Source organism: Occallatibacter sp., from assembly GCF_035317045.1.
Lineage (GTDB): Bacteria > Acidobacteriota > Terriglobia > Terriglobales > Acidobacteriaceae > Telmatobacter.
This window is the reverse complement of sequence record NZ_DATHHT010000002.1, coordinates 1-57,671: the sequence shown is the minus strand read 5'-3', so window position 1 is coordinate 57,671 and position 57,671 is coordinate 1. Positions and strand designations below refer to the sequence as shown.

Genomic DNA, 57,671 nt, shown 5'->3' with positions numbered 1-57,671 from the left:
CATAAGTACATGGCACATGCCGTTGCCGATGCGCTGTGGCGCTGGAGCGATGGAGGAACTCTTCCTATCGTCGTCGACGCCGCATCCTGCACCCTTGGCCTTAAAGAGGACATCGTGACACAGTTGGAAGGGCTGCAAAAAGAGCACTACGAGAGCCTCAACATCATCGACTCGATCGCGTGGTGTCGTGATCTTCTGCCGAATCTTCATATCTCGCGCAAGCTGCAGCGCGTCGCTGTGCATCCGACGTGCTCGATAACGGATCTCAAGCTGGTCGGCACGCTCAAACAGATTGCGGGCCGCCTGGCCGATGAAGTGGAGGTCCCCATCGGCACAACCTGTTGCGGGACTGCCGGCGACCGAGGGTTATTGCATCCCGAGTTGGTCGTTTCAGCAACGCGGGAGGTTCAATTGGTGCTGATCGATCGGCCCTGCGACGCCTACGTTTCGGCGAACAGAACCTGTGAGATGGGCCTTCGACACGCGACCGGCCAACCGTATGAATCGTTTGTCTTCCTGCTCGAGGAACTAAGTCGTCCGGAGGCGAATTAAAGGAGCACCCTTATGCGCATCATTCATTTTGAAACAGGCGGAGTCTCCGGAATTGCCGCAGATGAAGGCTCAGGTTGGCATGGCCTCACGCAGCGAGATCGCGACTTTCCGGGCACACTCCCCGAGTTGATCGCACAAGGCGCAGACCTGTTGCGCATCGGCAGAAGCCTCGGGCAATCGCCGACAATCGACCTCAACTCTGTCCATCTGCTGCCGCCGGTGCCCGTTCCGCCGAAGATTCTGTGCGTCGGTCTCAACTACGATGATCACCTGGAAGAAAGCGGGCTGAAGAAGCCGGCCTATCCCGAAATCTTCGCTCGTTTCGCGACGAGTCTGATCTCTCATCAAGAGCCGATCCGGCGACCCCGCGAATCAATTGCGCTCGACTACGAAGCCGAGCTGGCCGTGGTGATCGGCAAGCCGGGGCGCCGCATCTCCCAGGAACAGGCTCTCGGTCACGTGGCGGGCTACTCCCTGTTCAACGATGCGACCGTGCGTGATTTTCAGCTCCGCACACCGCAATGGACGATCGGCAAGAATTTCGATGGCACTGGATCGTTCGGCCCATGGCTGGTGACGCCCGATGCCGTGCCGCCCGGGGCCAGCGGATTGCGCATCGAGGGCCGTTTAAATGGCCGCGTAATGCAGGATGCACGCACAGACCAGCTCATCTTCAATGTCCCGGAGCTGATTGCAATGATCAGTGTCGCGATGAGTCTGGAGCGAGGCGATGTGATCATCACCGGCACACCTGGTGGTGTCGGAGCGGCGCGTAAGCCACCCGTCTACATGCAGCCCGGCGATATCTTCGAAGTGGAGATCGAGGGGCTCGGTGTCCTCACCAACCCCGTGCAGGAAGACTGAAAAAGCGCACGTGCCGAACTGCGATTGCAGTACATCGCCAATTGCAGACTGCCGGCCTCGCCGAAATGGCCTCACTGGAACGTTCACCGAAGAGGAGCAAGACTTGCCATATTCTGATTACAAATGCTTCCGGTTCGAATTTGATTCTGGAGTCGCATTCGTCAGCATTGATCACCCACCAATAAATCTTCTTGATGAAGATCTGTCGCAGGAATTCGACAAACTCGGCCGAGAACTCGAGAACGACGAGAGCATCCGTGTTGTGGTCTTGCAGAGCGCGCTTCCCGATTTCTTTATAGCCCACTCTGGTTTGGGCCGGGTGGGAGCCGCTTCCAAAACTGTGTCTCGTACACGCAGCTTTCGTCTTACGCAGTCGATCGGCGAACGGTTCAGAAACATGCCCAAGGTGACCATTGCCAAAGTAGAGGGACGCGCCCGGGGCGGAGGGAGCGAGATCGCGCTGGCCATGGACATGTGTTTTGCTGCCCTTGGCAAAGCGATCTTCAGCCAACCTGAGGTGGCGGTTGGGCTAGTTCCGGGTGGGGGCTCCACGCAGAGGTTGCCGCGACTGATCGGCCGTGGACGCGCCTTGGAGGTGCTCCTGGGTTGCAATGATTTCGCAGCAGAACTGGCAGAACGTTACGGCTATATCAATCGAGCTTTGCCTGCGCACGAACTGACGTCCTTTGTCGAGAACCTTGCCCAACGCATCGCCTCCTTTCCTGCGCATACCATTGCTCACGTCAAAGCGGCTGTAGATTTCGGAGCATTTGCTTCGATGGCAGAGGGGCTTCTGGTGGAAGCTCATGAGTCCGATCTGAGTGTCGCTAACGAAGTGACGCAAGCGCGCGTGAGGGAAGCATTGAAGGTCGGCGCCGAAACTTATGAAGGCGAGTTGGAGATGGAGTTTATCTCGAGACTCTCCTCGATAAGATAATTGCGGCGATCGCGGATTGCCACTTGAGGATGGTTTGGTTTTTATAAAAGTTGTGCCCTACTGAAGACCTTACACAGTGACCCGCGATAGATCGCGCTTTTGAAAAAGTTGAACCTGCCAGCTTGACCGTGAGCTCCCGGGTCTATTGAGTCCCTATTCATATGTTGAGAATCTATGATCAGAAAACCTCAGCGTTGCGTAGCGCGCAATCTTGCTTTGTGCTGCGCTTCCTCGCGTAAGATTGACGAGACATGCAGAGGTTTGATGTGTTGGAGGTTCTAAAAGGCGGGCTTCCAGCTAGGATTCTGTATTGCGATCTAACCTGCAAATTGATTTCGAACATCAATTCATCGCATGACCTGAACCGGCTGGAATCCAATTCTCAGTGCTTTCATCGTTTATTTCAATTTACAGCCATCAGTTTGAGCAACATCTATTCGTGTCCGACCGCTTGCATGATCTGACCCATCTCCATAGCGTTGCTTGATGGAATTTCCTGGAGTGAGAGGACAAATTGATCGGTGGCAATCCCGGTCAGTCCCTGAAACATCGTCCAGAGCTGCTGCAACATGTCCATCTTTTCTTCCGGGGTATGCCCGCTTCGCAGAACACAATTGAGCGCGGCGGTAGGAGCTTCCTCTCCACCGGTAAAGCCAGACCCCTTCGGATAGGAGAGAAAGACCACGCGGACAAAGTTCCTCGGCACCTTCATCACAGTTGTGTGGATTCGGGTGATCTCTTCCGCAATTTTAGCCTTGGTCTCAACAGAGACAGTACCCTCTTGAGTAATCGCCGTGTAGAGGGGCATTTGTATGACTCCTATTGTGTCGGTCGCAGAAATGATAGAAGGTTCTTCCGCTCACGAAGAACAACGATTTCATACCACGCCTGCCAAGCTTGTCGTGATCTTAATCATCGGCCTCAGAGCCGCAAATTACATGAAGCTGGTAGCGCGAAACTAGATTTGATTCGGCCGGACTAACAGGAATATGTAATTTTCGATGATCGATCTGATTGTTACGATTCCGGGGTCAATGGAATTCCGTCGACATGAGAGGTCACGGCAGTACGCCTCTGTCGGCGTATATGAGAAGTTGCTCCCTCTATCTCAGTGAATCTCACAGCGATCGTGACCAATCCCTGAAATGAATCCCGGTACAAAGGAGAATATCGGTGCTCACAGGTTTCAACTATCCGCTTACGCCGAAAGGAAAGTCGACGCTCAACCCGCCCCCGCCCTGGTATTACTCAGCCGATTTTCTCAACATTGAGTTCTGGTCCGATCCGGCCGCGGTTGCTGCCGTACTCCCTCCAGGACTGGATCCTGATCCTGCGGCCAAAGGACACGGCAATGCTCTCTTCTATGACTGGCAGTTCACCGGAGCCAACGAGGAATATCTGGATCCGGCACGCTACCAGTATCGTGAGTTCTTTCTTCTTGTCGATGCCCTCTTTGAAGGCAAGCCTGTAGCGTATTGCCCATACATCTTTGTCGACAACGACGCTGCCATCGCTCGCGGATGGACGCAAGGTTACCCCAAACGCCTTGGCCAGGTCTTTCAGACCCGCTATTTTGCTGCGACCGGTAAGGCTGGTCCCTCATTGGCTCCAGGATCGAAATTTGCCGCCTCGCTGACCGCGAGTGGCCGCCGTCTGGCTCAAGCCCTGGTTACGCTGAAAGCGCCGATCACTGACCGTGTAGCTCTGAAGCAACGGCCGATCGTCAATCTGCTGCATACACCGCGGCTGGCAGCAGGCAAACAAGACAAGCCCGCAGTTCATGAACTCGTCGAAAACGTTCCGCACGATATCAAGATCGAGCAGGCGTGGATCGGCGACGGACTGCTCACGTTGCCGGTTGTAGATGGAGAAGAGATCTCGGATCTCGCCCCCGTTCGTTGCGGTATTGGCATTCGTGCCTCAATGGCCTATATCGTGGACGATCTCAAGACATTGAAGGACCTGACTCACTGATGATAGGAGACAGCGTTCACTAGAGCGCTGTCTCATCTTTCATCGATGCTCGAGTCCACGGGACCCAAGACCGCCTTCCATTAATAGACAAGGTAGCGATGAGACAAACAACGAAGAGAACAGTTCTTCCGCGATCTGAGGAAAGAGCCAAAGTCAAGACTGATGAATTACTGAGCGAAATAGAGAGGGTCCTAACGATACGGAGCGCTTCGTGAAGAGAATCGAATTCAATCTGCCTGACTCGCTCTATGACGCTCTCCTGGAGCGAATGCAGTCAGACAGGACAAGCTGCGATCACGTCGTGTCGACAGCCTTGTCGCAATGTCTTGGCAAGCCACTTCACACGTTATTTCAAGTGTCGACATCGGCGGCGCTTGTCGAAGGGCTTTATCAGGGTGCGGTTCGAGTCTCGCGGCTGCTGCGCCATGGTGACTTCGGCCTCGGTACATTTATCGACCTCGATGGAGAAATGGTCGTTCTGGAAGGTGTGTGTTACAGGGTCTCGTCCGATGGCGTGGTCACGTCGGTCGACGGAGACCGCCTTGTCCCCTATGCAGTCGTGACTCGGTTCAGCACCGAGTTCGCCAAGACATCGCAGCAATTTAATACCTTCTCCGAGCTCGTCGCGGTATGCGATGCACTTCGCTCGTCAGAGAACGTGTTCTTCGCCTTTCGTGTCGAAGGCAAGTTTTCCTTCGTGAAGACGCGAGCCATGAAAGCTGTCCCTCACGGGACTGGTCTCAAGGCCGCTTCGTCAGTGCAAGAGGAATTCACTTTCAAAGATCAGGAAGGCACCCTCGTCGGCCTTTGGTCACCGGGGTTTGCTGGTTCGTTTAGCGTCCCCGGATACCACTTCCATTTCTTGTCCACGGATCGAAAAAGAGGCGGCCATGTGCTGGAGTGCAGAGCGGTTAACGTGACGATCGATGGATGTGCAATGCACGAGATGCATGTCTCTCTGCCTGAGACCGCGGAATTTCTACAAGCAGACCTCAGTCGCGATCCCAGTGACGATTTGACGAGCGCGGAACGGAATCACGAGCGATAACCCCATTCGAACCTCGAGAGGAAACTGTGAGTTCAAATACTTCCAAGACAGGTGCACAGGTTGTTGTCGAATCTCTGGAACGGCACGGAGTCACGCACGTATTCGGCATTCCCGGCGCGAAGATAGACAAAGTCTTCGATACTCTAAAGTCTTCTTCGATCAAGACGGTTGTGTGCCGCCACGAACAAAACGCGGCATTCATTGCCGGAGGTATCGGACGACTGACAGGCCGGGCCGGAGTGGCAATCGCAACGTCGGGCCCCGGAGTCAGCAACCTCACCACGGGGCTTGCCACCGCAAACAGCGAGGGTGATCCGATGGTGGCCCTGGGTGGATCCGTGGCCACCTCCCAGAGCCTGAAGCAGATTCACCAGACCCTGCAGGCCGTCTCGGTCATGAAGCCTGTGACAAAGTTTTGCGCCGAGGTAGGGTCCCCGGAATCAATTGGCGAGGTCATGGCGAACGCTTTCCGGGCAGCGGAGTCAGATCGTCCAGGGGCAGCATATGTGAACTTACCGAAAGACATCATGGAGGGAGAGGCAAAATGCGATGCCCTCGATGTTTCCGCGAGTCCCAAATTCGGGCCTGCCAGCCGCGAGTCGCTGGCAGATTCCGCGAAGATCATCAACGCTGCGCAACGGCCTGTCCTCTTTCTGGGGCTACTATCCAGCAGGCCAGAGAACGCGGACGCCGTTCGGGCATTCCTTCGTAAGACTGGGCTGCCAGTTGTCGGCACCTTCCAGGCTGCAGGAACGGTTTCTGCAGATCTCTTCAAGAACTTTGCCGGGCGTATCGGACAGCTGGACAATACTCCCGGAGATGAACTCCTGGCGACGGCTGACGTGATTATCACAGTTGGGTATGATCCGGTTGAGTACGACCCGTCCATATGGAATCATCCTCGATCCGCGCGTATCATCCATATCGATTCAACGCGGGCGGATGTCGATAATTTCTACTCCCCGGCTATCGAAGTTCTTGGAGACATTGCAGCCAGTGTGGCCGGCCTAACGGACCTCGTCAACCCTCTTGTCCTTGCACCGGACGTCGAGCGCTTCCTCTCGACGCTTGCCTCGAAGAGGGTTCTGAGGATTGAAAACGCAGATCGATATACCGAGAATCCGATCCATCCCCTCAGGATCATCGCGGAACTTCAGAAGTGGCTCGCACATGACGTCACCTTGTGCCTGGATATGGGCTCATTCCATCTCTGGATCGCGCATTTTCTTTTCAGCTTCCGAGCACGGCAGATTCTGATCAGCAATGGTCAGCAGACGCTGGGCGTCGCACTTCCCTGGGGCATCGCATCGTGCCTGGTAAGGCCAAACGAAAAGACGCTCTCCATGTCAGGCGACGGAGGGTTTCTGTTTTCCGCGATGGAACTCGAAACCGCAGTTAGGTTGAAGCTCAACCTCGTTCATATGGTTTGGATTGACGGCACCTACGATATGGTGGCAGTCCAGGAACAGCCCAAATACGAACGTACGTCAGGAGTGGATTTTGGGCCCGTCGATGTTGTGAAGTACGCCGAAGCCTTTGGAGCAGTCGGCTTCATGGTCGAGACGCCTGATCAGATTGGGCCAACGCTGAAGAAGGCATTTGAGATAACCGGCCCCGTTCTGATTGGGATTCGAGTAGATTATCGCGACAATCACAAGCTGTTTGAAAAGGTGCACCAGCACCTTCTGAACTAAGCCACCTGCGCACCCTGCTAGTGCAGATGCTCACATATGCGGTGGACATTCAGGAAGGAGATACCCTATGGGATTCCGAAATGCACCAGCTTCCACGCATTCCGTCACGCTTATTGTGCTTATCGCACAGGTCGCGACCGACGACGCAAGGAAGGTGAAAGAGGTGCAAATGAAACTTCTGCGCCAAGGCGATGAGCGCACCGATATCCGCTATGGAAAGTCAGCTTCGCCAGCGCGCCCGTCAGGCACATATCAATAGTGAGCGATTTGGCAATGGGAGAAACTGTTTCCTAGACAAATAGAAAAGTGGACTAAATCTGGACCAAATTCCGAGGCCAACCTTTCGTTATCTTATTGATTATATGGAGCGGGAGACCGGGATCGAACCGGCGACATTCAGCTTGGGAAGCTGACGTTCTACCACTGAACTACTCCCGCCCATCGAAATCGAATAGTCGCAATCTGCGTGGCGCCATGCTATCCGATTTGCATACAGAATCCGCAAGCTTTGACTCGGAATCCGTGAATTTCACGAAGCACCTCTGCGCGCCATGCAACGTTTCGCAAACATGAGGAAGTATATCAAGGTTGCGGCGAACGGCGCATTGCACCGGCTATCACACAAGACACTCGCCGTTTAGCCGCCGAACTCGTCGGCGTGTTGCGACTTGTTCGCACTTGCGGTGCTTGCCCAGGCGAATGAATCCTTCCTTGATGTCCATGAGCCACGCAGATCGAAAACCCGTTTGCAACGTACATCCCGAGGAACGTTTTACAGAATCTAACCCGGCGGGGTTCCCATGCTGAGAAGAGATTTTCTCTCCACCGTGCCGTTCGCTTTGGGCGTCGCCGCTACCGGAAATGGGTTTTCACAGTTTGCTCAGGCGTCAAAGAGCATTCTGGAATTCGGAGCTAAGCCCGATGGCAGAACGCTGAACACGCGGGCCATCCAACGCGCGATCGATGACGTCTTCCGCGCCGGCGGCGGAACGGTAAACGTTCCGGAAGGTACCTTTCTCACTGGCAGAATCGAACTGAAGGCCCGCGTGACTCTGAACCTGCAAACAGGCTCAACGCTTCTTGGAAGCACGTCGATCAATGACTATAACGCCGAGAGCGGATCGTCTCACAACAACCCTCGACACTTGATCTTCGCGCAGGATGCTGACGACGTGACCCTGACCGGCCCCGGAAGAATCGACGGGCAGGGACCGAGCTTCTGGGAGCCCTCCGGCCGTGCGCCTTTGCCGCCCGATGAAGAATGGGCCGATGTTGCCTCGCATTCGTTAGCGCCCAAAAAAAGCGGGCGTCCGAGCCCCATGCTCGAGTTCATTAACTGCCAACGATTGAAAATCAAGGGCGTGCACATTGAGAACGCCCCGGGATGGACCCTGAGAACCGTGAACTCCGACAACGTCGAAATTCGCGGAGTGAGCATCAAGAATCCGACCGTTGGCCCCAACACCGACGGAATGGATATCACCGGATGTCAGAACGTACTGATCACCGATTGCGTGGTGGATACAGGCGACGACGCCATCTGCCTGAAAAGTGAAAACCCGTTCGGGCCTGAACCGCGCCTTCTCAAGAACATCGAAGTCACCAACTGCACGCTCACGACATGTTGCAACGGATTCAAGCTCGGCACCTCGTCCGAGGGCGGATTTGAAAACATCAAGTTCTCGAATTCCATTGTCCGCAATGGCCCAGTTCCGTTCAGAGAGCGAGTCATCTCCGGCATCGCGCTCGAGGTGGTGGATGGCGGTTGGATCGACGGAGTTGAAGTCACAGGAATCCGGATGGAGCGGACGCGCACGGCGATTTTTATCCGTCTGGAAAACCGCAAGCATGCGCGCGATAATCCGCAACACGGCATCCGGAATGTGAGCATCGAAAATGTTCAGGCGACTGAGGCGCTGCTGGCAAGTTCAATCACCGGCCTGCCGGGTATGAGTGTCCAGGACGTAACACTCTCCCACATTCAGGTCCAGAACGTGCTTCCCGCACGCCCGGAATCGATTAGCCGCTCGGTACCCGAAAAAGAGAGCGCGTATCCCGAAGCGCGCATGTTCGGCATGCTGCCTGCATCCGGGCTGTACGTTCGCCACGTTCGGAACCTGCACCTGAATGATCTTGTCTTCACTGCGACCGCCGGAGAAGCACGCCCTGCGGTCATCTTCGACGATGTGGATGGTGCTCAAGTGCACGGTCTCACGAGTGCTCCGGCCCAGCGTGGAACTCCGATCCTGGAACAGATCGGCTCGCGCGACGTGCAGATTTTGTAAACTCAATCATCGATTGCAAAGCATCGAGGACGCGATCGTCTGCATACCGATTCAGGGACCGATACTAGCCGGCGTGCACGGATCGTGCCCCAACGATTGGACACTGACCGGAGCGGGCGGTGACGGCGGCGTAGCCCATGGATCGTTGGTGAAGTCGAAAAAGTCGAGCAGGTTGGGCTGCGCGCCATCATGCGGAGTTAGTTGTGCAGAGCTCCCGATGAACCGATTCTCCACGAATTTGATTACGGCCGTGTGATCCATGGGAATGTGGGAGACATAGTGCCGTCGCGTGAACGGCGAAATCACTATATTTGGCACGCGGAAGCCGAGCTGCGCACTGAATCCCTGTAGAGCCGCCGCGTCCGCCGGGTTGGCCCCGGGGTCAGTGGTTCCAAGATCGCAATGGAGAGTGGGCACCCCGCCCGCAGGTACGCATGGGAAGTAGCTATCTGCGTTGACGGCTATCTGTGCGATATCCGGAATCGTTCCCAGCGATGCATCTGTGAAATCGTTTGAGTGCCCCGGCACCGGTGGAACGTGATCGTAAGGGCCCCCACCCTCGTCGTAACTCAGGAAGAAGACCGAGTCTTTCCATTCACTGCTCGCCATCAGTGAATTCACGATATTCGACACCTGTGCCTGCCCATTCAGAATCGACTGCCCTGAACCTGGATGCTCATCATTGTGGCCATAGCCCGCCTCGATGAAAACAAAACTGGCAAGCGTGCCGTTGGTCAAATCGGTAAAGTAGGTCGATATCGGAGCAATATGTGTTGGGTCGATGCAGAAAGAATTGGACGAGTCGCCAACCACGCTCGATGGCTGTGTGGGAGCTTTGCAAACAGCGCCCGTCGGATTCTCATAGATATAGCGGAACGAGTAAGTCAGGTTGGAGAAGTGAATGGCAGGGTATGCGCTGCTGCCCGTTGCGAGGCAGTCATCTTCATCGAGACAGAGACCCTCGGTTACCGTGTAGTAGATCTTCCAGGTAACGTTCGCCTGGTCAAGCTCCTGAAATATGTTATTGATGTCGAGTTGATCAAGGTGATCGTTTCCGCCAGGATCCTTCACAAGCCCTTGTGTTGTGCCGCCCGTGAATGTAGCCAACCTGTTGGGGACACTCTTGCTCGCAATCGGCGAGAACCAGCGATCTGATATCGCGAATTGCGAAGCCATGTAGTAGTAGTAGTTCAGGAAATCCTGGTCATAGTAACCCATGGCTCGTTGGCCAGTCAGGTCCGTAAAGCTCCCGGAACAGGTCGCTCCGGGCAAGGAGCAGCTCTTTGCAAACCCTTCACCGTCGTGAACAAAGCCGCTCATCTGAATGGGACGCGTCGCAAGGAAGTTATACCGGTTTACGTCGCCATAACTTGACAGCCAGTCAGACGATTCGTCGTCAACACAGGTACTCGTGAACTTGAAAAGCGGAAATGCCGTGCCTTCATCGTCAAGATTGCTGATCGTCGTCAGCTTGTCATCAATTCCATCAACTTGATAGGTAACCCCGTCATCCCCCACATTCCAGTGATTGGCTACGCGGTAAGGGTTCAGCATCCCAAAATAGTTATCGAACGAATGGTTTTCCTGGAGCATGAAGATGACATGATCGATCGATTGAACACTGCCCTCAGGCGTTACTGTAACCGTCGTGGCCGCACTCGCATTACCCGCGGTTCCGGTCGCAGTCGCTGTATATGTCGTCGTGGTCGAAGGTGTCACCGCTTGTTTTCCGCCCGAGGACGAAAGCGTATACGAACTTCCATCAGAACCGCTGATCGCTACCGCGGTTGAATTCGTTGCGGTCACCGTCAGTGTGGACGAATTGCCGGCAACGACAGTTGTCGGGTCTGCCGTGATGGTCACGGTCGGCGCCGGATTTGCAGAAACTGTCACGGTCGCCGCGGCTGTTGCGGTTCCACCTGCTCCAGTGGCATTGGCGGTGTATGTAGTTGTTGCAGACGGGCTCACCGTCTGCGTCCCCCCACTGGCCACAAGAGTGTACGAAGTCCCGTCGCTCCCCGAGATCGTGACTTGCGTCGCATTCACCGCGGTAACAGTAAGCGTGGAGGAATTCCCTGACGTGATGGCGCTCGGATTCGCGCTGATTTGCACGGTTGGAGCGGGGTTTGGCGTCACGGTGACGGTCACAGACGCTGCTACTTTTCCTCCAGCACCGGTTGCAGTTGCCGTGTAGGTCGTCGTGGATCCCGGACTTACGGCCTGGGTACCTCCGGTCACCTGCAATGTATAAGTGCTCCCATCCGATCCGGTGATGACAACCGCGGTTGCGTTGGTGGCACTTACTGTCAGAATTGAAGAGCTTCCGGCAGAGATCGAAGTGGAACTTGCGGTGATACTGACCGTTGGGGGAGGGTTCGATGCGGCACTTACCGTCACTGTAACTGTGGCGGTTACATTCCCCGTGGATCCGGTCGCAACCGCGGTATAAGTCGTAGTGGCCGCAGGGCTCACAGTCTGCGTTCCGCCAGTTGCTGATAGGTTGTAGGAACTCCCGTCAGAACCCGTGATCTGAACGCTTAGTGCATTTGTCGCGCTGACGGTCAACGTTGTTGAACTTCCGGCGGTGATTGAGGAAGAGGATGCAGCAATATTTACTGTTGCGGCCTGAGGCGGATTGTTCTGATGTACGGAGGCGCAGCCGAATATCCCCAAAAAGAGGAGGCTTATGAATACACGGATCGTCAGGGCCCTTGTCATACGGTTATCCAAAAAGTCGTTCCCCCGGCGCGCACACTCCAACGCTGAAGCCCAAGGCATACGGTCCAAGGCTCCTCATGCGCTATGCAGTTTTTTGTGAAAACATCGCGAACGCGTGAACTCGGTTCCCTCCGATCACCGAGCCAACATCACACACACATGATGCAAGTCTTTTGATGACAGGATAGGGGTCGTGGTTGCCCGATGGCGGGCCCGGCTAGTCTGCGATCCTGAATATCCCGGTAACTACGGAGCTTTGATTCTTGCCCTCCGCAGTAGCGAACGCTTTGATGGTCAATGCCGTTCCCTTCACCATGATTGGCGCGGTGTATACCGGTGAGAACGTGAGCGGCTGCGATCCGTCGACCGTGAAGTGGATCGTTGCGCCGGGCGTATCGCACCGCAAAGTCACTGCGGTGTCACCTTGAAACAGTCCGGGCTTAGGCGTGAAAACAGGTTCTGCCACTTCTCCAGAACGAGTCTTCTGACTGCTCGGAGAGACGGAGAGAGTGTGAGGGATTTGAGGGTTGATGTCCAGCACCAAAGCCTCCAGATAGGCTCTCTGAAAGTCATGCATGGGCCATCCCTGATAGTCACCATTCCAATCCTCCATCCGTGCTTTCGCATCGCGGAACGAATCTCGTATGATCGCGCCCTGCGGCTGCTTCACTCCGGCAATCAGGAGATCAACACGGGGCGTATTGAGACGATCAGCAATGATCACGTCGTACAATCCCGGCGACTGAATGTCAAGGATGACGGAAGCCCCTTTCTTGTCGAACGTTTTACGAATCGGAAGCGCATCGCCATGGCCGAGCGCGTGAGCCGTGTAGGTGTATTGGCCATCGGGGAGAGCCGCGACCAGACCGGTGACTTCGACCCGAGCCTGCGCATCGAGCATCGCTACGGCTTCGTCGCGCGGAAGCGAGGACTCTTGGCGGAGTGCGGACTCCGGCTCCCGGCTTGTTCCCGCCAGGGCCGCATGAATGCGCCACATCATGCTTACTGCCTTCGGATCGGGTCTGCGATAAAGTGACGGCACGCGAAAACCTCGACCGCAATCTTCTGCCTGGAAGCACTCGTACAGTATGCGTTGACCGTCAGGAAGAAGAATCGTAATTGAATGCGCAGGAGATCCCGTAATCGGCCAAAGAAGGGACCCCGGCTTGACTGCATCACCCGTCTGAACTGGGCTTGCCTGGCCATCAACACGCCACAGTCCCTTGACCTGCCAGGCAACGCCCAGCGGAATCTCCGGTGCGCTTTGAGCGCTCACAACTGTCGCAAGAGCGATCCACAGCAGCAGCAAATACCAGCCCCAATCGACGAATAGGCAAGTTATTGCCAAACCGCATACACGAGTAGACCTTCTGATCGATCCGGCAGATTGCATACCGGATATTCTGCCGGAAGACAGGTTCAAAAGTCGATACGGCGCCAAAAGCAACCGCCGCGTGCAGACAACCATCTTACAACTAGCTCCCTTTTAGTAGGGGAGCGGGACCTTTCGAGAAAACTCCACTTTGCTCTCTCACGGTATTTTCATCAGTTGGCAAACCAGGGAAGTCCAGCGACGAAGAGTATTAGTGCGGTGTTCCCGCGTTCAATACGCGAGATTCGATCACTAAGTCATCTCATTGCAGTGGCAGTTCAAGCCCCCGCATTCCGCGGGATTGCTGTTGTCCGCCTTTCATTTTCCTGGCGGACTTGTGTTCAGTCTATCTTCGGTGAAGGTGCGTCTGTATGGTTCAACGGGTCTGCCTGACTCCTGTTGCTCTTGCGAGTTCCCTCTGTTCAATGTATCTTTCCAGGCATTCGGTGCGGTTCGCTCGAATGCTGGCGATCGCCCTCATATGCACGCCGCTGACTGGCCTCATAGCCCAAACACCGACACCCGTTCCCGTTCTGACCTGGCGCTATGATCTGACGCACGCCGGCGGGAACACACAGGAAACGGCGCTTACCCAGGCGAACGTGAACACGCAATCGTTCGGCAAGTTGTTCTCGCTCCCGGTGGATAGCACGGTGTATGCACAGCCGCTTTATGTTCCAGCGCTGAAGATGAGCGATGGCCTTATCCATAACGTGCTCTTTGTTGCGACGGAGAATGACTCGATCTACGCCTTTGACGCTGATTCAAACGGCGGAGCCAATGCGGATCCTATCTGGCAAGTTAGCCTGCTTACCGCCGCCCATGGGGCGGGAGCCGGAGCCACGGCCGTACCCTGGGCAGATACCGGATCGCCCGACGTTGCGCCAACCGTTGGTATCACGGGCACACCGACAATCAATCCTTCAACAACCACGATGTACGTCGTCGCAAATACCAAAGAAAATGGCGCGTATTTCTCGCGTCTCCATGCGATCAATATCATTACCGGGGCCGAGCAACCGAACAGCCCCGCGAATATCACTGCAAGCGTCGCAGGCACAGGCAACGGAAGTGCGGGCGGACAACTCGCATTCAGCGCTCTTTGGGAGAACCAGCGCACGGCCCTGAATTACTACAACGGCTATGTATACTTCGGCTACGGCGCCCATGGTGACAACGGACCGTGGCATGGATGGTTGTTTGCATACAATGCAACCACGCTGGCACAAAGCGCGGCGCTGTGTCTCTCTCCGAACGGATCTGGTGCCGGAATCTGGGCATCAGGCGCAGGCATGCCCATTGATACAAGCACCCCCGGCGGACGAATGTTCGTTGCTACCGGTAACGGTACTCTTTCTACTTATCCTCCATTCAGCGCAAACACTGAGTTAGGCGAAAGTGTCGTCAACTTCAGTCTTGCCAATGGGGGCCTCACTGCAACCGACGCATTTACCTCGTTTAACTATCAAGCCCTGAACGCTCACGATTGGGACCAGGGGGCCGGCGGCGCGCTGATAGTGAATGAGTCAGGACCGAATCCGCATATCTTGATCCAGGCCGGCAAAGAAGGACGGATCCTGGTTCTGAACGCCGACAACCTTGGTGGCTATGATGCCGGGGCCACGTCGAACACCAATGCCCTTCAGGACATTTCTGACGTAATTCCTCAGGGAGTGGGATTTTGGAGCACGCCGGCATACTGGAACGGGCAAGTCTATCTGTGGGCCGAAAACAACGTTCCCATGATGTTCAGAATCGACCAGGGGGTGATGGACGGTTCGCCCGACAGCAAGTCGACTATCACGTCCGCCTTCCCCGACCCATCATTCTCAATCTCTTCCAACGGCACGCAGAATGGCATCGCCTGGGCAGTGCGGGCTGACCAGTTCAACACCAATGGACCAGCCGTGCTCTACGCATGGGACGCGAACGACCTGACCGAGACGCTTTACGAGAGCGACACAAATGCAGCACGCGACGCTGCCGGTCCCGCCAACAAGTTCTCCATCCCCGTGGTTACGAACGGCAAGGTGTACGTAGCTGCACACGGAGAGGTAGACATCTACGGGCTCTTCAACGGCGAGGCGAGTGCTGCGGCACCCGTCATCAATCCCAATGGCGGAACCTTCTCGACGAGCCAGAGCGTCCAGATTTCCAGTTCCACTCCATCGTCGACGATCTTCTACACCGTCGACGGAACAACGCCGACACCAACATCGGCACAGTACACGGCGCCAATCGCGATCAGCACCGACACAACCCTCCAGGCTATTGCGAGCGCTCCGGGATATATCCAGAGCGGCATAACCAGCGCGACCTTTACTTTCACGAATCAGACACCGCCGATCACCTTCGCGCCGGCTGCCGGAACCTATCTCGCCGCGCAAACAGTAGCCCTTACGGATGCGGATACAAGCGCAAAGATTTACTACACCACCGACGGCAGCGCACCGTCCTCCTCTTCGACTCTGTATACGGCCCCGATCCAGATTTCGGTTTCCGAGATAATCAAAGCAGTCGCCATTGATCCAACTTTGCAGAACAGCAATATTGGGACCGCTGCGTATGTGATCCAGAACGGCGGAAACTCGATTAACTTCGGGAACGGCTTCTCTTCGACTGCAGGCCTGACCCTGAACGGCAGCGCTGTTGCCGACAATGACACTCGCCTGCAATTAACCAATGGAGGAGTGGCGCAGGCGGGAAGCGTCTTCTGGAACGCTCCAATCAACATACAGGCCTTTACAACTAATTTCGAGTTTCAGTTGTCGAATGCGCAAGGAAACGGCTTCACCTTCACAATCCAGAACATGGGACCGACGGCCCTCGGTGGAAACTCCGCCGGCCTCGGCTATCAGGATATTCTGAACAGTGTCGCCGTCAAGTTCAACTTCTATAACTATAACAACGAAGGAAGCGATTCTACGGGTGTGTACACCGACGGCGAACCGCCCGTGCTTCCCACGGTGGATATAAGTCCGAGCGGCATCCAATTAGGCAGCGGCGACTCGATTCAGGCGACAATAACCTATGACGGAACTACTCTTACCTTGAACCTTCACGACCTTGTAACCAACGATACCTTTACAATGTCGCAAGCAATCAACGTCCCTCAGGTTGTGGGCGGCAACACAGCCTATGTCGGCTTCACGGGAGGCACCGGCGGACTATCAGCAAGTCAGAAGATTCTTAGCTGGACGTACAGCACGCAATCCGTGCCGCCAACATTTGCGCCGCCGGCGGGTACCTACGGTGGAACACAGAACGTTGCACTCGGCAGTGCAACATCTGACGCCACGATTTACTACACCACGGATGGCTCGACTCCCACGGGTCAGTCGAACAAGTATTCAGGCCCCATTGCGGTTGCTTCGTCCGAAACCATCAACAGCATTGCGATCAGTCCGACAGTCGGCAGCAGCAATACCGTCAGCGCGGCCTATGTGATTCAAGGGACGACAGCTCCGTCATCGTTCAGCTTGACTGGGGACTCGATTCCGGCCATCGTGGCAGGTGGTTCAGCGTCTTCAACTATCACAATCACCCCATCCGGAGGATTTACCGGTAGCGTGACTCTCGCTTGCGGAATCAGCAGCAGTCCAGCGGGAGCTGTCGCTCAACCCACCTGCTCCGTCTCCCAGCCAGCTGCCATCTCGGGCATCCAACCGGTGACTTCCAAGCTCACCATCAACACTACGTCCGCCTCCACCGCGGCGCTTCATCGGCCCATGCGCCCAATCGTCAAGTTAGGCGAAGGAACGCTGGTGGCCATCCTGCTCTTCTGGATCCCCTTCCGTCGCCGCAAGTTGCAAACGATGTTTGGATTGCTGTTGTTGGCCACACTCGCTGCTGTGGCCAGCGGATGCGGTGTCAGTAAATCTATAGTCACAACTCAGGGCGGCGGCGCCACCACGACAGGGGCCTATACCATCACCGTTACGGGCACGAGCGGCTCTATGCAATCAACCATGAATGTCTCCGTCACCGTGCAGTAGAAAAGCGAAAGCGTACCGTACGATCGGGAATTTATTGGACCTTGGTAACGTCGGCTCATGGGATTCCGCAAAATGAGTCAGCGTTGCCAGGGTCCTCGTTCATTTATGGGACCTTTGGGTTGTTGCAAATTAAGAAGTTATCCGACCGCAATAGTCGGCAAAACCTAAGTAATGCGGTGTGTGATTTAGGTCACCGATTCACAACTATTCCCCTCCTATACTGACATTCAAATAATTCACTTAATTCAACCCTGCACGGCACATCGTGATGTTAAGGCGTCTCGAGCTCTGTATGGGTTACCCAACGACATGCACGTCGACGCTGGGTAGGGCGCACTCAATGTGGCTCAGAGTTAAAAAACGATCGGCGAGCATCCGTAGAACGAGCAATCCATCTGGACCACGATCCAGCCTGGGACAGATGCCGACCTCAAGTGCGCAATTGTCCGGCCTTCCAAGGTGGGAGTGTTCTCACCGACGGCTATTCCTCAAACTCTGCGATCCATCGGGCGCAGCCATTTGGCGCCCACACCGATTCGTTTTTCTCACTCGCAGGTTCCGCGATGTGCTGCAAACCGAGTACTGGAGAGGCTTGAGTCATACCGTGACCTTATGTTCACTCGTTTCGTTGAACCATAAGAGTCGCTTTCTCGATGCCTTTCGAATCGTGAAGCAATCCGCAATCGGGGATGCCTCTACGAGTACTCGCCATCCTGATTTGAGGAATGTCCATGAAGACTCGCCTTTTTGCAATGCTCGCTCTCGCCGTGTCAACTATCCCGGTGTCAGCCATTACAGTCGTTACGCCTTCCAACGGTGCAGTGTTAACTTCACCCTTCAAGTTGGTGGCAAGCACCAGCACATGCGGCGGAGTCCCCGCTGTCTCGATGGGCTACTCGATCGATCACAACACGGCAATCATTCAATCCACATCATTCAGTGCCACCGTCGTTGCCAGCCCCGGGCCACACGTTCTCCACGTGAAATGCTGGGGCAAGCAAGTTAACGCCCAGGTGCTTTATAACATTACAATCGTTGCCGCAACTACCAATATCTCCGTGGCCAGTCCTGCAAACGGCGCGACGTTGAACTCGCCGTTCACCCTGGTCGCAAGCTCAAAGACATGCGCTTCAGTACCGACCGTCTCCATGGGCTACTCGATCGATAGCGGAACCGCAACCATCGAGCCTACTTCCTTCACCGCCTCAGTCTCCGCAAGCTCGGGTACACACACGTTGCATGTGAAGTGCTGGGGCCAGAACGCCGCGGATCAAGTCCTCCTCAGCATCAAAGTGGGGTCAATGCCCGCTGCGGCAACGCCCGGGTTCTCGCTCGCGCCGGGGCAATACACAACAAAGCAATATGTATCGCTGTCAGATCAAACGGCGGGCTCGACGATCCACTACACCCTCGACGGTTCCGGCCCATCTGCATCATCGCCTGTTTACGGTGGCCCCATCCTCGTGGGGAATTCAATGACGGTGCAAGCATTGGCTGTAGCTTCGGGTTATGCAACCAGCGGCATCGCGCGAGCGGACTACGGGATCGTCACTTCGAAAGGACCGTCGATCCCTTCAAACGCGATCAAAGTAGCCGGCGTGCAGTTAATGCCAAATTGGAGAGTCAAACACGATCCAGCCACACCGGGCACATCGACGGGTGTGATGACAGAAGTTGCAGATCCTTCGCTGAGCGGACTGGCGCAGAGGTTCGACACCAGTTTCACCAATGGCGGCGGAGAACTCTACTCCCTCACCTACGCGAAAGATGCAGCGCCAATGAACTTCGTCTATGATGCTGAGGTCTATATCGAAGAAGGCAGCAAGATCATGAACCTCGAGATGGACAACAACCAGGTCATCCCCAACGGAGATACCGTCATCTTTGCGTTCCAGTGTGCCGGCGCCTCAAATACCTGGGAGTACAGTTCGAACGCCGGAACCCCAAGCCAGCCGGCGGTGAAATGGATTCGCTCAAGCGCTCCCTGCAACCCTCAAAATTGGACAGCGAATAAGTGGCACCATGTCCAGATCAGCTACTCTCGCGACAACGTCGGCAATGTCACTTACCACTCGGTGTGGCTTGACGGCGTTGAAACGCAGATCAACAAAACTGTGAATTCCGATTTCAGACTCGGATGGGCCGCCGGAGTTCTCATCGCCAACTTCCAGATCGATGGTCCGACACGCACAGACGGCTCTGCAACGCTCTATCTCGATAACTTCACCATGTACAGATGGTGAGTACTGCGCAACACAGAACCGCCAGATGACAGAGGCCTGCCGACGTTCTTTGAAGTAGCGAAAACGTTGGCGCAACCGAGTCCTCTGGCGGTTTCTACAAAGCGAAGCGAATCCCATGCAGCGCGTCAGATCCTGCCTATGCCCCATGACTTACCCACTGGTAGCTAATTTTTACGCGATCGCTGGGAACTTTTTGCACCATGCGGGTAATTCCTTCCAGAATGCACAAAACATTCAATTTCTGCACAAAAAAATGCGGAATCCTCGTTGTCGGATGCGAATGTTTATGAAAGTATTCCTAGAGACATATTTCAAAAGGTTGCCTGGGGCCATCAATATCCAAGTGAAATCGACACGTCAGTGAACGTTTGACGTCGATGTAGCTGTAAGTATTTCACTGAAGGATCTCAGATTAGGCCGGAATCGGCTCGGCACGCAGTTGCAAGCACATTGCGCGCCGTCATGCCGCGATCAGAGGTTGCTGAGTAGTTCGAAGTCGACGCTTTGCGCTTGCAACTCAGACATACCCACATACAACGAAAAACTTTCGGCTTCCCAGTTGAACGAGCATTCTGGGGCCGCCTAGAAGCACGCAACCGCAAAGGATAATCGATGAACCTTGCTCGGCGCTTCACCCTCGCCTCCGCACTTGCCCTCACTACGACTTTGCCCGCCATCGCCGGAGTAACAGTCAACAATCCTTCGAATAACACCGATGTCACGTCGCCTTTTACGTTGAACGCCTCGGCATCCACATGCTCATCATCCAGTGTCGTTACCATGGGCTATTCGTTCGACAGCAGCTCGGATACTACCGTCATTAAGGGTCAATCCATTGATACATCGATTTCATCTTCTACCGGCGGGCACACCCTGCATGTGAAAGCGTGGGGTCAGAACGGAGCCTCCTGCGTTACATCCATCTCCATCACCATCAAAGCGGGCAGCACCAGCGGTGAGTCGATTATCCCTTCGACTGCCGACATCGTCAGCCATATTCAGGCATTAAGCGGCTGGCAAGCTGTACATGATTCGGGAGGGCCCGGTTCATCAAGCGGCTCAACGGCGATCGTCAGTTCCCCGGCACTATATGGAAGCACACGAAAATACTCCGCTTCGTTCTCAAACAACGGGGACGTACGGTTTTCGAAATCATTCTCTGACAATGTCGACGCCAAGAACCTGTTCTACGATGCATGGGTATATCTCACGAGTTCTTCAAGCAAGATTGGCAACCTGGAGTTCGACGTGAATCAGGTAATGCCCAATGGCCAGACGGCGCTGATTGGATTCCAGTGCGACGGCTACTCGGGGGAATGGGCTTACAACGTCAACAAGGGGTCTGCGGGAAGTCCCAAGCCAGCCTGGGTCAGCAAGAGCGGCACCCATTGCAATCCGCGCAGTTGGTCGATCAATAAGTGGCACCACGTTCAGGCAAGCTTCTACCGCAGCAGCACCGGTACCGTCACCTATCATTCCGTCTGGCTCGATGGTGTTCAGACCACGTTGAACACGCAAGCGTTCGTTGCAGCCGATCTTGGATGGGCCCCGGTCGTCAACACCCAGTTCCAGATTGACGGGATTGGCAGTGGGAGTGTCACCGCCTACGTCGACAACCTTACGGTTTCGATGTGGTAACGAAATAGGAGAACGGCGGAAGGGTTTCTACCAAACTTCCGCCGTTTTTTTGTGCCATTTTCGCAGTCCGGAACTTTCCCGCCCTGTTTCAATCTTGAGATCCAGCCATCCACTTAAAAATCCCACCCTGATCGTGACAGCAGACCGACTCTAACCTGTCTCTATTCTTAGATTTAATGGTCTTGGCGCTTCACCCCCGAATTTCCCCCATTCGACCTGTGTGATTCAAATCACCGTCAATTGGCCCATGCAGACACCATATTCATAGCAAGGGCAGGTTTACACTGTGCATGTGGATAGGAAAAGCAGTTGGTTATTGCTGGCGATCATGCTGCTTTCGGCGGCTCTCCCCACTCTGGCCTGTCTCGCGACCGCGCGCCACTCAGCGTGCTGCCGGCAGATGATGCAGGATTGCGGGTCGTCCATCGCGATGGCTGACACCTGCTGCAAGATGCGCTCGACCGACACAAGCCTCCCTCCCGCGCTGGCATCGCAACCGGAAAGTAACGGCCTGTCGTCTCAAATCGTCGTTGCTGCCATTCTCGTGCCCGCTCCAGTGAACGGCGCAGCTCTTACTCCTTCGGCCAAGACGCCGCCCGGCGAACCCGCTTCGGGTCGCTCCTCCATCCTCAGAATCTAAGAACTCTCCTTCCGCATGCAATCAGGATTCGTGTGCCCGGCGCGACGTGCCGGGTGCGAATGAACTGGCCGGAATTCGTCCGGCCTTTGAGGGAGAGATGAAGACTCGAATTCTTCGAAATCTGGGGATAGGTGCGTTCAGCCTTGCGCTGGCGTTGCCTTTCTGCAATGCACAGACCCCAGTCGGTGCAACCGCGCTTAGCGAATTGAGCACGCTGATCGGCAACACACACGCCGCCACCACACCCGGGTCCGCGATCACGCTGGACGAAGTGGAGCGCATCGCGCTCGCTGAGAATCCCGAGATCGCCCTTGCAGCCCGAAAGGTCGCAGCCGCCGAGACGCACGTACCATTGGCAGGCGCGCTTGACGATCCGCAAGCCATGTATCGCGGATGGCAGGTGCCCCTGTCGCACCCTTATGACTACAACAGCGCGCAGAACATGTTCATGCTCGGGCAGTCCTTTCCCGGCCGTGGCAAGCGCGGATTGCGAACGACCATTGCGCAATCCGATGTTGATTTGGCAAAGGACGAACTGGAGCAGGCGCGCCTGCATGTGCGCGTGAATGCGCGCAAAGCGTTCTTCGAGATGCTTCATGCGCAGGATGAAATTCGCATCCACGATCAACATGTGGGGATCGCGCAGCAGGCAATTGAAGCCGCGCGCATCAAGTACAGCGTAGGCAAGATCCCGCAGGTCGAAATCCTCAAGGCGCAGCTCGCCCTCACGCGTCTGGCCGAACACATGATTAGGTTTGATCGCGATGGAGAAGTGGCCCGAGCCCACCTCAATACATTGATGGGCCGGCAACCCGCGACTCCAATCGAAGTTCAAGGCGACTATGCCGTCAACGCTCCGCTGCCAACGCTCGAGGCACTTCTATCCGTCGCAATGCAAGCGCGCCCTGACCTGGCTGAGGCCTTGGCTGCCGAAGCCAAGAGCCGCAAGGAACAAGACCTGGCCAAAAAGGCGATGGTGCCTGATTTCAGCGTCTCCGCCGGTTACATGCTCATGCCCTCTGGACAGAGCCCGCGCAACAACTACATGGTTGAGGGCTCAATGACCCTGCCTTGGCTCAACCGCAACAAACATGAGGCTGAAGTCAAAGAAGCCGCCGCATCTACTTCCGAAAAAGACGCTGAAGTCACGGCCATCAAAGCCGAGGCCCTTGGTCAGATTGAAGAATCCCTTGCCGAGGCACGCGCCGCACAGCGCCTGGCGCGTGTCTACCAGGACTCGCTGAAACCGCAGGCAGATCAGACGCTGCACGCCGCAGTCGTGGCTTATGAGAACGACCAGACCTCGTTCCTCGATCTGCTCGACAGCCAGATGACCGTGGTGGATGTCGACCTCGCATCCGTTGATGCTCTCGCTGATTTCAACATGAAGATGGCCGACCTTGAGATGGCCGTGGGCGCGCCGCTGACTGCGCGGGAGGTTCGAAATGACTGAAAAATCCTTAAAGAGCGCGTTTGCTGTGAGTGCGTTGCTGTGCTTATGTCTTGCCTCCGCTCTTGCATACGTACTTTGGCGTCACTGGACGCCGGCAACCTCGCAGACCGACGCTGGCCCGGTCGTGGCCCGCGGTCCCGAAACACCTGCGCAGAACGACGGCGGCGGCAAGCCTCAAGCCACAAACCCGGAAGAGCCCGCGCTCACGCCGATTCAAATCTCTCCGCAGCGCATGCAGGAGATCGGCGTCACCACGGCGGTCGTGGAAATGAAAGAAGTAAGCGACGAACTGCAGGCTCCGGGCAGCGTTGCGATTGATGAGCAGCGGATCTCGTATGTGCAGACCCGCTTTCCAGGTTGGATTCGCAATGTCTTTGCGAATGCGACGTATCAATACGTACGCAAGGGAGAGAAGCTTTTCACCATCTACAGTCCCGATCTCGTCAGCACCGAGCAGGAGTACCTGCTGGCGAAGAAGAACCAGAAAGCCGTCTCCGAGCATATGCATGGCATGCCGGCCGATGAAGGCAACTGGCTTTTGCAGGCCGCCACCGAACGTCTGCGCCGCTTCGATATACCCGAAGCAGAAATCGCGCAGCTTGACTCGAGCGGAACCGCGAATCGCGAAATCACAATCGAATCGCCGGCCTCCGGCTACATCACCGAGCGCAACGCGCTGCCCAACGCATATATACAACCCGAGACAAAGCTCTACACCATCGCCGATCTTTCCACCGTGTGGGTTTACGCCAACGTTCCTCAAACAGACATCGGCCGTCTCAAGCCGGGCGACCGCGCCCAAGTTTCGGTGGACGCGTATCCCGGACGCAAATTCAACGGCCGCATTGATCAAATCCTTCCTGATGTCGATCTCACCACGCGCACCGTGCGCGTGCGCCTCGTGATGAGCAACCCTGGGGTTGCATTAAAGCCCGGCATGTACGTCAATGTCGATATCGCCGCTCCACTGGGCCGCCAACTCGTCATCCCCGCTTCCGGTGTTCTGCAGGCCGGCTCGCGCCAGATCGCGTTCATCGATCGCGGCCAGGGTTCGTTGGAACCGCGCGAGATTGGAACCGGCCCCACGCTTGGCGATTCCATTGTGGTGCTCAAAGGACTCAAAGCAGGCGATCGCATCGTCAGTTCCGCCAATTTTCTCATTGATTCCGAGGCCCAGTTGCAGAGCGCAATCGGCAGCTTCGCTCCGGCACCACAACAAGCGGGGCCCGGTCCACAACAGGCAACCGCACAGTTGCAGATTGACTTCATCACCGAACCTAATCCCCCGCGAAAGGGAACGAATACCGTGCGCGTGCGGTTGACCAGCCCTGACGGCAAGCCCGTCAACGGAGTACAGGCAACTGTGTCCTTCTTCATGCCCGCAATGCCCGCCATGGGAATGGCCGCGCAACATGCCTCTGCATCTCTCACCGAAAAAGGTAACGGGAACTATGAATCGCCGATACACCTTGACGTAGGTGGAACCTGGCAGGTGACCATCTCGGTTCAGCGCGGCGGCAGCACGATTGCGACAAAGCAGTTCAGCGTGAGCGCGACGGGAGGCATGTAATGATCGCCCGAACCATCTCCTGGTGCGCGCGCAATCCGTTCCTTGTCATCGCGGCTGCAATTCTGCTCGCGGTCGCCGGTACCTGGTGCATGTCGCACGTGCCGCTCGACGCGCTACCCGACATCAGCGATGTCCAGGTCATCATCCACACCCAGTGGGCGGGAGAACCACCTAGCGTAATCGAAGATCAGGTGACGTACCCCATCGTCACCGCATTGCTCTCTGCGCCCCGCGTGCGCAACGTACGCGCACAGACGATGTTCGGCGACTCTTACGTTTTCGTAGTCTTTCAGGATGGCACTGATCTCTACTGGGCGCGTTCGCGTGTAACGGAGTATCTCCAGCAGATTGCCGGGAAATTGCCCGCGGATGTGCATCCGGCCATCGGTCCCGATGCAACCGGGGCCGGCTGGGTGTACGAGTACGCGCTCGTCGATCGCACCCATACGCGCAGCCTCGCAGATCTGCGTGCGCTACAGGACTGGTACCTTCGCTATCAGCTTCAAACCGTTCCGGGTGTCGCAGAAGTAGCGAGCATCGGTGGATTCGTACGCCAGTACCAGGTGAATCTGGATCCCAAAAAACTCTTCTCTTATGGCATTCCCGCATCCATGGTGATCGACAAAGTCCGCCAGAGCACCAACGAAGTGGGCGGCGATGTTCTTGAGATGGGCGGCGCCGAATACATGATCCGCGGAATGGGCTACGTGCGCACTCTCTCCGATCTCGAAAACGTGGCTGTCGCAACCAAAAACGGCACGCCAGTCCTGGTCCGCGATCTGGGCACGGTATCGTTTGGGCCCGGTGAACGGCGCGGCGCAGCCGACTGGCAGGGACAGGGCGAAACCGTAGGCGGCATCGTGGTGATGCGGGACGGCATGAATGCGCTCGACGTCATCCAGGCAGTGAAGCAGCGTTTTCGCGAGCTTGCACCGTCACTGCCTCCCGGCGTCGAAATCGATACCGGCTACGACCGTTCATGGCTCATCAACGAATCGATTCACACGCTCAAGCGGGACCTGATCCTCGAGGCCGTCATCGTCAGCTTCGTCAGCATCGCATTCCTCTTTCACTTTCGCTCCGCGCTGGTGCCCATTCTCACGTTGCCCATCGCCGTTGTCGCGGCGTTCATTCCCATGTACTACCTGCACGTCAGTTCGAACATCATGTCGCTCGGCGGCCTTGCGCTGGCAATCGGTGTGCTAATCGATGCAGCCATCGTCATGGTCGAAAACGGATATCGTCATCTCGCCGAACGCACCGAAACGCCAAGTGGCGAAGAGCGCCATCGCATCCTCGTCGGCGCAGCGCAACAAGTCGGCCCCGCTCTCTTCTATTCCCTCGTCATCATCGTTGTGTCATTCCTGCCCGTCTTTCTCCTCGAAGCGCAGGAGGGCCGCATGTTCCGCCCTCTCGCCTGGACAAAAACTCTGGCCCTCGTCTTCTCTTCCCTTCTCTCCATCACGCTTGTCCCCGCGCTCATGCCTCTCTGTCTTCGCGGAAAGCTTCGCCCCGAATCGCAAAATCCCGCCGCACGCATAACGCAGGCCATCTATCTGCCCGTCCTGCGCTGGTGCCTGAGGCACTGGAAGCTGGTGGTGGTCCTGAATCTCGCTTTCCTCGCGGCGACCATTCCGCTCTACTTTCGTCTTGGCACCCAGTTCATGCCCGCGCTCTACGAGGGCTCATCGCTATACATGCCCAGCGCACTACCGGGAATCTCCGTCACGCAGGCTGTCACGCTCATGCAACAGCAGGATCGGATCATCAAGACTTTCCCTGAAGTTGAAACCGTCTTCGGTACCGTTGGCCGATCTGACAGCGCCACCGATAATGCCCCGCTCGATATGTACGACACCACCATCATGCTGAAGCCGCGCGAACAGTGGCGTCCCGGCATGACGTACGAAAAACTGATTCATGACATGGACGAGAAACTGCAATTTCCCGGGCTCACCAACACCTGGACCATGCCCGTGCAAAATCGCCTCGACATGGAGCTCACCGGCATCAAGACGTCTGTCGGCATCAAGATCCAGGGCCCCGATCTCGCACGCATCCAGGATATCGGCGCTCAGATGCAGCAGGCACTGGCAAGCATGTCCGACACCAGCGCTGTATTTGCAGAGCGCGTGTCGCAGGGTTTTTATCTTAACGTTGAAGTAAATCGTCCTGTGGCAGCGCGTTATGGTCTGACCGTCGCAGACGTTCAGCGCGTCATCAATTCCGAAATCGGCGGAGCCGACATCGCCGAAAATGTTGAAGGCCGTCAGCGTATTCCCATTGCTGTGCGCTATCAGCACGATTTTCGCGATAGCCCGCTGGCAATTGGCAAAGCTCTCATCCCTACCCCAACCGGCCAGCAAATTCCGATCAGCGAGGTCGCGCGCATTTCGTTTTCGCGCGGACCGGCAATGATCCGTGACGAAGACGGCGCATTGACCGGATACGTTTATTTGAACCTCAAGACCAACGACTATGGCGGCTACGTCGATCGTGCCACGCATCTGCTTGAAAAGAACATCGCACTGCCTCCGGGTTACACGTGGCACTGGGCCGGCGAATACGAATTTGAAGTCCGAGCCCGACAGCGACTCTTGATTATCCTTCCGGTTGTCTTCGTCGTGATCTTTCTGCTGCTTTATCTCGTTTTCAAATCAGTAGCGGAAGCGGCGATCCTGATTTTTCCCACGCTCTACGCGATGTCTGGCGGCTTGTTGCTGCAGTGGGCCCTGGGCTACAACTTCAGCGTTGCGGTCTGGGTCGGCTACATCGCGCTCTTCGGAATCGCCGTGGAAACGGGCGTCGTGATGGTGGTGTATCTTCACGAAGCCCTGGAGCATCGCCTCAAGACCGGCGGCCCCATCACCGAAGACGACCTCGAAAAAGCCACGATCGACGGCGCCGTCCAACGTCTGCGCCCCAAGCTCATGACCGTCACCGCGGTAGTGCTGAGCCTGGCGCCCATTCTCTGGGAATCGGGTATTGGCTCAGATGTGATGAAGCCCATCGCTGCGCCGATTCTCGGCGGAATGATCACGTCGACCATTCACGTCCTGATCCTCGTGCCGGTATTTTTCCTATTGATGAAGCGGCGAGATCTGCGCGCGGGACGCTTGACTGCGGTCAGGAGTCAAACTCCCGACGATCAATTGGCGGCAACCAGATAAATTGCAAAATGAATTCAATGTGACTCTGACAGGAGGGATCCGCGACCCCAGCGAGAGCCTCTTGGCGCTTGGGCGCTCCTCCCGCCATCCCCCGTTTGGGTACGAGGAACAGCAGGAAGACGAAATCAATTTCGGAAGGACGCAGGCCCCTTCGGGAACATCACTATCCCTGTTGGTCCTTGTGCTCTTCTTCCTTCTTTTCAATGAAGTTGGTAATGGCTTCTGTGCCTTCGAAGCCTGCTATGGCGGCGACTCCCTCGGTAATGATTCCAGCATTGGGATCGAGTTTCTTCACGCCCTCAACGGCGGCAAATGCTCCAGCAGCTTCTTCAAGTATGCCCATGACCTTCTCCTTATGTGGTTGAGTAGTTTCGAGAGTCCCGGGGACTGCCCCAGGCGGGAAGTCCCAAGCATACCACCGGGAATTGTGAGTAAATTCTTCAGTTGATGAAATTCCACCAATTTCGCCCCCGGCCCTGCTTCTGCATGCAGATCGGCCTGGCCCTCAAAAATGAATCCAGCGCGAATCAGCGCTGGTTGCAGGCACTCTGTCGCCTCACAACCTGCTCGCCCCTTTGGCCTTACAATTGCGCTTGCCGGATATTGAAGAATAATCTGCCGGCGAAAGCTGGTGAGAGTGATCCACGAACGCGTCGTATACCCCATTCGAGAAGAGCCGCCAATCAAGCCCCGCCGTGCCTTTCTTTGGATTATCCTGGCTTTCCTTGTCATCCTTTTCAGTGCCCGCACTTCGATCTCCTACTATGTCGACTCGCTCTGGTTTTCCTCCCTCGGCTACTCCGAGGTCTTCTGGAAAACACTCGATTTCAAGTGGATCGCATTCACAATTCCGACGGTGCTGACGTTTCTCATTCTGTTTGCATGGTTCTCGGCCCTTAGACGTGCATGCCGCGACGAACTGCACAGCGCCGGAACCATCGTTCTCGGCGGCCGCACATTCGAGCTTCCCGTCGATCTCGTCCTGCGGATCGGCTCTCTGATTGCTTCTGCGTTTTTTGCGCTGCTGGCCGGCGCAAGTTTCATGAGCGAGTGGACGCGGTTTGTTCTCTTCTGGTTTGCCGGAGCCGCCACAAACGGACCACGCGATCCCATCTTTGGAAAAAGCCTCGGTTTCTATTTCTTTACGTTGCCGGCGCTCCACTTTGTCTTCGGATGGCTCCTGATGATTGCCATCCTCGGTTGCGCGATCGCCGGGCTCTTTATCATGTTCACGGGCAGTTCGCAGCTCTTCCGGGAGGGCGCCTACGGATCTTCTCCGCATCCCTGGCGCGCTCTCTCCGCCTCTGTTTCATTTCTCCTCATCGTCGTTGCGATGCGAACCTGGCTGGGCCGTTTCGACACGATCCTCGCCGATCACACCGTATTCAGCGGCGTAACCTACACCGACGATCATCTGCTCCTCGGAGGATTGCTGGTCGTCTGCGCCGCGCTCCTCCTGGGAGCCGGCATCGCCGCAACAAACATTTTTGTTCGCCCGCGCGTAAGCCGCCTCCTCATATCCCCCGTGCCGGCTGTAGCTTGTTTTCTTGTTCTGCAGATCAGTACCTGGTATATGAGCAGCTTTATCGTCAAGCCTAACGAACTGGTTCGCGAGCAGCCGTTCATCGGCCACAACATTCAGTTCACCCGCCAGGCATTCAATCTCGATCAAGTCGCGCAACATGAGTTCCCCGCCGACATCACCGTTGAAGCCGCCGATGCCCAAAACAATCAAGCCACTCTCAAGAACATCCGTCTCTGGGACTGGCACGCTCTGCAGGATACCCTGCGCCAGATCCAGGAAATCCGCACCTACTACGACTTCCCCGACATCGACATTGACCGATACGAGATCAACGGCGAAGAACGCCAGGTGATGTTGGCGGCTCGCGAGTTGAATATCGAGAAGCTCCCCGAGAGCAGCCGCAATTGGATCAACGAGAAACTCATCTACACCCACGGCTACGGAATCACTATGAATCCCGTCAACGGGTTCACGTCGGAGGGCCTGCCGACGTTGATGTTGAGCAATATGCCCATCCAAAGCACTGTCCCGTCGATCCAGGTCAAACGTCCAGAGATCTACTTCGGCGAGCTCACCAACACGGATGTCTATGTCAATACGCGCCAGAAGGAGTTCGACTACCCCCAGGGCGAAACCAACAGCATGACGTCCTATGAAGGCACGGGCGGCATCGAGTTGGGATCGTTCCTGCGCCGTCTCCTGATCGCGTTCGATCGCGATGACCTCACGAAACTCCCCTTCAGCGACGACATCGACGCGCAGAGCCGGCTGCTGATGCGGCGGAATGTCCTGGAGCGCGTAAGGACGCTTGCTCCGTTCCTCACTTATGATTCCGATCCGTACATCGTGGTCGGCGATGACGGCAGGCTCTCGTGGATGCTCGATGCATTTACGACCTCTGACAGCTACCCCTACTCCACGCATTTCGGACTCGGCAACGACCAGATCAATTACATGCGGAACAGCGTGAAGGTGGTGATCGACGCCTACAACGGAGCCACAACTTTCTACGTCTTCGATCCCAGCGATCCGATCATTGCGACCTACCGCAACATCTTCCCGCAGCTTTTCAAAGATGCATCCCACATGCCCACCGACCTTCGCCGGCATGTGCGCTACCCCGAGTTGCTCCTGCGCCTGCAGGCCGCTGCCTACGGTCTCTATCACATGACGGATCCGGTCGTCTTTTATAACCGCGAAGATTTGTGGACCGTCGCCTCCGAGGTCGGCATGACGTCATCCGGCGACCAGGCTACGCAGCCGATGGATCCGAACTTCGTTCTGATGAAGCTCCCCGACGAGTCCTCGACCGAGTTCATCGAGATCCTGCCGTTCACGCCTTCGAATCGCAACAACCTGATTGGCTGGATCGCAGGCCGCAGCGATGGCGTGCATTACGGCACCTCCGTCGTCTACGACTTCCCCAAGACGCGCCTCGTCGACGGCCCGCTCCAGATAGAAGCGCGAATCGATCAGAACGCACAACTTTCCGGGCAGCTCAGCTTGTGGAACCAGCAGGGGTCGCGTGTACGCCGCGGCACCTTGCTCGTCATTCCGTGCGGCAAGGCTCTCATCTACGCCGAGCCCATCTACCTCCAGGCCGAGCGCAGTCCCATGCCCGAGTTGCGCCTCGTCGTGCTTGCCTTGCAGGATCGTCTCGCCTACGGTTCGACCTTCGAAGCCGCCCTCCGTTCCCTCTTCGGCGGAGAAGTCTCGAGCCTTGCCTCGGAATCAAATGCAAACGCACAGTCGTCCCCGGCGGCTCCTGCGGCAGCAAACTTGTCGGGAAAGCCTGACGATCTCAACGCGCTCATCCAAGGCGCCGCCAAAGATTTCGATGACTATCAGCGCCTCACTGCGCAGGGTAAGCTAAGCGAAGCCGGACAAAAACTGGAACAGCTAAAGACCAAGCTGAATACCCTCAACAGCAGGCGGAAATGACTGGACCCCGTGCAATTTGCTCAGCTCGACAGTGCGCGTTTCTCATGGCCAGTAAGTGCTGAAGCAGAGCACGCCGTTCGAAAGATGTTGACGGTGCAATTCTGCAAATGATAGAAATTGGCGGGTGCGCAATCGATTGCGCACCCAGGTTGAGCGCCCGTTGCCTTTGACCCCAATTGGCCTGTCGGATTCGAATACTGGGCTCGAACATTTCAAGTCAAGGATTAGGCTACTGAGTTTGCCGAGCGTTCACGACCCGCCTCGTCGCGGATCCGTCTGAGCAAAGCAGGAGGATTATCTTGAATCACGGTGCGCCGTTGACATCCATAACACGCCGCAAGGTCTTGCAATCACTTGCCGCTGCTGGCGGAAGCGCGCTCCTGCCTTCCAAACTCCTCGGCGCAGGTTCGTGGCAGCCGAAAAGCGGCGATCAAGCCTTCCTCGACGATCTCGAACGACAGGGCTGTCTCTTTTTCTGGGAGCAGGGCAGCGACAAGACCGGCCAGGTACTCGATCGCGCTCGCAATGACCTCAATGGCAGCCGCGACCCGCGCCGCATGGCCAGCATTGCCGCTACCGGCTTTGGCCTGACCGCGCTGTGCATCGCCGACAAGCGCGGCTACCTGCCGCATGCGCAGATCGTCGAACGCGTTCGAACCACACTCGATTGGCACCTGAACAAATTCCCCGAAGTCCATGGCTTTTACTATCACTTCAGCGACATCGAGACTGGCGAACCCGTCAAAGGCGTAGAGCTTTCCTCCATCGACACATCCCTACTGCTCTGCGGCGTCCTCACCGCGCGCGCGCACTTCAACGATCCAAAGATCAAATCACTCGCCAGCCAGATTTACGAACGCGTGGACTGGCCATGGATGCTCAACGGCGGGAAGACATTCTCCATGGGATGGCACTCCGATGCCGGTTTCCTCGATGCTCGCTGGGAACATTTCTGCGAACTCATGATGATCTATCTGCTGGCCATCGGTTCGCCAACGCATCCCGTCGGCGGCGAGTATTGGAAGAGCTGGACCCGTCCCGTCGTTCATTACAAGGATTTCAACTTCATCAGCGGCAACGATCCCATCTTCACGCACCAGTACTCGCACGCATGGTTCGATTTCCGTAATAAGCGCGACGCGTACACCAATTATTTTGAGAATTCCGTCATCGCAACCCGCGCGCACAAGGCGTTCTGCCTCTCCTATCCCAAGTGGTACAACGAAGACTACTGGGGGGTATCCGCGTCCGACTACCAGGGCGGCTACACGGCCTGGGGAGGGCCGCCGCCGCAGGGGCCGCTGGATGGAACCGTGGTTCCCAACGCTTCAGCGGGCTCGCTGGCCTTTGTGCCCGTCGACTGCATTGCCGTACAACGCGCCATGCGAGACAAGTGGGGCAAACAGGCGTGGGGACGCTACGGGTTTGTCGACGCCTTTCATCCCTCCGCGAACTGGTATGACACCGACGTTCTCGGCATCGATCAGGGCATCTCGGTCCTGATGGCAGAGAACCTCCGAACGGGCCTGGTTTGGGATACATTCATGCGCAACCCCGAAGCGACCACTGCAATGCAGCGCGCCGGATTCCACGCAACCGCATGATTGCGTATAAGACAATTCCGGAAGCAGGATGACTTGGCCAAAGTACCCATCAAGCCGATCACGCTGAAAGAGCTCGCTGCCATGCTCGAGCTCTCGCAGTCCACAGTCTCCCGCATCATCAACGGAGAAGCGACAGCGCACCGCATCGCCGAAGAAACCCAGCAGCGCGTTCTCCATGCTGCCGCCCTCAATGGCTACGTAGCCAACACCATGGCGCGGGGCCTGCGCCAGAAGCGCACCTACACCATCGGCGTCATCGTCCCCGAAATCAGCGAAGGCTACTCCACCACCGTCATCAGCGGCATCGAAGACGAGTTACTCAAGGACGGCTACTTTTACTTCGTCGCCAGCCACCGCCACCGGGACGATCTGCTCGAAGGCTATCCGCGCATGATGCTCGCGCGATCCGTAGAAGGCATCATCGCCGTCGACTCTTCCATGAGCGAGGATCTGCCGGTGCCGGTTGTTTCAATCTCCGGCCACGATCGCCGCGATGGGGTCATCAATATCGAGCTCGACCATGACCAGGCCGCGCACCTCGCACTTGCGCACTTGAAGTCTCTTGGCCATAAGCTGATCGCCTTCATCAAAGGCCAGGCATTCAGTTCTGACACCGTCCTGCGCTGGCAGGCTATCGTCCAGGCCGCACGCGATCTCCAAATTGAAATCGACGACCGCCTGGTGGTCCAGCTGCAAAGCCCCGAGCCCGGCCCTGATCCCGGACAGGAAATGACCCGGCAGCTTCTGCAAACGAATCATCCGTTCACCGCAATCTTCGCTTTCAACGACGTCACTGCCATCGGCGCCATCTCCGCATTGCGCGAAGCTGGCCTGCGCGTCCCCAAAGATATCTCCGTTCTAGGCTTTGACGACATCAAGGCTGCATCGATGCACCATCCGCCATTGACCACTATCCATCAGCCCCTCCGCAGCATGGGCCAGGTAGCGGCCAGCACTTTGCTCTCGCTTATCCGTAACGAGATCCCGCATCCACAACCCGAAGCAATCACCGTCTATCCCAAGCTCGTCGTGCGAAAATCCACGGGACACACGGCGCTGCACTCTGAAGCTGCCGCTCAAGGCGCTGAAGAACAGTCACCCGCTACGGGAAAGGACGAAGCGGCCAGCTGAATCTCCTCATCAAAAAATACTGGGCGGACACGTAGTCCGCCCAGTGCAATTGAACAACAAACATCAGAATTGTATTCGGCCGTTTAACTCGATCACGCGGCCCGAATCGGCTCCTTGCGCATAACCGAAAAACTGATTGTTGATATTGGCGCCGGGATTCGAATTTCCGTTCGTGATCGGTTGAAGCTGCAGCAGGTTCAGAACGTTGAATACGTTCATCTGCAACCGCAGCAGCGTGTGATGCTCGCCGAAGTCGTGAGCGAACTGCTTGGCAAAGCTCATATCCAGGTCCTTGTAGCAGGGCCCCCGGAAGCTGTTGCGCCTGATGCCAGGAACGTATTTGTGCGAGTTCGTCGGCGGAGTTGTATTGAAGTAGTTCGTTCCTCCGGCCGTTCCATCCCCACCGCGATTTGGGAAATCAGTTCCGTTCATGTACAGATCGTTCGAGCAGCCTTGAACGACTCCACCGCTATAAGCCAGCGGACGCGTGGGGCTGACCACACCGGAACCCGGCACCAACGCCGATGTTGCGAGGTTGAATGTAACCGGCGTGTAGGGAAAACCGCCATGCCACGTGTAGATGCCATTCACCTGCCACCCGTTCAACAGCGTGTCCGTCAAGCCGTTGCTGGTATGAATCTTCGGCACATCCCAAAGGGCGGTGGTCGTGATGCGATTACGCGCGTCGAAGTCCGATGGCCCCCACTCCGACCTGTTATCGACCGGGTTGGTCTGGTTCGCGGAAGCGTCAGCGAGATCGCCATTCGATACCTGGTCAAGTGCTTTTGACCATGTATAAACCATGCTGAACGACACGCCGTGACCCGCAGAATGCCTTAGCTGCGCATTCATCGCGTTGTAGTTCTGGTTCGAATCGGTCTGCGCAAAGTACGCAGCAAATACCGGCGAGTTCGCATTGCTATAAAGGAAGTTCTGGTTCACCAGCCGCGCGTAATGGTGCCCTTCGCTGCCGGCATAGCCCAGCGTCGCCGTAAAGTTCCACGGCATCTGGTACTCGCTTTCGAACGAATACAGATAGCTCATCGGCGGCCGCGTGGCGGCCGGCGCGCCATACACTTCCACGCTCGGAGTGCCTCCCCCCAGCGGATTCGGGAAACCGTTGGAATTCACTCCGGTCGCCAGAGCAGCATTCGTCGGGAAGCTGTTTGGCGAATTGCTTGAGCCAACCCCGTACAAAATCGACCCGGCTGCGAACGGCGTACCGAAATCCAGGGGGTTAGTGCCGCAGCACAGGTTATACAGCGCTACGTTCGGACCATCCTCCCCTGCCGGATTGAAAAGTGCGATGTCGAGGTGGTTGTAAGCGACCGCAAAGCCGCCGCGCACGACGAGCTTCGGATCGCCACCCGGTTGCCACGCAAACCCGAGCTTCGGCCCCCAGTTGTTGTTATGCGAAGCCCATAGGTTGTCATGCGGTACCAGCGCCATGTTCGCGAGTTCCAGACCCGGAGGCCCCAGCACCGGATAGTTGATTTTAAAATTCTTGTTGTGGAGCGGGGTGAAATCCTCCCACCGCAAGCCTGTATTCAGCGTGAAGTACGGCGTCAGCTTCCAGTCGTGCTGTGCATAGATCGCGATGTCCTGATCGCGGAAATACCTCTGCGTCTCCGCGATGCCGCCGGTGTTCGGATTCGCCGTGATCTGCTCGAAAATTGGCGCATCATTGAGCATCGACCAGGGTCCTTGCATGGCATAGATTGGACGATCCTCTCCAGAGAGATTGTCATTGTCCTGCTCGAATCGCACCTCAGCGCCCAATCTCAGCGTGTGTGCTCCCCACGTATGCGTTACCAGGTCACGTATCTCGTATGTGTTTTCAGCAAATACGGCCGGGCTGGTTTGCGACCAGTTGACGCCATATTGAGGATTGATGCCGCCCGGCAAACTCTGCACATTGATGTAGGGAAGCCCGAAATTGACTGCGTTCCCTGCGTCGCTGATTCCGTTCTCTGCAAACCGCGTGCCGTTCGCGCGAAGTTCGTTGAGCCATGTAGGCGAGAAGGTATGGATGAAGATCGCCGAAGCAGCCGAATTCAACGGCTTGAACGGCACGTCGTCCAGCGGACGCGAGCCATTCGTACCGCTGGGGCCAAAGTTATCGAGCTTGGTAAAGTACACCACGCCCGCAAGCAGGTCCCTCGAACTCAAATTCCAATCGCCGCGCGCATTGAACTGGTTGCCGCGACTATGGCTCGGATTGCTGATCGCCGCATTGTAAAGATCGGGCACGCCATCCAGACCACCACCAGTTACCGCGTTTGATGTCGGATTATCCGGATAATTCAGGCGCGGATAAACACCCAGCTGCGATGCGCCGCCCGCAGTTGGAGAGCCGATGTCGATTCCGTCGCCGACCACATTGCAGTAAGGACCCGAGGTCGCTGTTTGCATTACACCACCAACCGGCGGAAACCCTCCCTGGTTCGCATACGCAGAGCAATCCGTAAGCGACGGATTCACCCCAACCACGCGTGGAGCCATGCCCGGCAGGGCAAAGATTCCGGCACTGATACCACCCGGCCGCTCCCCCGGATAGGTCGAACGAAACTCCGGCGTCTCCACCCACTCGTTCGTGATCGCGTTCTGGTGCACGCTGAAGCCCGAATACGAAGCGAAGAAGAACAGTTTGTTTCGAATGATCGGACCACCGAGCGATCCCGCCCATGTCCGCTGCGCGTTATTGTCGCGAACCGGTTTTCCTGCCGCTGGTCCGGCGAATTTGTTGTACGCATTCAACCCCGGGTCATCGTAGAGAAAGAATGCGCCGCCGTGCAGGGCGTTTGAGCCGCTCTTGGTCACCACTTTGATCTGCGCGCCGCTGTTGCGTCCATCCACGGCATCATAGGAGGTGGAAATCACCGTCATCTGCCCTACGGCTTCTTCGTTCGGTGTGACCACCGCATTGCCGCCATGGGTCAGCGAGTTCACGCTCACGCCGTCTATCATGAAATTGTTGTCTGCCTGGCGCTGGCCATCGGCCACAATTTGCACGCCGTTCTCTGTCTGAAACACACCGCTATTCGATCCGCCCGGTCCAGCTCCATTGGGCAGAAACACGGCATTCCCATTCCCGGCGCGCGCTGCATCTCCGGTAATCCCCGGCGCGGTGCGGAGAAGTTCATAGGGATCGCCGCCGAATATCGGCAGCTTTTCCACCTCTTCGCTTGTGATTGTCGAGCCGATGCTGGCGTCCGCCGTTTGCAATTCAGGCTGTGTGCTCGCCGAAATGGTCACGCTTTCTGACGCCCCGCCTGTCTCCAGGCTGACGTTGAGGTTACGAGGCGTTTCCGCCACCACCGCGATACTGTCGGTCTTCTTCTCTTTGAATCCCTGCACTTTCACGTCGAGTGAGTAGTTTCCCGGCGGCAGCGCACTGAATATGAAAAACCCGGTGTCGTTAGTTGTTTTCGTTTGCGTCTGCTGAGTGCCTGTATTGATCAGAGTGACCGTTGCATTCGGAACCGCCGCTCCACTCGGATCCAACACCGTGCCGCCAAGACTCGCGCCAAACTGCGCGTGGGCAGGTGTCACGGTAAGAACGATCAGCACCATCAACGCGATCCACCAGACAGGCTTTTGATATTCGGGCATGGCGTCGCCATAGCCAGATCGGTTCGACCTCACAAAATGAGTCGTCTGCATCGGGGTCTCCTCAACGGGTTGCCGACTTGCCGGCAAATTGTCTCTTTTGTCGCAATCGGGGAAGTTGAACTGTCTTGCGCACATTGCGCAATCGATTGTGCAACGGCGTAATTGAAGCACCGTCAGGATTTAGTTGTCAACAAGGCCCCCGTACCCCCGGGCCCTGTGGCATCTTGGATGCGCCAACAATCGTTTCGTAATGCCTTTTTGTTGCGAGCGGGTTTCTACTCGTGATGAGCAGTCATCGCGGTTCTCCGTGGCTTATTTATGCGCGACCGTCGCCCGCGTTGCGCCGGTCGAGATGCCTCCATCCACCAGCAGCGTCTGCCCCGTGATGTAGCGGCTCGCCTCAGACGCCAGGAACACGACCGCTCCATCCAGGTCATGCGGAAGCCCCGCACGCTTCACCGGAATCCGGTCCGTCAGATATTCCACCCACTCCGAATCCTCGTAGAGCACCTTGTTCTGCTCTGTCCTGAACCAGCCGGGAGCCAGGCAGTTCACCGTAACGCCGTGCCCGCCCCAGTCGTCCGCAAGGCTCATGGTCAGTTGCCGAATCCCGCCGCGGCTCGCGCAGTAAGGCGCCAGTCCCGCAAAGCCGAAGACGCTGGTCACCGACCCGATATTGATGATGCGCCCGTAACCGTGTTCGATCATGCCGCGCGCCACTGCCTGTGCAACAAAAAAGCTTCCCCGCAAATTCGTATCGAGGACCAGGTTCCAGTCGTCCCACGTAATATCAAGCGCCGGTTTGCGCACGTTGCATCCCGCATTGTTCACCAGAATATGAATCTGCCCGAACGCTGCCGTAGCCTCGCTCACCATGCGTTCGATGCTGGCAGGTTCGCGCACATCAAGCTCAAGCGCGATCGTGCGCCTCCCCAGGCCTCGCATCTCCGCTTCAAAGTCTCTGAGTGAATCGAGGTTCCGGCTCGTCAGCACCAGGTCTGCGCCGGCCTTCGCCAGCGCCCGTGCAAAGTACTGTCCCAGGCCGCGACTTGTCCCCGTCACAATCGCAACCTGGCCCGTTAGATCGAAAAGCGAATCAGTCACAGTGCAGCCTCGCTTCACGCTGTCTTCAGCGTGCTTCCTCATTCGGAGACAAGACCACCTTCATCAGGTTCGGCTCCTGCGCATGCAGGCGCTCAAACCAGCTAGGGCCCTCTTCCAGCGGCGCAACCGCCGTGATCAACGCCCGCACCTGGATCCGACCACTCGAGATCAGTTCGATCGCTTGCGGATATTCGCCCGCCGAAGCTGCCGTTCCCTGGATCCGGATCTGCCGCGAAACTACCTTCTGCAGCGGCAAACTGACCTCCGGCTCGATGTTCCCGATCAGCGTCACCGTGCCGCCTTTGCGTACACTGTCAATCGATTCCGCAACCGTCTTGGCGCGGCCCACTGCGTCAAACACCGCGTCCGCACCCACACCGCCCGTCCGCTCCAGCACAGCTTTGGCAATCTCTTCGCCGGTCCCGCGCAGTGCTTCGTCGGCGCCCAGCAGTTCGCCCAGCGTAAGGCGCGTCTCATCAATGTCCGCAATCATCACCCGCGCCACACCCGCCGCGCGCAATGCCTGCATGGTCAGCAGGCCGATCATCCCGGCGCCAACCACCAGCGTTGTATCGCCCTTCTTCACCCCGCTCACTTTTACTGCATGGATCGCCACCGAAGTAGCCTCAAGCATCGCCGCCTCGGGAAACGACATCTTGCTCGGCAAACGATACAGGATGCGCTCGGGCACCGCGATGAATTCCGCGAACGCTCCGTTTCGGCGATACTCGCCGCACGAAACGCCGATCACCTGGCGTCGGTCGCAGAGATTCATTTCGCCGCGACGGCAGTACACACACTGCCCGCAATAGACCGTCGAATCAAATGTCACCCGATCGCCCGGCTTGTACGCCGTGACACCAGTGCCAACTGAAAAGATCACTCCCGCCGCTTCATGGCCCATCACCAGCGGAGGGATGCGTCGTCCCGACGATCCGTCGTACCCATGCACATCGCTGCCGCAGATGCCGCAAGCCGCCACGCGCACCAGCACTTCCTGCTCGCCGGGCTCCGGCCTTGGCAGGTCTGCAATGGCAAACTTCCCATACTCTTCCAGCAACAAGGATTTCATCGATTGCTCACGTCCACTTTCCTGTGCGAACTAAGGCAGAAATGGCGTTGCGCCTTTTCCGATTCTATCCGCTGCGCAGCGTAAACCCCTGGTCGAAGTCGCGTTGTAATCCAATCATGCCGGGCTGCAAATGCCTTGAAGACAAATTGGCCCTCCCCGCAGGGAGGGCCAGCTTGCCGAGCAAATGATGAAACTAGTTCACGGTTACAGTGAAGGTTGTTGTCGCCGTTGTCTTGGCTGGATCGGTGCCTGTTGCATTTACGGTGAACACATACTTGCCTGAAGCCGTTCCAGGATCGCTGGTTCCACCACCTCCGCCGCCGTTGCTCTTGCCGCCGCCGCCACCGCAAGCTGCGAGGCTGCCAAGGGTCATCAGCAGCAGAAACATCCCGAGCATCACTTGCCAGCCACGCCGACGTGCCGGAATTCCGAAGAACACCACCAGCGCAAGAATCGCGCCCGATCCGGTCACAGCCATGCCCGGAAACGCCGGCCTATTGAGCGCTGCTGTAGTCGCCGCCGTGGTGCTTACGGTTACAGTCGCGCTTCCACTCGATCCAAACGCTGTCGTATTCGCCGTGCATTTCGGAGCGTCCGCAGCCGAGTTCGTCGGACTCCCCGAATTGAGCGTGCAAGTGCTCAGCGCCACATTGGCAGAGTAGTTGTTGCTAGTCGTCCAGGTGACCGTCGAGGTCGCCGGAGTGCCGCGGTTGACGTTCGCCGGCGTTGACGCAGCAGGCGTATAAGTGGACTGCGTCACCGTAACGCTTGCCGTTCCCGTTGCCGTTGCGAAGTTGTTGTCTCCGCTGTAGCTAACGGTCAAGGTGTCTGTTCCCGCGCTAAGGCTGTTCGCAGGAATGGCGATCGTAACGCTGCCTGATGCAAGCGTCTGCGCTGAGGAAGCATAGCCCCCTCCCGACAATGTCACCGTGCCGGTTGGTGTTCCGCTGGTTCCCGCGACCGCTGCCGTCACATTCAGGCTCTGACCCGAGTTGATGCCCCCAGCCGCCGCTGTCACCGTCACCGTTGGAGTTGGAACCGTAACCGTTACGCTAGCCGTTCCAGTCGTAGACAGGTAAGTCGTGTTGCCGGAGTAATTCGCGGTCAACGTGTCGGTTCCCGCGCTCAGGTTTCCGCCGGGAATCGTAATCGTTGCGCTGCCCCCGACGAGTGTGGTCACCGGCGAGGTAAATCCGCCGCCGCTAAGTTGCACTGAGCCAGTAGGTGTACCGCTGGTTCCCGCTACAGCTACCTGCACTGTCAAGGTGGATGCCTTCGCTAGGGTGCTCGCAGAGGGAGTCACCGTCACCGTCGGCGTAAAGACGGTCACCGTCACCGTCGCCGTGCCACTCGCAGTCACATAGCTCGTGTCGCCGCTATAGGTAACAGTAAGGGTGTCGGAACCGTTGCTCAGCTTATTCGAAGGCACGGTAATCGTACAGGCGCCGGCCGCAAGCGTACAGGCTGGCGACGTATATCCCCCGCCGCTCAGCTGCGCGGTCCCCGTCGGTGTCAGTCCTGCGCCGGTAACCGTAACAGAAACATTCACGCTGTTTACCGTGGCATTCACGGTAGTCGGATTCGCAACCACCGCCACGGTCGGCGTAAGTTTGTTCACGGTTACGCTGACTGTGCCGGTCGCCTGCGCATACGTTGAGTCGCCGGTATAGTGCGCAGTCAAAGTATCGGCTCCGCCACTCAAACTGTTGACCGGAATCGTAAAGGTAAAAGCGCCGCTGGCCAGCGTGCTACTTCCGGATGTATATCCACCGCCTGTCAGATACACTTGCCCGGTCGGTGTTCCGCTTGCGCCGCTCACCGTCACGGTCACGCTCGTAGTCTGGTTCACGTTGATGGTGCTCGGCGTAGCCACCACAGCCACTGTCGCCGTTGCCGTGCCCGTCGGCGAAACCCACGCGTTCGCCACGTTGGCCACATTCAGCGAACCCAGTCCGGTTGCCTCGTCATAACCCGTTCCCCCGGCAAAACCACTCAGCTCACCATAGGCGTTTCCAGTTGCAGCCAAGGTGCAGTTCAATGAGTTGGCAAGGCACGGCATCGCAATTGTTCCCGTGTCGATGTCGTTGAAGAAGCAACTGCTCGACGACGTGGTGACCGTTTCGGCGGAGCAGCTTGCATAGGTTTGTTGGCCCGCAAGCTTATAAAGCTGCGTATTTGGATTGCCCTGCGGCGTTCCGGCTTTCTGATTGATCAGCGCCATCACTCCAGCCATCGCCGGAGAAGCAACTGAGGTTCCACCAACCTCTTCCCCGCCGGGCTCAGTGGTCGACGTCGCCGAAGCGACACATGTTCCGGTGTCGGAAACACAAATCAAGTAGGCAGTTCCCAGAAATCCGTTCCCAGCGAAGAATGAAACGTCCGGAATGTCGCGTTTGGCGTCCGCTGGAATGCCGGTCACCCCGGTCTGCCAGCTTGGTTTCGCATATCCGCCCGAGCAACTAGTCGGATCTGGGAGCGCGGTCGTCGATGTAGTGCTGTTGACGGTGCAATTGCTTTGGCCGCCGCTGCCGCCGACGACATCCACGAGGTCAAGCAGGGCCTGCTCGTTGGTCGAGGTGACCGCCTTGGTCGCGATGTCATCGCACAGCTGGTTCGCTGAAAGACTCTGGCCGAGGTTGCCATTGAGAATCGCGACAATGATCGGATTGGTGCAGGTATCGTTCCACGGAACTTCGGGAATATAGCCCTTCGCCGACGAGCCGTTGGTGCCACTATTTGTGCTGTTCCAATAGGGCGCCGCGCTCGAACCCCAGTTCAAATCGGTCCCGCCAACCGCTGTGTTGTACTGGGTTGACGCAATGCCGCTTACACTCAAGCCAAACTTCGCTCCGTAAGGAGTGCCCGAAGCGTCGCCACCCTGGTCGCACGAAGGAGAGCCGGAATCGCCCGAAGCCACAAACACGGCAATCCCTGCCGTCGATGCGCTTTGCCACAGGTTGTTGTACGCGGTATTTCCGCTTGTCCCCAGAAACAATTCGCATTGACCGTAACTCACATTGAGAATTGTGGCGGTATTGTTGTTGATGACGTACTGCGCCGACTGGAAGATCGCGTCATTCGTGTTTGTCTGCTGCGTCACCACCAGGTCTACCGTTGCGCCCTTTGCAACCGCGCCCGACCACTCCACATCCAGCGCATTCTCAACCTGGTCGTCAAGCGTGCAAACCCCCGAGAGTGTCGTGCAGAACCCTGGATCCGTACCGTTGTTAGTCACCTTGAATTGCCCCGTCTTCAGTACGGGCAGCCCAAAAGCGCTGCGAAATGTAGCCACGTCCGCTGCTCTTACGTCGCTTCTTCCGGCAATCGCAATGGTCTGCCCCGTGCCGTCGATTGAGCTATTCCACAGCGGAAGCACATTATAGATAGCCGCGAAATCGTACGGTGCTACATCCTCAACCTCGCAATTTGTTCCGCAGCCAAAACCCATTTCCGGCCGTGGGCTCGCGGTTGTCGCATTCCCCGCTGGAACCCGTTTCCACTTACCCGTTTCCCGGTTCAGCGCGACGGCGCTTCCCGTCCGGTGCAGCGGACGCGGAATAAAGTTGTGCAGCGCCTTCGGTCCCAGTACCACCGCCTCCAGCGCCATGGGGATCTGCGGATTGCTCATGTTTGAAATGTGCGGCTCACCCTTCACCACAAGGTTGTGAACCTCTGTGTGGAACGTCTCCTCCACTTGCGCCGCGCTCCCGCTGAAGCGGATCGTCATGCGGTCCTTCGAAACTTCCTCGACCGATAGGCCATGGCTCGATAACCACGAGGACACAGTCGCAATATCCGCCGGCGCTGTGCCGAATTTCTCGCCAACCTCCTCCGGCGCAAGCCAGTGATGGAAATTCGGAGATGTCGCGTCGTACTGGCTCTCCACAAAAGCATCAAACGCGGCCTGCTGCTCAGGGCTGCGACGCAAAACCAGGATCAGGTCCGCCATGGGCAAATTGGGACTCACACGGCCGCGGTCGTTCTGTGCGATTGCCGCTGGTGGCGTGTTGCCTTCCAGCTTCACCAATTGACTCTCGTTGATTTTCTCGAGGATCAACCGTTTTGGCGCGATGGTCTGCGCGAGCGCGCTGGGCTGCGCATGGGGCAAAGCTACGGAGAGACATACCAGGGCAAAGCAACGAAGAGCAATCCTATGCAGGGGGAGCATTTTCCTGACCGTGGACCTTTCTCGGGGTATTCCCCCGAAGAAGTGATACGTGAGTGGCGAGACCGGAGCACTCGCCAGGGCAGACGGCACCTGCTCTTGGCGCAATGGAGAAGGCAGTGATTGGGTCGAATTGTACCCTTATTCCATCGCGACGCAACATGACCAATTCGCGCAGCGATAGTTACTTTCCGGGGACCATCGCGTTTGTGTTGAATCACTTCCACTTATCATCCGGAGTCCGCGCCCGCTAAAACTCATTTGGCATCCCGGTTACGGATGGCCAATCCCCTCTCTGCAACCGTCCTTTCCGGGTTCAAAACTCCGTCGCACAGGCCCTCCATTTCCCTCCCGCCCAAGGCGCCATGTCGTAGAATGAGGCCGCTTTCGGAATACGCTTTCACGTGCCGCGAATTGCCGGACCGCAAAGCACAAATCCGGAAATCCAAACGCACCTTCAGGGATGGATCGCAATGAAGCCTTCTCTTCGAACCTCTGTTCTTTTCTTCGTTCTCCCGGTCGCTGTGGCAAGCTGGGGAATGATGAGTGCCCAAGCCCAGTCCTCGACCGAAATTGGCGGACAAAAAATCGTCACCCTTACCCGCAAGGCAGCCAGCACCACGAAGCCCGAGTTCACCAGCATCACCGTCATGCCCGGCCGCGGCATGGAGTTGCTCCAGATCACCGCCAACTTTCCCGGCCGCGGGAACGTCGACGTTCTCGCGTCTCCTGACGTCGCAGGCGCCAAAAAGATGCTCGACGAAACCGATAACGCCAATGGCGACTATGGATACCGCCTCGGATCGGCCTTCCTCGTTCCCTATCCCAACCGCATCCGCGGAAAACTCTCCGCTGACGGCAAGACCCTGACCACCGAGTGGCAGGGAAAAACCATCACCCTTCCCGCCAACAATATTGGCAAGCTCGCCGGCGCCGAGCGCCATGCCATGCACGGCCTCATCCTGAAAGCCCATACCGACGACGTTTCTGAGAAAACCATCCCCGGCGGAAAAGAAGTCACAGGCGTCATCCATGCCGGCGACTTTGGCGGTCACTGGCTCTCGAAAACCGACCTGGTATTCACCATCAGCCTCACCGCCGACGCGGTAGACGCCGTCGTCGTGGCGAAGAATGTCGGCACTGAAGCCGAACCCATCGCTATCGGCTGGCACCCCTACTTCAACTTTCCCTCCGGCGACCGCACCCAGGCTCGCTTGCAGATTCCAGGTTCCATGCAGGCCACCGTCGACAGCTACGACAACGTCTTTCCCACCGGCAAGCTCGTACCCGTCGCCGGGCAATATGACCTCCGCGCCGGCGCGCCGCTCTACAAGAATTTCTACGACGACAACTGGAGCCAACTCGACTGGAAGAACGGCGTCGTCCAGGTGAACATCTCCGATCCCGCAGCCAAATACGGCGTCAGGATCGAAGGCCTCTCGCCTGAAATCAAAACCATCCAGGCCTACGCGCCCCCTGACAAGAACTTCGTCGCCGTCGAGGATCAGTACAATTTCGCCGACCCCTTCAGCAAGGTCTGGGGCTCCATGGACACCGGCATGGTCACCCTGAAACCCGGCCAGAACACCAAGTGGCACGTGCGCCTCAAGCTCTTCGTCCCATAACAGTTTTCACTAACCTTGAACGGCCTGGGGCTCACCAAGACCCGGGCTTTTCAAATCTTCGAACGCTTTGCCTCTTATCTCCGCCCCATGGAGCGAAACCTCCGGCGCGCGCGTCCTACAAGCAACTCTCGTCCCCCAGAGAGCTTCATTACCCCGTATGCACAAAGATTCATCATCACCGGCCGCCGGTCTCCCATACACCTCAACCGATTCCCCCGCGGAAACCATAGAGCTCATCGACCATCTTTTGTCAGAAGCCCTTGCACTGAACGCATCAGACATCATCCTGGTCAACGGGTCGTCTCCGACCCTCCGTGTGAACGGTGCACTTAAATCACTGGCGGGCGGCGAACTCTCGGTCGACGACATCTGGGTCCTGCTAACGCCCCTGCTCACGCCGTCCCGGCTCGAAGAGCTGAATCGCCAAAAGTGTCTGGATTTCTGCTTCGAACGTGGATCCGCCGGAAGATTTCGCGCCAACGTCCATTTCCAGCGTGGAACCATCGCCGCCTCAATCCGTCTCCTTCCCAGCCAGATCCCAACCCTCGAGTCGCTCCACCTCCCGCAGTCGCTCTCCGTCCTCGCCGAGCGCCGCCAGGGACTCATCCTCCTCACCGGTGCCACCGGCTGCGGCAAAACCTCCACCATGGCGGCCTTGATCAACGCCATCAACAGCACCCGCCACGATCACATCATCACCATCGAAGACCCGATCGAATTTCAGCAGCCGAATCAGCTCTCACTCGTGGAACAGATCGAAGTAGGATCAGACACCCCCGGATTTGCCCAGGCAGTCCGCGCCGTCCTGCGCCAGGATCCCGATGTCATCCTCATCGGCGAGATGCGCGACGCCGAGACAATGGCCGCCGCTCTAACCGCCGCTGAAACCGGCCACCTCGTCCTCACTTCGCTGCACACCAACGACGCCGCCCAGACCGTCTCACGCATCCTCGATATCTTCCCCTCTGGCTTTCAATCCCAGATGCGACGTCAGCTCTCACTCGCCCTGCTGGCCGTCATTCATCAGCGGTTGTTACCCGCAATCAACGGAATCGATCGGTATCCCGCCGTCGAGATTCTCATGGCCACCAGTGCAATTCGCAATCTGATTCGCCGTGGAGACGACCACCAACTCAGAGCCAACATTGAAACCGGCCGCTCCGAAGGCATGCAGACCATCGAACAGTCCATGGCTGAACTCGTGCGCAACCAGCGCATCTCCCGCGACACAGCCTACGCCCACTCCAGCCACCCCGAAGATCTCCGCCGCCACCTCGGCGAATAGAGCGCATCCCGCAACCACACGGTTGCGTATCCATCGAACATATGCCGAAATAGCCGTTGTCTCCGAAAACGCCGAAATTCTACATTCCCCGGAGGAACTCGCATGAAATTGGCAAGCATAGCGCGCGTTGGGTTTTTGGGAATCCTGATCATTGCAGTCTGCGGGCGAGCTGCGGATACAAAAGGAGATTCACCGGAGACTCAGGTGCACGCTGCGCTTAGGGGCTTCGTGCAGGCGTTCGACAATCTGGATTGGCCGACCTTCCGAGCTTGCTTCGCACCGGACGCAACGATGTTCCATCCTGCGGCGCCCAATACGAAACGCGTAGATACTCGCGAACAGTTCGACCAGGCATGGCAAGGCGTTTTTGACCGGATACGGAAAACGTCGGGCCGCAATGCTGCGCCTTATATGCAGTTGCACCCTGAGAATCTGCAGATCACAATGCTCTCCCCGGATGTTGCGCTCGCCACGTTCCATATCTTCAACAAGGCTGAGATTGATCGACGCACAATTGTGTTCAAACGGTATGGAGATGCATGGAAGATCGTGCACATTCACGCATCAAACCTCAGCACCGGTGAAGCGCAACCCTAACCGGGAAAGCCCGTCCGACGCCAGATTTCAATCTCCCAGCTTGTTCAACTTCACCGTGCGTCCCGTCCGCGCCGACTCACGCGCCGCATCCAGAATCTGCATCACGATCACGTTGGTATCGAGAGCCGTCAGATCTCCCTTCGGCACAATCTCGCCGCGCAACACTGCCGAAAGATACGAAAGCGAATCGCGCTCCCGTGCAGGCAACGCCGGCGCAGTCGTCGTGTGCTCCTCTGCGTCGTGCTCATGCCGAATTCGAATCTGGTCGGCCGCAACCGTGATGGCGTAGCCCGTGGCTCCGTAGACCTCCATGTCCTTGCGCCCAAACGGCCAGTTCCACGATCCCATAATCACGGCCTGCGCGCGCGGATACTGCAGCGTAATCGTGGAGTCATCATCGACCTTTGGATAGAGATGCGGCTTGTCGTGATTCACCACCGCCGTCACCGTCAGCGGCGTTTCGCCGTGCATCATCCACGTCATCAGGTCCACGCCATAGCAGCCAAAGTCGTAGAGCGCGCCCGCACCGTTCTGCTCAGGATCTGTGAGCCAGTTCAGAAACTCCGGCGGCACATTGATTTCCTTTGGCCCCTGGTGCCCGTCGTGCACGACCACCCGCCGAATCTCGCCGATGCGCCCCTCGCGAACTTCTTCGTACGCCGCCCTGTTGCTCGTGTACCACGTGGTCTCGTAATTCACCAGCACCTGGATCTTGTGGTCCCGCGCCGCTTTCCGAATCGCCAGCGCGTCCTCAAGTGAAATGGTCAACGGCTTTTCGACCATCACCGACACACCGTACGGCGCAGCAATCTCGATAGCATGACGATGCTCGCCGATCGAGGTGTACACCAGCACCGCCTGCGGTCGAGTCTTCTCGATCATGTTCGCTTCGCTCTTGTAAAACAGCGTGTCCGGCAGCGAATACTTTTTGCCGTACTTCTGCCACAATTCGGTGTTTGCGTCGGCGATTCCCACCAGTTGCACAGCCGTGTGCTTCGGAAGCTGCGACAGGAAGCCCTCCACATGGCCGTGCTCGAGGCCCACGATCGCAACTTTCAGCGGTTGCGTTTCTTGAGCCGCCACAGAAAAATGGGAGCCGCTGAACAACACCACCATGCACGTTGTGATGAACAAATGGGAACGACGAGAACTCTGCACGAATATCATCTTGATCGGATTCCTCCTGCGGCCTTGATTCTACATTCCGCATTTGCGCAGCATCTGCCTGTTTCCGCTCTGTGAATTCAAATCCGGATTCTGACTCAGAATTCACCGAGCGTTGGTTGACACGGCGCGAGTTGGATTGATATCAACGACAAGTTGACTGGGCGCCGAAGCCTCTTGCACCCGGCAACAAGGAGATCCCCGGAATGTTTACCCCCAAAGGAAAATTTGGCTGGTACGAACTCATGACGAGCGATACCAAGGCCGCGGGAAAGTTTTACTCAGAGGTTGTCGGATGGACCACCCAGGAAATGCCCAGCACCGGCGGCATGGAATACACGACTTTCAACATTGGCAGTGTCGGTCTCGCCGGCATGTTGAAGATGGAGGGCCACACCTCGTGGATCGGCTACATCTCCGTCGATGACGTGGATGCGCATATTCAAAAGATCGTGGAAGCGGGCGGAAAGTTGTGGAGGCCGGCAACCGACGTTCCCGGCATGCTTCGTTTCGCCGTCATGTCAGATCCGCAGGGAGCGGCCTTTGTCGTCTTTACCCCTGACCCCGCCATGCCGTCACCGCAACGTCCTGAGCCGCCCACTCCCGGAACCATCGGCTGGCACGAACTCTACACAACCGACATCGAAGCCGGGTTCGATTTCTACAGCAGAATGTTCGGATGGACCAAGCTTACCGATATGGATATGGGCCCCATGGGCCTCTATCGCCTCTTTGACGAGGGTGACCACAAGCAGATGGGCGACGGCGGCATGATGGCCAAGGCTCCTCACATGCCGGTGTCGTGCTGGGGCTTCTACTTCAACGTGGACTCGATCAACGCAGCCAAATCCCGCGTTGAAGCAGGGGGCGGCAAAATCCTCAACGGACCGATGCAGGTGCCGGGAGGGGGATGGATTATCCAGTGCCAGGATCCGCAAGGTGCGATGTTCAACCTGGTCAGCAGCAAGGAATAGCTGCGACGCGTCAAGGCGCGGAAGAGAAGATCAGGCCAGGGCCAATCCGCCGCTGGCCTGATTTTTGCTTCCTGATATCTTTGGGACCGGCAGATTCCTGCTGACGAATCCGCAGACTTTCAAGCCGAACCGCGCATGTAAACGCCCACGCGCCGAAACCCGTCAATCCTGGCATGGGGATGGCACCGATTCGTTTTCGATGCCCTTGCTGCGGGTACAGGACTCTTGAGGCGCCAAGCACGTTGGCCTTATGTCCGGTGTGCTGGTGGGAGGATGATGGCCAGGAGGATGCCGACGCCTCCGACGTCCGGAACACCGTAAACGGCGAGTTGAGCCTCAACCAGGCCCGTATGCACTACTCCGAGTGCGGCGCTGCCCACCCCCGCTTCCTTCCGTATGTGCGCAAACCAGAGGTGTCCGAGCAGTAACGTGTCTTCTCCGGTCCGCCAGGCAACCCTTCCGGCTTGGCCCGTTTGACCGCCCCCGCAAACCCTCTTACCATGATATTGAGGCAGTATCCCCGCCACACGACGCTGTTGCCGTCTGGCGGCAGCCCGCTGTAGCAGCAAGATTTGGCGCCTGTCGCGCCCGGAAGGTACAACGTTGAGCACCGCTGACACACTCGAAACGAATCCCGCATCGGGTACACCCGAAGACGCACACGGCCACGAAGGCCACGATCACGAACACGACCATAACCACGAACATCAACACGGCCCGGTACTCAATCCGGATTGCACCCGCGAGCTTGTGCTGGATGTCCCCGCGGACGAAGTCTCCAAGGCCTTCCGCAATGTTGTTCGGAACTATCAGAAATACGCCAAGCTTCCCGGCTTCCGCCCCGGTAAGGTGCCCGAGGCCGTAGTTCGCCGCCGCTTTGCCACCGAGATCCGCAAAGACGTCATCGACGGCCTGCTCCCTGACCGCTTCAGCAAAGGTGTCCGCGAACTCGGCATCCGCCCCGTCGGCCAGCCGCAGGTAACGGAACTGACGGTGGACGAAGGACAGCCGCTCCACGTAAGGGCTGTCTTTGAATACCTGCCTGACTTCTCCATCGAAGGCTACGAGCAGGTTGTCGTCGAGAAGCCCTCCGTCGAAGTGACCGACGAAGAATACGCGCACGAAATGACCCAGCTCCGCGAGTCCCGCGCCGTCGTTGAGCCCGTTGAAGAAGATCGCTCCATCGTCGACGGCGATTGGGCCGAGATCTCCTACACCGGCCTGATGACCGAGGACGCCGAAGCGGCTCCTATCACCGGCGAAGACTCGCTGGTCGAGGTCGGCGGCAAGGATACGGTTGAGGCGTTCACCCAGGTTCTGCGCGGCGCAAAAGCCGGACAGGAACTGAAAGCCGAAGTCATCTACCCGGCCGACTATCCTGAAACCAAGCTCCAGGGCAAGACCGTCGCCTACGACGTTGCCGTTAAAGCCATCAAAAAGCGGACACTTCCCGAATTGAGCGACGAGTTCGCCAGGGAAGTCGGAAATTACGAAAGTTTGGACGATTTGCAGTCCCGTATCCGCGAGCACATGGCCAGCCGCAAGCGTCGCAGCGTTGAAGCCGAAACCAAGGACCGCCTGTTCGCCGAGTTGGTCAATAAGTATCAGTTCCCTGTTCCGGAAAGCCTGGTGCAGGACCAGATTGATGCCCGCCTCGAGCGTGGCCTCCGGGCCCTCGCCGCCCAGGGCATGAACCCTGAACAGATGCGCAAGCTCGATTTCAGCCGCCTGCGCGGCGCCCAGCGCGACTCCGCCGTCGCCGAGGTCAAAGCTCACATCCTGATGGACCGGATCGCTGAAAAAGAAGGGATTACGGTCACCGACGAAGAGCTGGACCGGGAATTACAATTGGCAGCAATCCAGTCCCGCGAACCGTACGAGACCCTCCGCCAGCGTTTGACGGACGACGGCGGGCTAGCTAGAATCCGGGAACAATTGAAACGCGAAAAAACCGCAAGTCTGCTGTATGAAAGATTGCCCGCGTAGTCGTTGAGTTGGCGAAACTGCTGTGCTGACCGGGACTTGCACCTCCCCGGCCCCACGGCCATCAAATAGGACGGGGCAATAACCCCGCGAGGGATAAAACTCGAATGGCACTGGTTCCCATGGTGGTTGAGCAGACGAGTCGCGGCGAGCGCGCCTACGACATATATTCCCGTCTGCTTCGCGATAACATCATTTTCCTCGGCACGCCGATCGATGATCAGGTAGCCAATCTCATCGTTGCTCAAATGCTGTTTCTCTCGGGCGAAGATCCGGAGAAGGACGTCCAGCTCTACATCAACTCTCCCGGAGGCTCCATTACCGCCGGGTTGGCAATCTATGACACAATGCAGTTCATACGCAACAATGTCGTGACATACTGCATTGGTCAGGCGGCCAGCATGGGAGCATTCCTGTTGCTCGCCGGAACAAAGGGCAAGCGGTTTGCGCTGCCAAACGCGCGCATCCTCATCCATCAGCCATCGATGGGTGGGCTGAGCGGCCAGGCGACGGATATCGATATTCATGCACGCGAAATCCTCCGCATCCGCGAGATCACCAATATCCTGATGGCGAAGCACACCGGTCAGCCGCTCGACCGTATTGAACGCGACGTGGAACGCGACTTCATCATGAACTCGGCGCAGGCGAAAGATTACGGCATCATTGACGAAATCATCGATCGGCCGCGCACATAGCGGCCGCACACTGCAAGCACTTTTGAAAAGGCCAGTCCAAAGGGAGCAGAAAAATGAAAACGCGCACGGGACCTGAAGAAGCGCTGCGGTGCTCGTTCTGCCACAAATCGCAGGACGCTGTAGCGAAGTTGATCTCGTCGCCCAGCGACTATCCACGGGCATACATCTGTGATGAGTGCGTCGCTGTTTGTAACTCCATCCTTGAGGACGATCGCGGAGATTCCACGCATCCCGCCAATGCTGCCGGACACTTGCCCAAGCCGCAGGAGGTCAAAGGCTTCCTCGACGACTACGTCATCGGCCAGGACCAGACCAAGAAAAAGCTTGCTGTCGCCGTCTACAACCACTACAAGCGCGTGCAGATGAACCGCATGCGCAACAACGAAGTCGAACTCGCAAAATCGAACATCCTTCTCATCGGACCCACGGGCTCCGGCAAGACGCTTCTGGCGCACACCCTGGCCAAGATGCTCGATGTTCCCTTCGCCATTGTTGACGCCACCACACTCACTGAAGCCGGCTACGTCGGCGAAGATGTCGAGAACATCATCCTCAAGCTCCTCCAAGCCGCCGACGGCGACGTCACCCGCGCGCAGCAAGGCATCATCTATATCGACGAGATCGATAAGATCGGCCGCAAAGACGAGAACCCCTCCATCACCCGCGATGTCTCCGGCGAAGGCGTGCAGCAGGCACTCCTCAAGATCCTCGAAGGCACCGTTGCCAATGTGCCGCCGCAAGGCGGACGCAAGCATCCGCATCAGGAGTTCACCGCGGTTGACACCACCAACATCCTGTTCATTTGCGGCGGCGCCTTCGTCGGCCTCGAGCGCGTAGTCGGTCGGCGCATCGGCAAGAAGGCTCTCGGCTTCAAAGCCGCGGATGCCGAGGCGGATGCGGCAACAACACGTTCGCATCGCGACACCGAGTTGCTGCGCAAGACCGAACCACAGGACCTCATCAAGTATGGATTGATTCCGGAATTCGTCGGCCGTCTCCCCGTAATGGGCATCCTCGATGAACTCGATGAAGCTGCTCTCGTCGAGATCCTCACCAAGCCGCGCAACGCCATCGTCAAGCAGTATCAGCGCCTGCTCGAATATGAGAATGTTCGCCTCCACTTCACGCAGGACGCCATCGGCGCCATCGCCCGCGAAGCTCTGGCCCGCAAGGTGGGCGCGCGCGGCCTGCGCATGATTCTCGAAGAGCTTATGCTCGATCTGATGTATCACCTGCCCAGCAACAAGAAGGTGCGTGACCTCGAAATCACCAAAGACATGGTCGAGCGCCGCGATCTATCGCTTTGCCTGCTCGAAAAGGCCGGCTAAGCAATCCGCAATTTGTTCCTTCCCGCAGCCCCTCCCATTGGAGGGGTTGCTTTTTTTCCGCGAGCCGATCTGACGCCGTGTTCGTATGACTGTGCATTTGCATCAAACGATCGAGATGGTGAATCGCATGCTTTTCCGGCGACCCACAATTCTTCTCGTCTTCCTCGGCGCCGTCGCATTTGCGCAGTCCCCGCCACCGGCATCGTCGTTTGAAGCTGCCTCCGTCCGGCCCAGCCAGCACGAAGTCGGCCCCGACTACAACAACCAGATAACCTACTCACCCGCCGGCTTCAACGGAAAGAACGTCACGCTCAAGCGTCTCATCGCGGAAGCATGGAACTGCCAGCTCAATCAGGTCAGCGGGCCGCCGTGGCTCGACCACAATGAATACGACATTGCCGCACGCGCTTTCGAGGGCGCGACCAGAGAACAGATGCAGCCAATGCTGCGCGCGCTTCTGGTCGACCGCTTCGGGTTGAAACAACACAGCGAAAGCAAATTGATGCGCGTGTACGAATTGGAAATCGTCAAAAATGGCCCGAAAATCAAACCAGTCCAGGATGCAAGCGCTTCCTCGTCGGGCCCTGGACTTCGCTTCCGCGGTGGCATGCGCCAGTTCGCCGATCTTCTGGCTATTCAATTCACAATTCCCGCGCCGGAGAACCCCGGAGTTCCTGTGAAAGCCGGTGGTCCTGCGATCCCGGTCCTCGACAAGACGGGACTGCAAGGCATCTACGACTTCAGCGTAGAGCTGCCGCCCGAGCTGGGGACTGACATCTTTACAGCGTGGAAGAGAGCCCTTGAAGATCAACTCGGCCTGAAAATTGAAAGCCGAATGGATCACGTTGCAGTTGTGGTCGTTGATGACGCAACAAGGATTCCGGCTGCAAACTGATATCATCGGCGACCTCGACACTTTCCTCACACGCAACTGACTTTCGTATACTCAAAGGTCACTTCACTCGGAGATGTGACCTTTGAGTCTTCAGGCATTCGTGCCCCCCTCCGTCTGCCCAAACCGCTGTACAATCCCAACAAGGCGCGCTGGATACCTGAGTCCCATGACATCGCCCCGCGTCTAACACCCATGGTGCTTTTATGACTTCTTCAAAAGACAAGAGCGAGCCGCGCAAACTTCCCATGATGCCCATCCGGGACATGGTGATCTTCCCCTATATGATGACGCCTTTCGTCGTCGGCCGCCTCTCGAGCGTCCGCGCACTTGAAGAAGCGCTCAATGGCGATCGCAAAATATTTCTCGCCACGCAGCACGACGCCTCCATCGACGAGCCAAAGGCCAAGGAGATCTATCAGGTCGGCTCCATCTGCAATATCGTCCAGAGCGTTAAAATGCCCGACGGCAACATCAAGGTGCTGGTCGAGGGCGTCGAGCGCGCAAAATCGACCGAGGTCAACGACAAGGATGGCTTCTTCGTCGCCACCGTGCGCACCGGCAAAACCGATTTTGAAATGACGCCGGCCGTCGAACAATTGATGCAGCGCGTAACGTCGCTATTTGAGCAGTACGTCAAACTGCAGCAATCTCTGAATTACGAGACCATCATTGCAACCGTGCGGATGGACGAGCCCGCGAAGCTCTCTGATACCATCGCCGCCAACCTGCAAATGGGCATCGAGGAAAAACAGGAACTCCTCGGCATCTTCGATCCCGCTACTCGCCTCGCGCGCATCGCCGACGTGCTCGACATTGAAATCGAAAAACTCGATCTCGACCGCAACATCCAGTCGCGCGTCAAGCGGCAGATGGAGCGCGCGCAGAAAGAGTACTACCTCAACGAAAAAATCAAGGCCATCCAGAAGGAGCTCGGGCGCGGCGAGAAGAGCGAGTTCGACGAGCTCCGCAAGAAAATCGAAGCCGCCGGCATGCCAAAGGAAACACTCGAGAAAGCGATACAGGAACTAAAGAAGCTCGAGGCAATGCCGCCCATGTCGGCCGAGTCCACCGTGAGCCGCAATTACATCGACTGGCTGCTCGCAGTACCGTGGAAGAAAAAATCCAAAGAAACACGCTCAATCGACTTCGCCGAAAAGGTGCTGAACGAGGACCACTACGGTCTCGAGAAGATCAAGGAGCGCATCCTCGAATTTCTCGCGGTTCGCCAACTCGTCAAGAATCCCAAAGGCTCGATCCTCTGCTTCGTTGGCCCTCCGGGCGTCGGCAAAACCTCGCTCGGCATGTCCATCGCCAAGGCCACCGGACGAAAGTTCGTTCGTCTGTCTCTCGGCGGCGTCCGCGATGAGGCCGAAATCCGCGGCCATCGCCGCACCTACATCGGCGCTCTGCCCGGCCAGATCATCCAGCACATGAAGCGCGCCGGCACCAAGAACCCCGTCTTCCTGCTCGACGAAGTCGACAAGATGGCGTCCGACTTCCGCGGCGATCCGGCATCGGCGCTTCTTGAAGTTCTCGATCCTGAGCAGAATACAACCTTCCAGGATCACTACCTCGACGTGGACTACGATCTCTCGCAGGTCCTCTTTGTCGCCACTGCCAATGTGCTGCACACAGTCCCCGCTGCCCTTCAGGACCGCATGGAAGTTCTGCGTCTGCAGGGTTACACCGAGCAGGAGAAACTCGAAATCGCCAAACAATACCTGGTCAGGAAGCAGCGCGAGCAGACCGGCTTGAACGACAAGAATGTCGTCTTCAGCGACGATGCCATCCTCGAGATCATCCGCAACTACACACGCGAAGCCGGCGTCCGCAACCTTGAACGCGAAATCGGCAACGTGTGTCGCAAGGTAGCCCGGCGCGTTGTGAAGAAGGGTGCGAAACACAAGGAAGAGATCACCAGCGCATCCATCAGCGACTTCCTTGGCGTGGCGCGCTACCGCGATTCCGAAGTGCACGAGAAGAGCGAAGTGGGCCTCGTGACCGGCCTTGCGTGGACTGAAGTCGGCGGCAGCATCCTCACCACCGAAGTCACGGTCCTCGATGGCAAGGGCAAGCTCACCATCACCGGCCAGCTCGGCGACGTCATGCAGGAGTCGGCTCAAGCCGCTCTCGCCTATATTCGCGGACGCGCGCAGGCCCTGGGGCTCAGCCGCGAGTTCTATCGCAATGTTGACCTGCACCTGCACGTTCCCGAGGGCGCCATACCCAAGGACGGCCCCTCCGCAGGCATCACCATGGCAACGGCCCTTGCAAGTGCGCTCGCCAAGATCCCAGTCCGGCGCGACATTGCCATGACCGGCGAAATCACGCTGCGCGGCAAGGTTCTGCCTATCGGTGGCTTGAAAGAAAAACTGCTGGCGGCCCTGCGCGCAGGAATCTTCGAAACCATCCTGCCCAAGGCCAACGAGAAAGATGTTGCCGAGTTACCCGACAACATCAAGAGCTTCATGAAACTCCATTTTGTCGACACCATGGACGAGGTGCTGGCCCTGGCCCTTGAAAGCCCACTGCCAACCCCCATGCCCGAAGCCGCAGAGGTCCTCTCCGTGCCTCCACAGGATGTCGTGAGCGGCCAGGTCTCCCGCCAATAACACTCGGCGAGAGTTTCCAATGCCGATCTGTTACGCATCAGGGCACGCTTCCACTGCCTGCAGAGAAACTAGGGTGTATTCCGGAGGGAGCGTGGGGCTTCAGCCCCACGAAAAGCGGTCATAGAATCACCGGGCTTTAGCCCCGGCGTCTTGTTTGGCCGCCCCTACTTGCTCTGAATATCCTCGAACGCGTGCACCCAGGC

37 protein-coding genes and 1 tRNA gene (1 of these 38 running past the window's edge) are annotated in these 57,671 nt (G+C 57.3%); 28 read left to right on the top strand and 10 right to left on the bottom strand.

The features are described from left to right. The 3 genes from VK574_RS00365 to VK574_RS00355 all read left to right on the top strand — a co-directional run. Positions 1 to 552, top strand: partial view of an FAD-binding and (Fe-S)-binding domain-containing protein gene (locus tag VK574_RS00365; protein WP_472797775.1) — the 3' portion only. It extends 2,388 nt beyond the left edge of the window; the window shows 552 of its 2,940 coding nt (coding positions 2,389–2,940); the start codon falls outside the window, past its left edge; it ends in the stop codon at positions 550 to 552. Positions 553 to 564: 12 nt separating this feature from the next. Further along, a complete protein-coding gene (locus tag VK574_RS00360) occupies positions 565 to 1,416 on the top strand; it encodes a fumarylacetoacetate hydrolase family protein (RefSeq protein ID WP_472797774.1) in 852 nt (283 codons plus the stop codon). 103 nt (positions 1,417 to 1,519) lie between these two features. Further along, complete coding sequence (locus tag VK574_RS00355; protein WP_472797772.1) at positions 1,520 to 2,353, top strand: enoyl-CoA hydratase/isomerase family protein; 834 nt, start codon at positions 1,520 to 1,522, stop codon at positions 2,351 to 2,353. A 433-nt stretch (positions 2,354 to 2,786) separates the two neighbouring features. Here the strand turns inward: VK574_RS00355 and VK574_RS00350 are convergent, their stop codons facing one another. Continuing rightward, positions 2,787 to 3,161 (bottom strand): tautomerase family protein, encoded by a 375-nt coding sequence (locus tag VK574_RS00350; protein WP_472797771.1) that lies wholly within the window; start codon positions 3,159 to 3,161, stop codon positions 2,787 to 2,789. A gap of 365 nt (positions 3,162 to 3,526) precedes the next feature. On the opposite strand from VK574_RS00350, the gene VK574_RS00345 reads away from it, so the two are divergent. The 4 genes from VK574_RS00345 (at position 3,527) to VK574_RS00330 (ending at position 7,328) form a co-directional block, all read left to right on the top strand. Continuing rightward, on the top strand, positions 3,527 to 4,327 hold the full coding sequence (locus VK574_RS00345; RefSeq protein ID WP_472797770.1) for an acetoacetate decarboxylase family protein: 801 nt from the start codon (positions 3,527 to 3,529) through the stop codon (positions 4,325 to 4,327). Positions 4,328 to 4,538: 211 nt separating this feature from the next. Beyond that, positions 4,539 to 5,375 carry an acetolactate decarboxylase gene (gene budA / locus VK574_RS00340; RefSeq protein WP_472797769.1) on the top strand — a complete coding sequence of 279 codons (837 nt, stop codon included), beginning with the start codon at positions 4,539 to 4,541 and terminating at the stop codon, positions 5,373 to 5,375. Between the two features lie 26 nt (positions 5,376 to 5,401). Next, positions 5,402 to 7,069, top strand: a complete 1,668-nt coding sequence (gene alsS, locus VK574_RS00335) for an acetolactate synthase AlsS (protein ID WP_472797767.1) — start codon at positions 5,402 to 5,404, stop codon at positions 7,067 to 7,069. A 67-nt stretch (positions 7,070 to 7,136) separates the two neighbouring features. Next, a complete protein-coding gene (locus VK574_RS00330) occupies positions 7,137 to 7,328 on the top strand; it encodes a hypothetical protein (protein ID WP_472797765.1) in 192 nt (63 codons plus the stop codon). 104 nt (positions 7,329 to 7,432) lie between these two features. On the opposite strand, the gene VK574_RS00325 is transcribed toward VK574_RS00330, so the two are convergent. Further along, positions 7,433 to 7,507: transfer RNA gene (locus VK574_RS00325), tRNA-Gly, on the bottom strand. Positions 7,508 to 7,869: 362 nt separating this feature from the next. Here VK574_RS00325 and VK574_RS00320 point away from each other — a divergent pair. Beyond that, positions 7,870 to 9,354, top strand: coding sequence for a glycoside hydrolase family 28 protein (locus VK574_RS00320; RefSeq protein ID WP_472797763.1), 1,485 nt, complete (start codon positions 7,870 to 7,872; stop codon positions 9,352 to 9,354). A 51-nt stretch (positions 9,355 to 9,405) separates the two neighbouring features. Here the strand turns inward: VK574_RS00320 and VK574_RS00315 are convergent, their stop codons facing one another. Further along, complete coding sequence (locus VK574_RS00315) at positions 9,406 to 12,072, bottom strand: alkaline phosphatase family protein (protein ID WP_472797762.1); 2,667 nt, start codon at positions 12,070 to 12,072, stop codon at positions 9,406 to 9,408. A gap of 217 nt (positions 12,073 to 12,289) precedes the next feature. Continuing rightward, on the bottom strand, positions 12,290 to 13,420 hold the full coding sequence (locus VK574_RS00310; RefSeq protein WP_472797761.1) for a chitobiase/beta-hexosaminidase C-terminal domain-containing protein: 1,131 nt from the start codon (positions 13,418 to 13,420) through the stop codon (positions 12,290 to 12,292). Between the two features lie 470 nt (positions 13,421 to 13,890). Between VK574_RS00310 and VK574_RS00305 the strand changes: the two genes are divergently transcribed. The 7 genes from VK574_RS00305 (at position 13,891) to VK574_RS00275 (ending at position 28,153) form a co-directional block, all read left to right on the top strand. Continuing rightward, positions 13,891 to 17,439, top strand: coding sequence for a chitobiase/beta-hexosaminidase C-terminal domain-containing protein (locus VK574_RS00305; protein WP_472797760.1), 3,549 nt, complete (start codon positions 13,891 to 13,893; stop codon positions 17,437 to 17,439). Between the two features lie 731 nt (positions 17,440 to 18,170). Further along, on the top strand, positions 18,171 to 19,682 hold the full coding sequence (locus tag VK574_RS00300; RefSeq protein ID WP_472797759.1) for a chitobiase/beta-hexosaminidase C-terminal domain-containing protein: 1,512 nt from the start codon (positions 18,171 to 18,173) through the stop codon (positions 19,680 to 19,682). 612 nt (positions 19,683 to 20,294) lie between these two features. Beyond that, a complete protein-coding gene (locus VK574_RS00295) occupies positions 20,295 to 21,320 on the top strand; it encodes a hypothetical protein (RefSeq protein ID WP_472797758.1) in 1,026 nt (341 codons plus the stop codon). Positions 21,321 to 21,612: 292 nt separating this feature from the next. Then, a complete protein-coding gene (locus VK574_RS00290) occupies positions 21,613 to 21,960 on the top strand; it encodes a hypothetical protein (protein WP_472797757.1) in 348 nt (115 codons plus the stop codon). A gap of 97 nt (positions 21,961 to 22,057) precedes the next feature. Next, positions 22,058 to 23,413, top strand: a complete 1,356-nt coding sequence (locus VK574_RS00285; protein ID WP_472797756.1) for a TolC family protein — start codon at positions 22,058 to 22,060, stop codon at positions 23,411 to 23,413. Further along, positions 23,406 to 24,983, top strand: coding sequence for a FixH family protein (locus VK574_RS00280; protein ID WP_472797755.1), 1,578 nt, complete (start codon positions 23,406 to 23,408; stop codon positions 24,981 to 24,983). Before VK574_RS00285 ends, VK574_RS00280 begins: the two co-directional genes overlap by 8 nt. Continuing rightward, on the top strand, positions 24,983 to 28,153 hold the full coding sequence (locus tag VK574_RS00275) for an efflux RND transporter permease subunit (protein WP_472797754.1): 3,171 nt from the start codon (positions 24,983 to 24,985) through the stop codon (positions 28,151 to 28,153). Before VK574_RS00280 ends, VK574_RS00275 begins: the two co-directional genes overlap by 1 nt. Positions 28,154 to 28,316: 163 nt before the next feature. Here the strand turns inward: VK574_RS00275 and VK574_RS00270 are convergent, their stop codons facing one another. Further along, positions 28,317 to 28,496: a hypothetical protein gene (locus tag VK574_RS00270; RefSeq protein WP_472797753.1), complete on the bottom strand. Its 180-nt coding sequence runs from the start codon at positions 28,494 to 28,496 to the stop codon at positions 28,317 to 28,319. A gap of 294 nt (positions 28,497 to 28,790) precedes the next feature. Here VK574_RS00270 and VK574_RS00265 point away from each other — a divergent pair, with 294 nt between their 5' ends. The 3 genes from VK574_RS00265 (at position 28,791) to VK574_RS00255 (ending at position 34,354) form a co-directional block, all read left to right on the top strand. After that, positions 28,791 to 31,619: a UPF0182 family membrane protein gene (locus VK574_RS00265; protein WP_472797752.1), complete on the top strand. Its 2,829-nt coding sequence runs from the start codon at positions 28,791 to 28,793 to the stop codon at positions 31,617 to 31,619. Positions 31,620 to 31,918: 299 nt separating this feature from the next. Then, positions 31,919 to 33,223 (top strand): glucoamylase family protein, encoded by a 1,305-nt coding sequence (locus VK574_RS00260; RefSeq protein ID WP_472797751.1) that lies wholly within the window; start codon positions 31,919 to 31,921, stop codon positions 33,221 to 33,223. Between the two features lie 33 nt (positions 33,224 to 33,256). Beyond that, positions 33,257 to 34,354 (top strand): LacI family DNA-binding transcriptional regulator, encoded by a 1,098-nt coding sequence (locus VK574_RS00255; RefSeq protein ID WP_472797749.1) that lies wholly within the window; start codon positions 33,257 to 33,259, stop codon positions 34,352 to 34,354. 63 nt (positions 34,355 to 34,417) lie between these two features. Here VK574_RS00255 and VK574_RS00250 read toward each other — a convergent pair whose 3' ends face one another. The 4 genes from VK574_RS00250 to VK574_RS00235 all read right to left on the bottom strand — a co-directional run bounded on the left by VK574_RS00250 (position 34,418) and on the right by VK574_RS00235 (position 44,310). Next, positions 34,418 to 38,017, bottom strand: coding sequence for a TonB-dependent receptor (locus VK574_RS00250; RefSeq protein WP_472797747.1), 3,600 nt, complete (start codon positions 38,015 to 38,017; stop codon positions 34,418 to 34,420). Positions 38,018 to 38,278: 261 nt separating this feature from the next. Next, positions 38,279 to 39,070 (bottom strand): SDR family NAD(P)-dependent oxidoreductase, encoded by a 792-nt coding sequence (locus tag VK574_RS00245; protein WP_472797746.1) that lies wholly within the window; start codon positions 39,068 to 39,070, stop codon positions 38,279 to 38,281. 25 nt (positions 39,071 to 39,095) lie between these two features. Next, positions 39,096 to 40,142, bottom strand: a complete 1,047-nt coding sequence (locus tag VK574_RS00240) for a zinc-dependent alcohol dehydrogenase (protein ID WP_472797745.1) — start codon at positions 40,140 to 40,142, stop codon at positions 39,096 to 39,098. Between the two features lie 193 nt (positions 40,143 to 40,335). Further along, positions 40,336 to 44,310, bottom strand: coding sequence for an Ig-like domain repeat protein (locus VK574_RS00235; RefSeq protein WP_472797744.1), 3,975 nt, complete (start codon positions 44,308 to 44,310; stop codon positions 40,336 to 40,338). Between the two features lie 470 nt (positions 44,311 to 44,780). On the opposite strand from VK574_RS00235, the gene VK574_RS00230 reads away from it, so the two are divergent. From VK574_RS00230 to VK574_RS00220, 3 genes are all read left to right on the top strand, one after another. Next, a complete protein-coding gene (locus VK574_RS00230) occupies positions 44,781 to 45,932 on the top strand; it encodes an aldose 1-epimerase (RefSeq protein ID WP_472797743.1) in 1,152 nt (383 codons plus the stop codon). Between the two features lie 157 nt (positions 45,933 to 46,089). Further along, positions 46,090 to 47,217, top strand: coding sequence for a type IV pilus twitching motility protein PilT (locus VK574_RS00225; protein WP_472797742.1), 1,128 nt, complete (start codon positions 46,090 to 46,092; stop codon positions 47,215 to 47,217). A 102-nt stretch (positions 47,218 to 47,319) separates the two neighbouring features. Continuing rightward, positions 47,320 to 47,814: a YybH family protein gene (locus VK574_RS00220; RefSeq protein ID WP_472797741.1), complete on the top strand. Its 495-nt coding sequence runs from the start codon at positions 47,320 to 47,322 to the stop codon at positions 47,812 to 47,814. A gap of 27 nt (positions 47,815 to 47,841) precedes the next feature. Here the strand turns inward: VK574_RS00220 and VK574_RS00215 are convergent, their stop codons facing one another. Further along, positions 47,842 to 48,981: a Gfo/Idh/MocA family protein gene (locus VK574_RS00215; protein WP_472797740.1), complete on the bottom strand. Its 1,140-nt coding sequence runs from the start codon at positions 48,979 to 48,981 to the stop codon at positions 47,842 to 47,844. A gap of 203 nt (positions 48,982 to 49,184) precedes the next feature. On the opposite strand from VK574_RS00215, the gene VK574_RS00210 reads away from it, so the two are divergent. The 7 genes from VK574_RS00210 (at position 49,185) to lon (ending at position 57,468) form a co-directional block, all read left to right on the top strand. Next, the gene (locus VK574_RS00210; RefSeq protein ID WP_472797738.1) at positions 49,185 to 49,952 is read left to right on the top strand and encodes a VOC family protein; all 768 of its coding nucleotides are present in this window, start codon (positions 49,185 to 49,187) and stop codon (positions 49,950 to 49,952) included. 173 nt (positions 49,953 to 50,125) lie between these two features. Next, entirely contained in the window at positions 50,126 to 50,380 is a 255-nt protein-coding gene (locus tag VK574_RS00205; protein WP_472797737.1) for a CPCC family cysteine-rich protein, read from the top strand. A gap of 175 nt (positions 50,381 to 50,555) precedes the next feature. After that, positions 50,556 to 51,938, top strand: coding sequence for a trigger factor (gene tig / locus VK574_RS00200; protein WP_472797736.1), 1,383 nt, complete (start codon positions 50,556 to 50,558; stop codon positions 51,936 to 51,938). 104 nt (positions 51,939 to 52,042) lie between these two features. After that, positions 52,043 to 52,633 (top strand): ATP-dependent Clp endopeptidase proteolytic subunit ClpP, encoded by a 591-nt coding sequence (clpP, locus tag VK574_RS00195; RefSeq protein ID WP_472797735.1) that lies wholly within the window; start codon positions 52,043 to 52,045, stop codon positions 52,631 to 52,633. 53 nt (positions 52,634 to 52,686) lie between these two features. Further along, positions 52,687 to 53,961, top strand: a complete 1,275-nt coding sequence (gene clpX, locus VK574_RS00190; protein WP_472797734.1) for an ATP-dependent Clp protease ATP-binding subunit ClpX — start codon at positions 52,687 to 52,689, stop codon at positions 53,959 to 53,961. A gap of 127 nt (positions 53,962 to 54,088) precedes the next feature. Continuing rightward, positions 54,089 to 54,856 (top strand): TIGR03435 family protein, encoded by a 768-nt coding sequence (locus tag VK574_RS00185; RefSeq protein ID WP_472797733.1) that lies wholly within the window; start codon positions 54,089 to 54,091, stop codon positions 54,854 to 54,856. Between the two features lie 203 nt (positions 54,857 to 55,059). Next, positions 55,060 to 57,468 (top strand): endopeptidase La, encoded by a 2,409-nt coding sequence (gene lon, locus VK574_RS00180; protein WP_472797732.1) that lies wholly within the window; start codon positions 55,060 to 55,062, stop codon positions 57,466 to 57,468. The last annotated feature ends 203 nt before the right edge of the window (positions 57,469 to 57,671 follow it).

Coding starts and splice junctions, on each gene's coding strand:
- clpX (WP_472797734.1), top strand. CDS start 52,687: ATGAAAACGCGCACGGGACCTGAAGAAGCGCTGCGGTGCTCGTTCTGC.
- VK574_RS00315 (WP_472797762.1), bottom strand. CDS start 12,072: ATGACAAGGGCCCTGACGATCCGTGTATTCATAAGCCTCCTCTTTTTG.
- VK574_RS00360 (WP_472797774.1), top strand. CDS start 565: ATGCGCATCATTCATTTTGAAACAGGCGGAGTCTCCGGAATTGCCGCA.
- VK574_RS00220 (WP_472797741.1), top strand. CDS start 47,320: ATGAAATTGGCAAGCATAGCGCGCGTTGGGTTTTTGGGAATCCTGATC.
- VK574_RS00280 (WP_472797755.1), top strand. CDS start 23,406: ATGACTGAAAAATCCTTAAAGAGCGCGTTTGCTGTGAGTGCGTTGCTG.
- VK574_RS00225 (WP_472797742.1), top strand. CDS start 46,090: ATGCACAAAGATTCATCATCACCGGCCGCCGGTCTCCCATACACCTCA.
- VK574_RS00205 (WP_472797737.1), top strand. CDS start 50,126: ATGGGGATGGCACCGATTCGTTTTCGATGCCCTTGCTGCGGGTACAGG.
- VK574_RS00275 (WP_472797754.1), top strand. CDS start 24,983: ATGATCGCCCGAACCATCTCCTGGTGCGCGCGCAATCCGTTCCTTGTC.
- VK574_RS00320 (WP_472797763.1), top strand. CDS start 7,870: ATGCTGAGAAGAGATTTTCTCTCCACCGTGCCGTTCGCTTTGGGCGTC.
- VK574_RS00295 (WP_472797758.1), top strand. CDS start 20,295: ATGAACCTTGCTCGGCGCTTCACCCTCGCCTCCGCACTTGCCCTCACT.
- VK574_RS00300 (WP_472797759.1), top strand. CDS start 18,171: ATGAAGACTCGCCTTTTTGCAATGCTCGCTCTCGCCGTGTCAACTATC.
- VK574_RS00285 (WP_472797756.1), top strand. CDS start 22,058: ATGAAGACTCGAATTCTTCGAAATCTGGGGATAGGTGCGTTCAGCCTT.
- VK574_RS00330 (WP_472797765.1), top strand. CDS start 7,137: ATGGGATTCCGAAATGCACCAGCTTCCACGCATTCCGTCACGCTTATT.
- VK574_RS00350 (WP_472797771.1), bottom strand. CDS start 3,161: ATGCCCCTCTACACGGCGATTACTCAAGAGGGTACTGTCTCTGTTGAG.
- VK574_RS00270 (WP_472797753.1), bottom strand. CDS start 28,496: ATGGGCATACTTGAAGAAGCTGCTGGAGCATTTGCCGCCGTTGAGGGC.
- VK574_RS00215 (WP_472797740.1), bottom strand. CDS start 48,981: ATGATATTCGTGCAGAGTTCTCGTCGTTCCCATTTGTTCATCACAACG.
- VK574_RS00250 (WP_472797747.1), bottom strand. CDS start 38,017: ATGCAGACGACTCATTTTGTGAGGTCGAACCGATCTGGCTATGGCGAC.
- VK574_RS00185 (WP_472797733.1), top strand. CDS start 54,089: ATGCTTTTCCGGCGACCCACAATTCTTCTCGTCTTCCTCGGCGCCGTC.
- VK574_RS00210 (WP_472797738.1), top strand. CDS start 49,185: ATGTTTACCCCCAAAGGAAAATTTGGCTGGTACGAACTCATGACGAGC.
- VK574_RS00240 (WP_472797745.1), bottom strand. CDS start 40,142: ATGAAATCCTTGTTGCTGGAAGAGTATGGGAAGTTTGCCATTGCAGAC.
- clpP (WP_472797735.1), top strand. CDS start 52,043: ATGGCACTGGTTCCCATGGTGGTTGAGCAGACGAGTCGCGGCGAGCGC.
- VK574_RS00235 (WP_472797744.1), bottom strand. CDS start 44,310: ATGCTCCCCCTGCATAGGATTGCTCTTCGTTGCTTTGCCCTGGTATGT.
- VK574_RS00230 (WP_472797743.1), top strand. CDS start 44,781: ATGAAGCCTTCTCTTCGAACCTCTGTTCTTTTCTTCGTTCTCCCGGTC.
- lon (WP_472797732.1), top strand. CDS start 55,060: ATGACTTCTTCAAAAGACAAGAGCGAGCCGCGCAAACTTCCCATGATG.